Source organism: Marinomonas epiphytica (assembly GCF_054780655.1).
In genome coordinates, this window is the sequence record NZ_BAAGVX010000010.1 from 1 (window position 1) to 57,274 (window position 57,274).

Consider the following 57,274-nt stretch of genomic DNA (forward strand, 5'->3'; position numbering starts at 1 on the left):
GATATTAGTTATTACTTGATGAGTTATTACAACCAAAAGCGGCCTCATCAAAAAAATAAGGGAATCAGCCCTCAAGCAGCTGAAGAAAAACTTAAAACTGTGTCCGGAATAAGTTGACCACTACAATAGCTCATCTCCATGAATAAGTTCCGTCAACTGGTTTAAACCGTGATCATTGGCAGGCGTATGGTGAAGATGTGCACCAACCCACGCTTTTCATCAACACCAATGTGAACTTTCATGCCAAAGAACCACTGCTTCCCCTTTTGGGTTTGGTACATTACGAGATCACGCGCATTGGATTTATTATGGTGGAACTTGCTGCCTCAATGATCGAGGCATCAACAATCACTCCTTTTTTTTAAAGCAGATACCAAAATTAGACAACCATTTGTTTACTTCTTTGAAGAGTTTATGTTTCTTAAACAGGTAACGAAAATTCATGGTGGTCGAGTGGTCTGGGATTGCACCTTATAAGGAAAACCCAACAAAAAGCCGCATAGAGTTTTTCTCGTACAATGCCTCTCCCTTAGCTGGGTCTCACATGTTGTACCAGTTCTGGATAGAATGAATGCATAGCATGGCAGCAAGAGGATATGGACGTCGACTGTTGTCAGTTTTTTGGGTAGAAGGGTTCAATTTGAGCTTGAAACTATTATCAAGGAATCAACTCATCCATTCGACGGAGGAAAAGCTCTTTGCGTGAGTTACGTCGTTACTGGTGAATTCGATGTCGGTGAAGGAAGGTTGATTCATAGTCGGCTGAAATAATGGTCAAATTAACTCAGCAAGATTATCTCATGTTGCTGACTTATTCGCATGCACCTTAACTGCTAGCTTTTAATGTCAAGAAGACCGGAAAAAGTTAACTGAATTGGCCTTCATTAACTAAACATACTGCCCTGCGGCGTAGCCACTACTCCATGCCCACTGAAAATTGTACCCCCCAAGCCAGCCTGTCACGTCAAGCACCTCACCAATGAAGTAAAGCCCTTTTTGCTTATCTGACTCAAAGGTTTTTGAAGAGACTTCTCTGGTGTTAACTCCGCCCAAGGTTACTTCTGCTGTGCGGTACCCTTCTGTGCCGTTGGGAGCCACATCAAAGTGACTAAGGTGCTGGTGCAAGCTTTCTATTTGTTCATTAGACACTTGCGCTGATCTTTGGTTAAGCCAGGTATACTCTTGAGAAATTTGTTCAATCAATCTTTTTGGTAGCCATTGAGTGAGCAATGTTTCAAAGTTTTTCTTGGGTTGAGTTTGGCGAATTGCAAGTAAATCTTGTACTGACAACTCTGGCAGTAGATCTATTTGTAGCTCATCACCTGGTTGCCAAAAGTTCGTAATTTGTAATATTGCAGGGCCGCTCACGCCACGGTGAGTAAATAGCATAGGCTCCTGAAAACTGCTGCCGTTTGCACTAGCACGAATATCACAAGCCACCCCAGACAAGGATGACAAATCTTTTTTACGTTCTGGCTGTACGGTGATTGGCACTAAACTGGCTCTTGTCGCTAATACCTCATGCCCAACTTGTTTAGCCAACTCATAGCCAAACCCACTGGCCCCCATAGTTGGAATAGACAAACCACCGGTGGCCACTACCAAAGATTCGCAGTAAATCAGCCCTTTATTAGTTAGAACCTCTATACCCTCATCAAGATAAGTAACTTTCTGCACACTCGTATTTAGCTGAACCTGAGCGCCAGACCATTCCACCTCGGTAAGCAGGATTGACAGTAAGTCTTTTGCAGAATGTTCACAAAAAAGCTGACCGGGTGTTTTTTCAACATAATCTAGACCATGACGATCAACAAGATCGACAAAATCTTGAGGCGTAAAACGACGTAAAGCGGAAATGCAGAAATGAGGGTTCTCAGATAAAAAGTGTTTAGGAGCCGCATCCATATTTGTAAAGTTACATCGTCCTCCACCTGACATTAGGATTTTTTTACCAGCTTTGTTGGCATGATCAATAACTGTAACCTGGCGCCCACGGTATGCGGCTGTGGCAGCACACATTAAGCCTGATGCTCCAGCTCCTATCACCAACACTTGAGTCTTGAGCATGACATTCCCCTTTAAAAATTATGCCATTATACCTTAGCAGCCATAAAAAAGTTCATTGAAATCGAATGCTTATGAGTCAGGTATGAAAAAAATAACACATCTTTTATTGTCCACAGAATCCGTTAAAAAGGCTGTGGGAATCATTAAAAACACCTTTATTTTCATTTGGTTACATAAAATCAAACATTTCTTCGATTTTTTTTACACATTCCTTATAAGCATTTACGGCCCCTAATTTGAGTTTTTTTTGAACAAATCACCTTTACAAATGTACTGACTGCATATACAGTACTGTATAAACATACAGTAAATTATAAATAAGGTGATTTGCATGAAACTTAACAATCCATTCCGTTCAGTCAAAAAATACGCTGTGCTTAGTTTGGCGGCTATAGCTCTCTATGCGCCAGTTAAAGATCTCATTGCAATGACAAACCAATATTTAGAAAAAGAAAGCGTGAAGATTGTTAGCACTTCTTTTGGAGGGGCAACCCCTTGGCAAAAAAACTCAGGCTACGGCCTTGTAAAAGTAGGACACAGCGCGCAATCGAGCTTAGTTAAACCACAAGTAATTTATACGAAGTTACGCTTCGAAAACCCAACAACTGAAACAAAACACTACCGCAAAATCTGGCTTAGTTTTGAACACAAAAATGGCAGCCAAGAATACACAACGGATTACACTCTTTACGACCCGCAAACCAATCAGCGTTTGATAGGCCAAAGTGTACAACTTGGAGCAAATAGCCACATTGAGGTTATAGCAGCTTATCGCTTCATTCCAAGTTACAAAGACACACCACCTGCTACCATGAGTATTTCATGGCAGGGCGAAGGCTTATTAAGAGAATCGGCTTGCCAATATGATTTGCAGCAATCAACGCACAACTATTTTAACTATGAGTGTTTGTAAACTTGATACAGGTCACGTTTGTTCTACATAGGCTGAAATGCACAAAACAATTTTTAATTGTGCAACAAAATGACATTGATAACGGTTTTCATTTCTAATAATATGATTTTACAAATCAAACCGGAGCATCAATGATGAAAAAAATTTTAACCCCTGTTGCCGTGTGTGTAGCAGGTGCATTACTAACTGCATGTGGAACACAAACATTTAAAGATTCATCAACCACGGTTACGTCTAGTGCTGTTGTTGAGCATTACGCAGATATTGCAGAAGCCGTCTACGGTGACTCGCTTACTACTGCACAAGATTTAAAAGTAGCGATTGATGCTTTTCTAGCTTCCCCTACTGAAGCGAACTTGCAATCTGCGAAAGACGCATGGATCGCAGCGCGTGTACCATACCAACAAAGTGAAGTTTACCGTTTTGGTAACGCAGCGGTAGATGACTGGGAAGGTAAAGTAAACGCTTGGCCTTTAGATGAAGGCTTGATCGATTATGTTGACAACACTTCATACGGTACTGAGTCAGACATTAACGGCCTTTACTCTGCTAACGTTATTGCTAACAAAACCATTACTGTTGGCGGCGAGACTGTTGACGCTTCAAACATCACACCAGCATTCATTGCCGATGTCCTACAAGAAGCCGACGGCGTAGAAGCAAACGTTGCAAGTGGCTACCACGCTATCGAATTTCTACTATGGGGCCAAGATCTACACGGCACTAACCCAGGTGCGGGTGAACGCCCTGCTTCTGATTACGACCTTGCGAATTGCACAAACGGCAATTGCGAACGCCGTCGTGAATACTTAACCGCCGTTACTGATTTGTTAATTTCTGACCTAGAAGAAATGGCAAACAGCTGGAAAGACAATGGTGCAGCCCGTGCAGAACTTATGGCTAAAGGTGAAGAAGGCGGTTTGTCTACTATCCTAACCGGTATGGGCAGCTTGGCATACGGTGAACTTGGTGGTGAGCGTACTAAACTTGGTTTAATGCTACATGATCCTGAAGAAGAGCACGATTGCTTCTCGGACAACACGCACTGGTCACACTACTACGATGCCAAAGGCATCAAGAACGCTTACCTTGGTGAATACCAACGTGTTGATGGTAGCTGGGTAAAAGGCGCGTCTCTTTCTGACCTAATGCAACAGCAAAACCCAGAGCTAGATGTAAAAATGCAAGCTCAACTTGAGCAAACTGAACTTGCTGCGCAAGCTATGGTAGATGCAGCCGAACAGGGCCAAACGTTTGATGTTCTCATCGCGATGAACAACACAGTTGGTAACCAGCTAGTACAAACTTTTGTTGACTCTTTAGTAGATGAAACTCGTGTAACTGAAGACATTATTCGCCAGTTAGATCTACAAGACATCACGCTAGAAGGTTCAGACAGCCTTGATAATCCGAGTGCTGTTTTTGAATAAGCTCTCATAAATAGCTTTGTAATGGCGCGTAAAGATTCGGTAAAGCTTGAATTTTTACGCGCCATTTTATTAAACGCTACTTTATTATAGGCATATTCAATGCACTCACCTATTGCACTTAGGATTGTATGAGTTTGAAACCTAATATGAACATACTTAAAAATGCTGGCCTCGTAGTCAGCTTTTTTTATTGCTCCAGCCTCTTAGCTACTAGCTATACACAACCTTTAACAGGCCTCAGTTCAGAAGAAAAGTTTGACTACCACCTAGGTGACAATGTTTTTAAAAAGTTTTGGATCCCTTCCCCTTCTTCTACAACGGCCAGTGATGGTCTAGGGCCACTATTTAATGCAAGGTCGTGCAATAACTGCCATTTAAACAATGGCCGAGGGCACGCTCCCGAAGAAGGCGTAAGTGGAAAAAACACCCCGTCATTTCTTGTTCGATTAGGCCCTAAAAATGCCGATGTATTTACCAACAGCGAGATCTTTAATAATACCGGCGACCCAACTTACGGCAAACAATTTCAAATCGACCATACAGCCGGTGTGCAATCAGAAGGCGATTACCAGTTAACTTATCAATACCATACAGAAACCTTAGCCGACGGTACTAAAGTGCGTTTAAAAAAACCGCTTTTGCGCTGGACCCAATTGCACTATGGCGACCTACATCATAATACGGGCATCTCAATGCGCGTATCTCCCCCCTTAGTTGGAATGGGACTACTAGACAACATTACGCCTGAAAGCTTAATCGCCTTAGCAGACCCAGAAGATTCCAATAACGACGGAATCAGTGGCCGAGTCAGTTATGTTATGCATGATGACACTAAAGTAGTTGGAAAATTTGGGTACAAAGCCACTATGCCCAGTGCCACGGCTCAAAACCAAAATGCTTTTAACACCGATTTAGGGCTTTCTACCCCTTTGTTTACGGATGCCACTGGCGATTGCACAACCCTGCAAGTAACTTGTAAACAAGCCCCTAATGGCAATAGCCAACATTTAGGAGACCTAGAAGCCGATGCGACACAAGTTAGGCTTGTTGATACCTTTGTAGCCCTTTCAGCTCCTCCTGCCATGCGTAACTTGCAAGAGCCTTGGTTCATTGAAGCAAGAGACATGTTTTATGATCTAGGTTGTGCTGCCTGTCACACACCTAAAATGCAAACGGGCACAAAGGCAAGCTTTCCTGCACTAAGCAACCGTACCTTTTACCCTTTCACCGACATGCTCTTACACGATATGGGCGTAGGGCTAGCAAGTGATTTTCCCGAAGGATCAGCCTCTCCCCAAGAGTGGCGTACAGCGCCTTTATGGGGAATAGGCTTATCTGAACACATTTCAAATCGCAGAGGTTTTTTACACGACGGCCGAGCCGAAACCGTGGAAGAAGCCATCCTCTGGCATGGTGGCGAGGCTTCTAAAAGCCAACAAGCTTATAAGCTGTTAGACAAGCGTCAGCGTACTATTTTAATCAAGTTTTTGGAGTCTTTATAAATGACACATCTATTTAAAACTCTCGCTCTTACCCTTGGCATGCAATTACCCGCCTTAGCCCAAGCTGTGGACTGGCAAGGTCCTTTAAACAGTGTAACAGAACATATTGTTAAACAAGGTTACCAAGACTACGCCCAGTCTGCGCAAGCATTAAAAAACAGTATTGATCAACTCTGTGCAGTGCCATCTACCAGTACTTTATCGCAAGCACAGAATGACTTTCGCCAAAACGCCTTAGACTGGCAACAGATTCAGTGGCTTAACTTCGGTCCAGTTACCTACTTTATGCGCTACTATGCCTTTGAATACTGGCCAGACAAAAAAGGGGTTACACAACGTCAACTAAGAAGCCTGTCGCAAACTCCAGAAAAAATGCAAGAGCCGAAGTTTTGGCATTCAGCCAGTATTGCAGTACGCGGTCTTACCGCCGTTGAGTCTTTATTGTTTCACCCTGACTTCACTCCGGCAGATAATACCGACCATTGCCATTTATTAACCGAAGTAGCAGAGCACCACAGAGAAACAACACAGGCAGTCGCACAAGAATGGCAAAACACCACACCAGAAAGTTGGGTATTTGCCGAAGAAGATAGCGACTTTAACCCAAGCCAAGCCGCCTTTGAGCAATACCTGCAACAATGGGTAGAGCACATGTCAGCAGTTAAAGACGCCAAATTAGAAACACCTATTGGCTATAACAGCCATGGTAATTTAAAACTGGCAGAATTTTATCGTAGCGGACTTTCATTAAAAGCCATTCAAGAAAACCTAAAAACCTATCGCGAGCTTTACCACAAAGGCCAACCGTCCTTATATGACATTGCTATGGAAGAGCAACCTGAGCTGGGTCAAGCCCTGGAAGGAAGCTTGAAAAACAGCGTAACCATCGCCTTGCAATTGCCCAAAGAGTATTTTCAACCCGGCATGAGCCAAGCAGAGCGCATTGAGTTAGCCAAACCACTTGTTAGCTCCATTTCTGAGAGCCAAAGAACATTGGTATCTTTAATGACTAGCCTCGGTTTCCAAATTGGCTTTAACAGCCGAGACGGAGACTAATTATGCTAACTAGACGCCAGTTTTTAGCATCATCCACTTTGGCGATCTCTACAAAGAGTTGGTCGCAAATTGTTCCAAGTTCGAATGCTTCTTTGCTATATGCCTCAGCTTATAGCAAAGAAGAAGCGCACTACTTTGGACTATTTAATGAAAGCGGCACCCTGCTTTGGTCTTCACGGCTAGATGAGCGCGCTCATGCTCCTGTGATCCACCCCACACAAGCCATTATGGGCATAGTGGCTCGCCGCCCTGGTTTCTATATGGACTTTTTTGACCTTGAAAGCCACACCAGGCTCAAACAAATACAGCCTCAAGCAGAACATCATTTTTATGGTCACGCTTTGTTCACGAAAGATGGCAAACAACTTATCAGCCAGGAAAATCATTACCCTACTGGACAAGGTAAAATTGTTATTAGAGATTGGCCTTCTGGGCGCATTAGCCATGAATACTCAAGTAATGGCATTGGTCCTCATGAATCAGTGTTATTTAATGATGATACATTAATCATTGCTAACGGCGGCCTTAAAACCCACCCAAACAATGATCGCAAAATCCTTAACCTTGATACAATGCAACCCAATTTAACCTACTTATCTCTTAACAACGGAAAAGTATTAAATACCGCCAAGAACCTGCCAGAACACTTTCAATTAAGCATTCGACATCTAGATGTAAACCAAGATGGATTAGTTGCTATCGGATTTCAACACCAAGGAGAACTGTGGGAACAAGTTCCACTGGCAGGCGTGTCGTCTATTCATAGCCAACAGATCACCCCATTACCCATGCCAGAAGCCGTTCGAGCCCGTTTCAAACAATATTGCGGTAGTGTGCGTTTTGATAAAAGCGGCAAGTTGTTAGCCATCAGCACCCCTAGAGGTGGCTTAGTTGCCTATTGGCACGTACCAACACAGACATTTCTGGGGGTAAATAACGTACGAGATGTTTGCGGTATTTGTGCGACAAATAACGCTCAGGAGTTTTTATTAACAAGTGGCAATGGGAAACAATTTATTACAAACCCAGCCATTAATCAGATCAACCTGATCAACAAACAACCACAAGTACACTGGGACAATCATATAGGGAATATTTTGAACAACAGTGTGTAAAAAAGTACATGTTTTTTGCGACAAAGATGGTCACTGTCGTATTTTTTATGTAGTCTAAACATTACATTTATAAAGAAGATCACTCTTATTACTACAATTAGGCACTACTATCTCTAGATGCTCATTAATTTACTAAAAAACTACTTTAATGTTCAGCAAAATTATAAGCATGGGCAAGACAATACTGCCTTTCGCCAAAGTGCTTTACGTGTCTTCTTAGCGCTCTCATTGGTTATTTTTCTGGGAGTTGAAGCGTTTTACTTAGCTGAATCATTGCAAAGCAACGAGTATATCTCATTAATAATAATGAGCTTAGCTGTGCTTTTTCTGTGCAAGCTTATTTACTTTAGTAATAAGTATGTCACCGCTGTGGCTTTTTGCTTCGTGGCTTTTTTAGCTTTTACAGGGTTTGTGTTACTCGCTGTTACAGAGAATTATTATGCGCAAAAATATGCCTTAATATCTCTTTACTCTATCCCTCTTGTTGTCAGATTGCTTTTTAGCTTTAAAGCATCCTTAATCGCTATTTGCCTTAATGTCATCCCTTTTTATGCCTTCTCCTTCAATGTGTTTAACAATGTTGAGCAGTCAGACACTTCTCTCTACTTTCAACTGCTCACTTTTTTCACCCTTAATATAGCTTTACCTGTTGCCGTATCTAGAATTATCAACACCTTAGAAGAAAACACTTCCCATATAAACTTACTCTACAAAAAGCTCAATAAAAACCACGCGCTTTATCAGGAGTTTTTTGAGCATACCGGTTCGCCATCCGTTCTTTGTAACCAGCAAGGTACTATTTTAAAAGCAAACCACTCTGCCCTAAGGCTGCTCACTAACAAAAAACGCAAAACCGTAGAAAACACCAAAATCCTTAACTGGTTGGTCCCAGTTAAGAGCGCTTCCGAAAAATACTTTTGGCAATCAAATGCAACTGAATGCACGTTAAAATCTGACCCAAATACACACATAGAGGTGCATAGAGCCACTCTGACGAAACATGGTTACTATGTACTTCATCTTCAGGTCGTTACTCACTTAAAACAAATGCAAGAAAAGTTGGAGCACCAACAACAAACCAGTACACGCCTTGCACACTTTGACACCTTAACCAAACTGCCTAATCATTACTTCTTTTGTCAAATGGTGAACAAAAAGCTCACTAACGATAACCATACCACTGGTGCTATGGTCATTATCCGTATCAGTCAATTCAAGCTATTTAATAAGCAATATGGCAAAGATAATGCGAATAAAATCATCTACTCGTTCGCTAAAAAGTTGCAAAAAAATCTAGACCAAGATGCCTGTATAGCACGGTTACGGGGGGTTAAGTTTGCCTGCTTTGTTCCTCTCAACCAAACTTACTTAATTCAGAAAAATTTTGCTGAATTCATAAATTCTATTTTACCCGCTCAGGTAAAAATCAATGGACACATTCTCAACATTAATTATAACGTTGGTATTTCTTACTATCGTAATAATGGTGAAACAGCAGAAGAGCTCGTTGAACAGTGTGAAATGGCTTTAGAGCATTCCACCAGCGCCGATAACTACTCCTTCTTTGACAAGGAAGTAGAGCAAAACCTCATTCTAGAACACCAGTTAGGCTTAAAACTCAGCAGCGCCATTAAACGCAATGAACTTTCTATTTGGTTACAGCCTCAAGTAAACAGGTACGGTGAGATAGGTTCATTTGAAGCACTTGCCCGTTGGCAACAAAAAGACGGCAGCTTTGTGTCACCTGTTGTCTTTATTAAAGTCGCGGAAGACTTAGGCCTACTACCATTACTGGCTGAAAGTATGATCAAACAATTGGTCGGGGTACTCTCTGAATGGCATAAAGAAGGCATTCGCACTCCAATTGCTTTCAATTTGGCGGGCCCAGAACTCATGAACGACATGTTCTTTGCCTTACTTATGTCGCTCATTTCTGACCACCCTTGGTTACATGAAATGTTAGAACTAGAGATCACTGAAACCAGCCCAGTAATGACCCACCCTCTTATTCACAAGCGTTTACGAGTTTTATCTCAATATGGCTTTTCTATTGCAATTGACGATTTTGGTACCGGCCAAGCCTCTTTAGGGCAGTTAGTGGATATTGCCGCTAACATCCTTAAAATAGACCGGCGCTTTGTTATGCCCCTACCAGAAGATAAACGTCACTTGGATATCGTAAAATCTACCCTTCAACTGGCGAAATCTCTTGATATGAAAGTGGTTGCAGAAGGCATAGAAACTCAAGCTCAAGCGGATCTTCTAATACGCCTCGGCTGCGATACTCTACAGGGATACTTTTTCTATAAACCCAGTCCTATCGAAAACTGGACTGAAGACAACAATCAAAAAGCCAAAGCGTTGCGCATGGTTTATTGATAGCGCAAGTTACCCTCCCCCTTGCGACTCTCTGCTACAACCTAATCTAACTCTCCAACAGCACATGAACCAGCTAGCGTGTCTGTCTCCCAGTCACGGGTTTATAGATTGATACTCTATATAACTAATCCACCTAACAAGACCAATAGCATCAGACTTTGTTATTACCTTACGTTAACTTTAAGCGCCCTAATACAATTCAGGAAACACCTTATTGAAGGCAAAAAAAAGCCCGCAAGGGGTGCGGGCTATTGAAGTCTGTTTTCCTATTAGAAGCTACTGTTAACCGCTAAAGAGAAAACATTTGCCGAAGTCTTGTAATCCGCATTTATATTACCGCGAGCCGTGTCTTCACTAAGTGATTGACGATTTACAGTCACATCGTCCACCATAACATGAGTGAATGCAAAGGTTGCAGATGTCATATCAGTAAGGTCGTAAGTCGCACCGAACGACAACCATTTACGATCACCGTCTGGAGTACGAGCAGAACGATATTCGTCTGTTACTGGAGACTTGTCCATGGCAACACCCGTACGAAGGGTTAACTTATCCGAGTGCTCATAAGTCAAACCAGCCGAGTAGAACCATTGATCAACAAAATTAAAGGTGAGTACTGAGTTTGATTGATTACTATCAAAATCAATATTCAACCCATCAAGAGAGCTCCAGCCTGTTTTCATGGCGGTTAAGCCAAGGGTGACTTTGTCGCTTAAGGCTTGATCCAAACTTAAGGTAAAGACATCAGGAAAAACCAAAGAATCCGAAATTGTAGTATTATCGAGAGTCGCTCTACTTAGCGCAGTCAATGTCGCATTTAGAGTGGCTACATCTGTGTATTTAACATCACCCTCAAAATCGAAATCCACTTCACTGCGGTAACCTACACCAATGCGAGTGCCCTTTTGTGGCTCAAACACCGCACCCAGGCTATATCCAACCGCATCCGCATCCGCCTCAATACGGCCAGTACCTTCACGGCCAGTAAAACCTACAGCTGAACCTAATACCACATCAGCTTGATGATATTGCACACTGGCACCCACAGAAATCTTGTCTGTGTGTCTATGAGCTAAGGTAAAGCTCAATACTTTATCTTCGATCGAGGTTTCAGTGGCATGGTAACGACCAGCCCATTCATCACCGTAATCCCCAGAAAGGCCAAATGGCACATTAAAAGAGAAACCAGCAACGGTTTTCTCATTAAGAGGTTTCGCAATGTAAATAGAAGGGATAACAGCACTGTCAACAGAGTCATTGGTTGTTGTGGTTCCTAATGAAGTGCCATTGGCATCAGAAGCCGAATTAACCGTGGTGTCCATGCTTGGCTGCACCGCAGCGGCAGAAGCATAAATCGTGGTCTCAGTGGCATTGGTAAAGAGTGCCGGGTTCCAATAGCTGAAGGAAATATCGGCATCAGAAGAAGCAGCGCCCGCCAAAGCTGAACCGGAGGCAGTAGCACTGTGATCATTTAAAGAAAAGCCAGCAGCAAAACCAGTAGTTGCAGCCGCTACAGAAACAGCCACTAAGCTTGCTTTAAATACAGCGTGGCGAGATCGCGTAGACATAGTCATATTTAGCTCCATTGTTATTTTTATTGGCAATATTACTTAGATATAAGTTCAATTATACGCATACCGTATAAACAACCATATCGTGATATTACCAATATGTATTTCCAGTTCAACAAAATATTTACAATTTTATCACTTTTTGCCTTTTCACATTAGGGTACATTCACCTTACATCAGAAAATATAGCTTGCATAACAATAATTTACGAGGCTAATACCGTCTAAATCAAAAGAAAATTAATCTTTGTAAAGATTTTGCTTTAGTCTGTAGCCAAAATCTTCTCGTTCCCCGCTCAATCTCAGAAAAATTCAGTGTTAGCCCTTTAAATTGGGTGGTACTAGCATCTGCTTTAAGCTGGCCCCATAAATTCTAAAAATTGGCACTAAAGAGTTTTCGGTCCTTAGCTTCATACTGTCATTGTCATCTATTTGACCTTATGAGGAAGCCAAGTGCCACTTGAAACCATATTGATATTAATTCCTGTTGTAGCCTTAGCTGGATTAGTCCGTGGCTTTACTGGCTTTGGCTTTGCGGCTATCGCTGTGGTTGGCATGAACTTATTTCTACTCCCTCAACAGAGTATCCCCGTCGTACTGGCACTAGACATTATTTGTAGCGCTCCTTTAATGAAACAAGCCATCCGCCAAGGTGACACTCACACCTTTAAGTTTTTAACTTTGGGGTCAATAGCGGGCATTCCAATGGGCCTAAGCTTGCTCTTTTTATTGCCAAGCACCAGTTTAAAACTGGTTATTTGTATCGCCATCTTAGTGTTTTCTGGGTTATTGATGTTCGACTTTAAAGTTCGCGGTACAGATAAAAGCATCGCAAAATTTGGTTTTGGCATGTTGGCTGGCACTGGCACTTCAGGTGCTTCTGTCGGTGGCCCTATGGTGGTGTGTTACATGTTATCCAGCTCTCTTCCTGCCATGACCCAAAGAGCCACCATGATTATGTTCTTTGTGGTGAGCGAATCATTGGCCTTAGCCGCTTTATTCTTTAGTGGTTTGGTTGGCGCTCAAACCCTCACTTTAACCGCAATCTTAGTTGTGCCGACTTTATTAGCGGTTAAAGGTGGACAGTGGCTGTTTAATAGAAAAGCGCCCAAATCACTAAAACATTTTGCTATTCCGATTTTGGCTATGGTGGCGCTACTTGGTATTAGCGCCTCCCTTGGAGAACTTTCAATCTAACGCCCTTATTTCAGCCGTACTTATTTACTTTAACTTGAAAGGATTAACTTGAATGAACAACTCATCTCACCCAGCGCTCTTAGGATCACTAAACTCCACCGCTCCTGCAGAAGAGATTGTTAACTTTAGTCCCGGACCTACTTCATTACCCAAAGAAGTTGAAGAAAAAATTGCCGCAGGCTTTCAACAGCCCGGTTTAACGTCTTTAGCTATGTCTCATAGAACACCTGAATTTCAAGCCATTCTTGATCATGCTGTTAGTACAGCAAGACGTGTCATGGAAATTCCCGATAATTACGAAGTGCTATTCACTCATGCAGGGGGCCATGGCCAGTTTGCTGCTGTACCTTTAAATTTGTGTAAAAACCTTGAGGATATTGCTACTTATGCGGTCAATGGCACTTGGTCAGAACGCGCCCAAGAAGAAGGTAGTAAATATTGCCAAGCGCAATCCATTAACGGTAAAGACCCTAAAAGCGGACTTTATACTCATTTCCCAGAATTAACTGAAGACCTAATCCATCCAGACAGCCAATTTTTGTACCTTTGTTCAAATGAAACAGTTAATGGTATTGAGCTTCATCGCTTACCTCGCTTACCAGAATCTCGTCGTCATATTCCACTTATTGTGGACGCCAGTTCAGACTTCACCAGTAAACCGATTGACTGGATTGAAGCCGGTGTTGGTGTTTTGTTTGCTTGTGCATCAAAGAACATTGGCCACCCAGGGCTAACCATGACCATAGTGCGTAAAGACCTGCTTGGTGATAATAAAGCCTCTCACCTTTGTCCTGGTGTTTTCAATTACACAACCAATAGTAAAGCTGGAAACCTATGGAACACACCCGCCACTTTCAACATTGAAGTGGTGGGTCATTTAATGGATTGGTTAGAAGCACAAGGTGGTGTTCATGAAAATGAGCGCCGTTCAATTGCCAAAGCAGAATTACTGTATCAAGCAATCGATCAGTCCAATGGTTTTTACAGCACACCTGTTGCCAATAAAAATATCAGAAGTCGAATGAATATCCCATTCAACATTAAAAACGGTGATAAAGATCTCACTGATAAATTTTTAATAGAAAGTTGGAACTTAGGTTTAATCGGATTAAGAACTTTAACACCATTTGGTGTTGGGGATTATTTAAGAGCCAGCATTTATAACGGAATTGATTTAAAACAAACAGAAAGACTATATAAATTTATGATTCACTTCATGAAAGAAAATATTTAAATAAAAACTCAAAAAACATAATAAAAAAGACCCTTATAAATAAATATTTATGAGGGCTTTGTCATGCCCGCACCATAATCAACACACAACTCTTCACTAAAACGTCACAATACAGAGCAAAAAATAGCTAAAACATGCCAGAAAACACCTTAAAAGCCACAAAAACACCATAACAGTGCAAAGACAATAAAAACTCACCCCACTGGTGCATAAAACCAAGCCCCCGCAATACCACTTAATAAAATCCAACCATTAAACTCATAAAAACCAAACAACAAAACAATAAAAACCACTCAAACCCCTTATAAAAACAACCAAAAAGCCACAATTAAAATAAAAAATAGAAACGAGACCTGGATAATAAAAAATTGGCATAGGACATGCATTAAAAAATAAAGAAACTTAATTTAATAAACCTGAGGAAATAGAGATGCGAAAAAACACATTAGTAAAAACTCTTTCAATTACAGCAGGTCTCATTTTAGCTGCTAACAGTTATGCAGAAACATGGAAGATGGCCGTTGGCGATGGCGGCGGCAGTGCTCAGGAAGCATTAGGACTTAAGTTCACAGAACTATTAGAAGCTAAAACAGAGGGTAAGTTCAGCGCTGACCTTTTTGTTAATGGTCAGCTAGGTTCTGAGCAAGCAACTGTTAATGACATTGCTTTGGGTACTCTTGATCTATCAATTGTCGCGAGCAACAACCTTGCTCCTTTCACGCCTTCTGTGGGTATTTTGTCACTTCCTTATATCTTCGAAAATATCGACCAAGCAGAAGCGATCATCAATAGTGATGTGGCTAAGCGTTTAGAGCAAGATTCCCTAAACCAAGCGAATGCAAGGATTCTTGGTTGGAGCTACTCTGGCTTCCGTAACATTACCAACTCTAAGCAAGCGATTAAAACAATCGACGATTTACAGGGTCTTTTCATTCGCGTACCTAAAAGCGACTTGATCATAAAGACGTTCCAATCATTTGGCATAAACCCAACACCAGTTGCTTGGTCTGAAACCTTCACGGCTTTGCAGCAACAAGTAGTAGATGGACAAGAAACGCCTTACGCTGCTATCTACTCCATGAAATTTGGTGAAATTCAAAAATACCTAACGGAAACTCACTACATCTTCGCCCTAGAGCCGTTAATCATGTCTGAGTCTTTATTCCAAGACCAATCTGCTGATGTTCAAGCAGCCATTATTGAAGCGGGTAAAGAAGCAACAGAATACAGCTTAGGCTGGATCAAAGAGAAAGAGGCCGGTATCAAGAAAGATTTAGTTGCCGAGTACGGCATGCAAATCGACAAACTTGAAGACGAAGAAAAATGGGTAAAAGCCGCACAAGACGGAGTATGGCCTGAATTCTACGAGCAAGTTGGTGGTAAAGATAAGATCAACGAACTATTGCGTACCATTGGTCGTGATGAAATCTAAATAAGAAACTCACTGGGCTTACCTGCAAGCCCAGTTTTTCTTACTGCGTAATACCCTGTTCTCTACAAAGGAAACAACAAAAACGCCATGAATTTATTTTTAAAGATACTGAATAATTTAGAAAGCTATCTTTGTAGGGCTTTACTTTTAGTGTTTGTTACCCTGCTCTTTGCCCAGATCATTTCACGGGAAGTTTTCGGCTACTCCATTACTTGGAGTGAAGAGCTGTCTGTTTATATGTTTGTCTGGTTTGTTTTTCTTGGCTCAAGCTACGCCGCTAAACTTGCCGCACATAACCGCGTTACCTTCCAATATAAGTGGCTACCTAAAAAGGTACAAACGGCTTGTGAACTGCTTTCTGATCTCTCTTGGGTAGGCTTTAACAGTTATTTCATTTACATCAGTTATGACTTTGTATTTAACCGCATGAACCTGTTTTGGAAGTCCCAAACACTTGGTATTCCAATGAAATACATTTATCTCATTCTTCCTATCGCTTTTACTCTGATGACAATACGAATCTTACAAGTGAACTACCTAAAATTTATTAAAGGGGTGGACATAGTTGACCCTGAATCCAAAGAAGTGAACGAACTCATGGAACAAGATCTTCAAAGCGACAATGCCGATACAAGGGAGAACAAAGCATGAGTGAATCTTCCATCGTATTAACCCTATTCGGATCCTTTTTATTACTTTTGGTCCTTGGCGCACCGGTCATGGCCTCTTTGGGTGTCGCTGCGCTTGCCTCCTTTCTATATCTGGGCGACAATCCAATCAAGCTAGTACAAATTGCTTTTAACTCTGTTGGCTCATTTCCTCTTATGGCCTTACCAGCCTTCATATTGGCTGGAGCTTTAATGGAAGCGGCAGGCATTTCCAAACGTTTAGTCGCCTTAGCAGAGAGTTTTGCAGGGCCGGTAACAGGAGGTATGTCGGCAGCGGCTATTTTGGCGTGTATGTTTTTTGGTGCTATTTCTGGCTCTGGTCCAGCCACCACGGCAGCGGTTGGCATGTTGATGATTCCAGCAATGGCTCGTCGCGGCTACGACAAGGGGTATGCCTCAGCAGTTACCGCGTCTTCGGGTGGGTTAGGTATCGTTATACCACCGTCGATCCCTATGGTCATTTTTGGTATTTCTGCCTTAGGGATGACAGTGCCTTTAGAAGCCATTGCTAAGCATGGTCAATTCCAAAGCATTTCAATCCCGAAACTCTTTATCGCAGGCTTCTTACCTGGCGTGGTCATGGCAATCAGCCTAATGACTCTTAACTACATTCAATGTCGTCGATTTGGCTATAAAGGCACAGGGGAAGGCTGGTCTACCACGAAAATTCGCCAAGCTTTTCGCAGTGGTATATGGTCAATTTTAGCGCCATTAGTGATTCTTGGAGGCATTTACTCAGGTTTGTTCACACCCACTGAATCCGCTATTGTGGCTATTTTTTACACTCTGTTCGTGGGTATTTTTATTCATAAAGAGCTCAAGTGGAAACACCTTAGCCACTGCCTTGAAACCACCACATGGATTTCTGGCCGCGTGTTGCTCATTCTGTTTACCGCTACTGCATTTGGCCGTATTTTAGTGGAGAATCAAATTCCAGCCATTATCGCTGACTCAATGTTGGGTGTAACAGACAATCTATATGTCATTTGGCTCTTGTTAATTGGTTTCTTACTTTTTGTAGGCATGTTCATGGAAACACTTGCCGCCATCATGATACTCACGCCAGTGCTTTTACCTGTTACCTATACACTGGGTATCGATCCTGTGCACTTCGGTATTGTTATGGTGTGTAGTCTATCGATCGGCTTCTCAACCCCTCCATTAGGCGAAAACTTATTCGTTGCATCCGGTATTTCTAAAACACCATTAGAAGAAGTGACAGCGAAAGCTCTACCCTTTGCATTGGTTTCGACTATCGCAGTAATCCTAGTCGCTTACGTGCCAGCCATTTCGCTAACACTGCCCAAGTTGCTGGGTTACTAAACCTTTTTAGTTCCTACTTATTAGTTACTACTTAGTCCTCCATTTAACCGTTAGGTGTTTTTCATCTAACGGTTTTTTTCAGCCTCTTTTTGTTGTTTTAGCAACTCTTCTTTTCAATTTATATTTTTGTGATATTATAAAAACATAAATTGATAGAGAGGCTATTATGGACGCCATGCAAAACAAAGCGGCTCAAGCAGCAAGTTATCTTAAAGGTATCGCTAGCCCCCATCGCTTGCTGATTCTATGCGAATTAGCTCAAGGGGAAAAAAGTGTTAGTGATCTAATAGAATCGACTGGTTTAGCTCAGTCATCCATGTCTCAGCATTTAAATAAGTTGAAAGCAGAAAACATTGTCAGCTTTAGAAGAGACCACCGCACTCTTTATTACAGCATCTGTAATGAAACGACGCTGCAAATAATGAATATTCTGTATCAAGAATTCTGCCAGGAGGAGACCAAGCCATGACCCAAACGATTCAACCTAAAGAAGCCTATGCTCTGATCCAGCAAGGTAAAGCGATTCTGGTAGACGTTCGTGAAGCACATGAATATCAAGAAGAACGCATTGCCAATGCTCTGTCACTACCACTGAGTAGTATCGAAAGCCAATACCCAAATTTGCATGTCCCCGCAGACACTATTGTGATCATTCAATGCCTAAGAGGAAGCCGTGGCGAACAAGCCGTGAAGAAAATTGCTCATCTGGTAAAAGAGACCAATCAACTTACAAATCTCTCTGGGGGAATAAATGGTTGGAAGGATGCAGGGCTTAACACGATTACAGAAAATACCAGTAACAATACGACCACTCTATCCATTAATAGACAAGTTCAAATTGCTGTTGGTCTGCTCATTTTGCTTTTTACCTTACTAGGTTTTTATGGCTTTACCTTCGGCTTTGTTTTCGCTGGTCTATTTGGCGCCGGTTTGTGTTTTGCAGGCTTATCAGGCTGGTGCGGTATGGGCTTACTTTTAATGAAAATGCCTTGGAATAAAACCTAGGTCTTTATCGCTACAGCCGCCCTTCACTACTTTTCAAAATGCGCAATGCGCTTAAAAAGCTTGACACCAAGTTGTTCTATATATAAAACGTTCATTATATAGAACAACTTGGTAAGCGCATGAAACCCGATTTCTCTTCTTTAGGTAAAAACATACAGGCAATTCGAGCCTCGAAAGGTCTGTCACTTTCGCAACTGGCTCTGTCTGCCAATATTGCTAAATCCAATCTATCCCGTATTGAACAAGGGGCAGGTAACCCAACCATAGACACCATTTGGCGATTAGCCGTACAGCTGGACACACCGTTTGGCGACCTGGTTAGTAACATTGAAGCGCCAATTGGCGAAGATGGCGTACAAGTAAAACTGATTGATAGAGGCATCGATAACCCCCGTGTCGATGTGTATTGGATGTCTTGTGCTCCCCACACCACAAAAATATCAGAACCCCATATTAAGGGCACAAGTGAGTCTATTACACTTATTAGTGGAACATTATGGGCAGGTGAAGAGCAGCAGTTAAAACGCACTGAAGCGGGAGAAAGCCACCATTTTCAGGCTGATACTCCACATTGCTATCAGACTCAGGAAGACATGGCGACCTTAATCATGTTTGTTAAGTACCCGAAACAAAAAAAGGAAACAGCCAGTGAAGGCCAATAGCTCAAACACCACCAAAGCACCATTATTACAAGGTATTATCGATGCCATTCCACTACTGGGTGGCTATATTCCCGTTGCTATTTCATTTGGCTTAATTTCTACACAAGCAGGATTTAGCCTACTAGAAGTTATTTTAATATCCACCTTTGTTTATGCGGGAGCTTCGCAGTTTTTATTCGTTGCAATGGTCGCTGGGGGCGCACCTTTATGGCTTGTTATCTTAGTAACCTTACTCATTAATGCTCGTCACATGGTATACGGGCCTAATATTGCGCCGTACTTATCTAACCATAAAGCATGGCCTTGGCTCATGCACGGACTCACCGACCAAGTGTTTGCGCTGGCCCATCACCGTTTGCCAAGTGTTCTTGCCGAGCAACGCATGTCTTGGTACATAGGAGCGGCAGGGTTAGCCTGGTTCAGCTGGATCATCGGCAGCGGCCTTGGAGCTGTGGTTGGTGAAGAACTCACCTCGCGCTGGCCCATTATGGCCGAAGTAATGCATTTTGCTTTACCCGCCCTATTTTTGGTTTTAGTGCTCCCTAAATGCCAAGACCTAAAATGGACAAGTACCATTGGGACCAGCGTTGTTATCGCCCTGTTAGTTAAAGTTATGGGACAAGGTAACTGGGCTATTCCTCTTGCTGCTATCAGCGGCGCCTGCTGTTATTACGCCCTTAGCCGTTCCTTACCCCCTGAGGAAAATAAAGCATGACTACAGAAATATGGTTAAGTGTTGTTATTATCTCAATTGGCACATTGGCAGTGCGTTTAGTGCCCTTTGTTTGGATGCGCAACAAGCTTCAAAAAGCCAGTGACCAAAATAGTGTGGCAGATACTCCCGTGTGGTTAACCATTATGGGGCCCACCATGATAGCCGCCATGTTCGGCACCTCCGTTGTGCCAGGCACCCCAAGTTTACTTACTTGGCTGTCTAGTATCATTGGTCTACTCATTACTTGGTTAGTATGGCGCCGCACTCAGTCTCTGGGCTGGCCTATTTGCTGGGGAGTAAGCGCCTACGGAGTCGCAGAACTTTTGTTGCTTCAATTTGGCATATAAATTTTCAGATGGCTCCCCCCATAAGTTGGGAGCCATCTGTTTATTACACCTTACGAGTCTCTTTATCTTAGCTTAGCCTTGCACTAACACGGCCTGTAAAGCACTGATAACCTGCTCAATGTCTTCATGTGAAGCGTAATGAGTAAAAGACAATCGCACGACTCCCGTTTCAGGGTTTACTCCCATGGCTTTCAGCAATCGAACTGAGTAAAAGTTACCCGCACCACAAATAATTCCATGCTCTGTGAGCCTTTGTACAAAATCTTGAGGCGTCATACTCTGATGCACAAAAGACACTGTTGCAGCCCGCCGGCTCGCCTGGGCTGGCCCCAGCAAGGTTAATTCTGATTGGCATGTGATAAAATCTAATAGACGAGCTAGCAAAGGCTGTTCAGCCTCATGTAAAAGGCCACGTACTTTCTCGGCTCGCTCAGCCGGTGCAAGAGTTTCACTAAAGTGATGCTGGTATAAGTCATCAAGGTAATCGATCACACCAACTGCCGCCGCAACCTGAGCGTGATCAGGTCCAGCTGGCACAAACCATTTCTGGCGCAAATGCTCATTAAAATAATGGCCTTGATTGCCAAGCCATTGGGCCACTTCGTTTTGCACTGTCATGACCCCAAGATGAGGGCCATAGGTTTTGTATAAAGAGAACAGGTATACGTCTGCTCCGAGTCCTGTAATATCAGGTAGACCATGTGCCGCATAGGACACGCCATCGACCACACTAACAACCCCAGCTGCTTTAGCGATGGCACAAATTTCTTTAACAGGATTCACCTCCGCAACAATGTTTGAGCAATGCGTAAAAGCAATCAATTTAGTGCGATGGGTAATCAGTTCAGGCAATTTGTTAATATTTAAAGAGCCATTTTCATCTACAGACCATTCAACTAATTTAATCCCAAAACGGCTTAATGATCGCCATACGCCAATATTGGCTTCATGGTCTTGGTTAGTCACAATAATTTCATCACCTGGGGCTAATTTTTTGGCGACTGCATTTGCTAGCACATATAGGTTTTGTGACGTAGAAGGCCCTAAATACACAGATTCATTGGGTATATTTAAATAATCCGCTATACGCTCATGGGCATGATCCATGAGCTCCCCTGCTTTTAATGCCGCTGGGTGAAGATGATAAGGCTGGACTTTATTTTGATGATAATAACGATTTAATGTATCTAAGACTTGCCGGCACACATAAGACCCTCCCGCACATTCAAAAGGCGCCTGTCCAGCTAACGAGGGCTCTGAAAACGCTGGGAACTGAGATTTTACATACTGACTATCTAATGAAATCATGGTTTATTTCTCCGCTTACTATTAACCTCACTATAATCAAGAAGTCACGAAAGGTGCTTGCATATTCCCGTCAAAATTTTATGATCACACAAGTTTTCATCAAAAATTATGATTTTTATGCAAGAAATTTCTCTCGATCGAACTGATTACCGAATTATCAAAGTACTGGAGCAACAGGGACGCATTAGTAACACCTTACTCGCTGAACAAGTTAACTTGTCTCAATCACAGTGCTTACGACGCCTAAGGCAGCTTGAAGATACTGGTGTCATTACCAGCTATAAGGCCGTTATGAATTATGAAAAGCTTGGCTTTACTGTCCTCGCATGGACTCTTGTGACTGTAAATAAAGACACCGCAAATGCCAGACAAAAGGTGAGCGATTTTTTACAAAACTTGCCTGCAGCAGTCAAGGTACATGGTGTCACTGGAGACGTTGATCTTATGGTTGAAGTCGTGTGTAGAAGTATGCAGGAATTTTCTCAGATCATTGTGCAACAGCTCTATTCTCACCCTGATGTGGTCAGTACCAAGTCTTATCTTAAGCTAGACACGTTAAAAGAATCGGGAAGCCCTATCTCAGAGTAAAAGTACTATTATCAACAAATAGTATAAACTCAATATGTAACCACCCTATTTTTATATTTTTATAAAAATATAAAATGGTCTCCATTGAAGAGTCGTCTGATCTATACAGGCGCGTAGAATTGGAGACCAAAATGAACCTAAAAGCATCCGTCAATTATCACATTGTTAGCCCTCTAGCCCAAGCTTTTCACTTTGACGTTGATGGCATATTAGGCCAGCTCATTTCACCAGAACTCGTTACAACCGATATTGATGTGGAAGACATCCGTGACGCAAAACAACAGCCAAACTTTGTATTAGATGGCATTTTGTTTACCGAACACACGACCAAAGTGTCAAACTTTTCTGACCAAGCTGACTGGCAAGCAACTTACGAAGCCGAAATACAACAGCTTTTACATGACACTGTCGGCGCAAAAGAAGTGATTGTATTTGACCATACGGTAAGAAAGGACCTAAAAGACGCCGAGCGTAAGCCCGCTCGCAATGTTCACAACGATTACAGCGAGAAAGGCGCCAAAGAGAGATTACAAGACCTTGTTGGTACAGAAAAGGCTAGGCAAATCGAAGCTGGACACTACGGCTTTGTGAATCTTTGGCGTCCAATTGAAAACCCTGTATTCGAGTCACCATTGGGCTTTATAAAGCCTGCTTCTATGCAAAGCCAAGATTGGATGAACATAGAATTAGTCTACCCTGACCGTAAGGGGCAAATTTTAGGTGTAGCAAATAATCCATCTCATGAATGGTTTTATCGCTCCCACATGACACCCGACGAGATCATCGTTTTTAACGTGTTCGATAACCAAGGTAGACCGCATTTGGCTCATAGCGCTCTAGACATTACTGATCAAGATGCCTCTGCCCCTCCAAGACAAAGTATTGAAAGTCGCATGTTAGTGATTTATTGAGCAAAAAAAGCCCTTCTCTATGAGAAGGGCAAACTATGAAAGCCACTCACGCTCTCTTTGCACACTTAAGGTTTTTTGCTTTTCAAAATAGCGACATTCTCATCGGAAATATAAGCCACATCATGGCCTTTAAGAATGAAGAACAATTTAGCCGTTTCTTCTAGCTCTTCTGCATTGTCCACTGCATCTAGTAAATTTTTACCTGAGACAATAGGGCCATGATTCGCCAGCAAAAAAGCACTGTTATTTTTGGCAAGCTCCCCCACATCTACTGCAATTTGTTTATCTCCAGGATTGTAATAAGGTATAAGCGGGAGCTGCCCTACTCGCATCACATAATAGGGCGTGAAAGCTCGAATCACATTACTTTTATCCAGCCCTTCTAAACAAGAAAGCGCGGTTAAATAGGTAGAATGCAGGTGCACAACAGCATTACATTCTGGCCTATTACGGTATAGTTCTAAATGAAACGCCACTTCTTTAGACGGCTTATCACCTGCAATATGCTCACCGTCCATTGACACTAGAGACAAGCGTTCTGGGTCCAAACGACCAAATGATGACCCAGTGGGAGTCGCTAACAACCGATCACCAGACACTTTTACTGATAAATTACCCGCTCCACCGGTCGCATAACCACGATCAAACATGGATTTAGCGAGGCTAACCAACTGATCTCTTTGTTCTTGTTCTGTCATAATACTCTACTCACCTTGCAGTAATAATTTGAGCTTTTCTACAGCACTGTGCGGTGCAATACCCCCTCAGCCAGAAAAAGTAAGAATGGTGCTATTAGCATCACGACATGCACCGTTCAAATTGATTTAATACCTTAACGTATAAGTTATTAGATTAATTGTCAATGCTATTAAAGCTGACACCCCTACCTACATAACCAAGTGTAATTAATGCATAACAATAACTCGCTCCATTTGCTGGAAGACACATAGATATTCCCGTTCTTTCATGGTAAATTCGCCCTGCTATGGTGCATCTAGATGTATGAGTCGCCAACCAGCCTCACCCAATCGCTGATATATGGCTCATATTTACTGACATATTTGCCCTAGCTACCCAACAAAAACAATTAAAATGGCTTACCAAGCCAATAAGTCGAGGACTTACTATGCAAGCATTCATTGATTTCTTAAACGGAGTCATTTGGAGCCCTGCCTTAATTTATCTATGTTTAGGTGCAGGTCTGTTCTACTCTATTCTTACCCGTTTCGCCCAAGTGCGTCATTTCAAAGAGATGTTCTCTTTACTTTTCAACACCAACCAAACTGGCAAAGGCATCTCTTCTTTCCAAGCGTTGGCAGTTTCTCTCTCTGGCCGTGTCGGTACTGGTAACATTGCTGGTGTTGCCGCTGCAATCGGTTTTGGTGGCCCTGGTGCTGTGTTCTGGATGTGGGTCGTCGCCTTTCTAGGTGCAAGCACTGCTTACGCAGAATCTACTTTAGGTCAGATCTACAAAGAAACAGATAAAGACCAATACCGTGGTGGCCCGGCTTATTATTTTGAGCGTTGCTTAGGTTGGAAATGGTTAGGAATTTTGTTTGCTCTAGCTTCCATTCTTGCATGTGGCATCTTCTTACCTGGTATTCAAGCTAACTCTGTGGGTAACGCTGTTGCTCAAGTCTTTGGTCAAGGCGACATTGTATCCAGCTCATTTGGTGAAGTCGGCACCACTAAATTGGTCGCACTTGCTGTGATTCTTGTCGTACTGTCGTTCATTATTTTTGGCGGTATTAAGCGTATTGCCAACTTCACGCAAATCGTTGTGCCTTTCATGGCCCTTGGCTACATTGTTATGGCATTGATCATTGTGTTCTTAAACATTGACAAGGTGCCAGGCATTTTCGGTTTGATCTTCTCTGATGCCTTCACAGCGCAAGCTGGTTTTGGTGCTGCTATTGGCTGGGGGGTAAAACGTGGTGTTTACTCTAACGAAGCCGGTCAAGGTACAGGACCACATGCAGCCGCAGCGGCAGAAGTTCAACACCCAGCGCAGCAGGGCTTAGTACAAGCGTTTTCTGTTTACATTGATACCTTGTTTATTTGTACTGCAACGGCTTTGATGATTTTGATCACCCAGCAGTACAATGTTCAAGGTACGCTGGCGGATGGACAATTTATTGTCCAAAACGTTGAAGCTTCTACCATTATTGCCTCACCTGCTTTCACGCAATTAGCGTTAGCAAGTGTGTTTGGTAACTTTGGTTCTATCTTTGTTGGTATCGCTTTATTCTTCTTCGCCTTTACGACGATTCTGGCGTACTACTACATTGCTGAAACTAACGTGGCTTACCTACGCAGAGCTTTGAACCTAAACATTTCTTTAACCATTGTTAAATTAATGATCATGTTCATGGTGGCTTACGGTACGGTCAATACCGCAGGTTACATCTGGAACCTAGGTGATGTAGGCGTAGGCTTAATGGCATGGTTAAACATTGTGGGTATTTTGCTAATTTTCTTCATGGCAAAACCTACAATGAAAGCTCTGAAAGACTACGAAGAACAAAAAGCCTCTGGCGTGTCTGAGTACACTTTTAACCCGAAAGCATTAGGCATTAAAGGTGCTGAATTCTGGGAAAAACGTTACGAAGAACAGCAAGCTAATAAAGCTGATAAGTAATTAGGCTTATCCTACAAGCCCAGTTTCTGGGCTTGTAGATTTACTTCAATAGTCACCCTCACAGGTTCGCACTACCACGGTGCAAAGCTTCATTTTACTTTTCTTCATCGCCCTTTACTTGCCCACTCTCATGTTGTGCTTGAGGCTCTCCCCCCGAGTCTTCACTCTTCTCTAATCTGGCACTTATCTTGCTTTTATAACTAACAATTCAAAATTAAGAGTTAAATGCAACGGAGTAGTTAACTTCTTAAATGACAATGGGCCTCTAATACTTTAGAGCCTTATGCCATGCCTATGATTTTTATCGGCTACACCTTCATAGAGTCATATTAAGGAGAAGAGACTATGATGTTGTTTCAACCTGGAATCCTGTTACTTTCCTCAATCCCAGCGTATTTAAGGATTTTATTAGTCCTCTTTTTAACGGCCCTTTATATCGGGTTGCTCTTCATCAGTCAGCCTGATCTTCTTTTAAGTTATATTTTTACTGGCCCACTGCTGTTACTCAGCTATTTGACCCTGTCGTTTGTTTTTCTAGCGAAAAAGCGTATTAGCATACTCACTAAAGAGCTTGAGCAAATACAGAATCTTGAAGCTGTATCACTCACTACAAACGACCAAGATTTCAACGCCCTAGCAGGACAGGTTAATCTTCTTATTCGAGAATTAAAGCGCAAACAGGCCTTGCTCGATAGCTGTGCAAGTGAAACAAAATACACAGCCAAAGAGCTTAATACGTCATCGAATGACCTATCTCACGATGCACAAAAAGAGCACGAAGCTCTTAACTCCATTGCCTCTACCGCAGAAGAAATGAACGCAACCGTAAATGACATTGGTGCGCGCATAACACAAACGGAGTCATTGGCCGAAAACGCCTCTTCACTGGTAGATGAAGGTTCAAACTCCTTGTCAGAGTTACAAGCTAGCCTGCAAAATTGGCAACAAAATGTGAAAGACAACCAAAACAACATAACCAAGCTAACCGACAATGCCCAAGAAATTAGTCATTTTGTCAGCACCATTACCCAGATCACAGAGCAAATTAACTTATTGGCTTTAAATGCTGCCATCGAGGCGGCTCGGGCCGGTGAAGCAGGTCGCGGTTTTGCCGTGGTAGCAGACGAGGTGCGCGCCCTTGCCTCTCATACCGACAGCGCAGCCCGTGATATTCACGAGCTAGTCAGCAAGATTCAACATCAGGTTGAGCGTTCAAATACAAACAGCCAAACCATGCAAGCCAGCAGTGAAAACAGTATGCAAGCCATTCAAAGTACCCGCTCAAACCTGCAAGCCATTGGCAAGGCTTCACACTCTACCTACCAAGAAGTTCGCACTTCGTTATCGCTTATTTCAGAGTTCAGCAAGGCTAACGATGAGCTTTGCCAACGCTTACAAGACATCGCTCAAGTGAGTGAAAAAAACAGCCTTTCCAGCAAGGATACCAAGGACATGGTGAAGTACTTAGCTTGGCTATCATCCCGTTTGGAACAACAAGAACAGGAGTTATCATGAGCCTACCCATTATAGGATTTATCTGCCTATGCATCGGATTAATAGCATTAAGTCTGATCCGGTATTGGCAAAATGCACGCCGCTGGAAGCAGCAAAGCCTCATTGGAATTGATCTAATACAAAACTTGATCGAGATTTTAAAGCTCTCTCAACAGCACCGAGGTTTACATTCAGGCTTTCTGAATGGCCAAGTGGCATTAAAGAGCCAACTAACCAGCCTTGAGCAAAAAATTGACCAGCTTTACCAACAGGTTGAAACACAACAGACCCACATAGCCAAATATACTTTTGCGAATATTCGAGCTGAATACAAACAATGGCAAAGGTTGCTCAACCAAAGCAACCTTGATGCAAGCCAAAGTTTTCAGCAGCATTCTGCGCTGATTAAGCGGTTATTGGATTCCATTTGGGATTTGGCAGATGATTTTGGTTTAACCAGCAGTCAAGACCCAGCTCATAAAGCCTTATTTAATCGCTTAGTAAGAACTCTCCCAGAACTGGCCGAATCTCTAGGGCAAGTTAGGGCCTTAACAATGCAAGTGTCCAATAGCGAACGCTGTACACCAGACAAAAAGCTTCACTTACTCTATACACTCAACAAAATTGAAACAGAAATGGATGCAGCTCAAAGTCAGCTCACGCCTCAGGCCATTACAAAGATTCGTCAGTTTGTAGAAGAAGTCAGAAGCTCAGTTCATAGCCAAGCCCTTGCCAGTCGTAATCCTGAGATTTTTTTCCAACAAGCCACCAGCAATATTGATGCGATCTTTGGCTTTATTCAGCAGGGCCTTGGGCAAGCCAGAAACCAATGGTCCTAGCGCCTGGCTTCTACAAGGCTTAAACATGCGCAAGTGAGACACGAAGAATGCTTTTGTTTAGCCCACGAAACCGCTAGAATGCCTCAAATTTTATGCTGGAAGACATTATGAAATGGTTAATTAAAGGGCTACGCAACGGCGTTGGCTTAATTATAGTAGCGCTGGATTTAGTGTCTCGTGGTCGTAAACAAAAGCGCTCTGAAGAAGACCAACAGGCGATCAATGAAGAGCTTAAACAGTTAGCACTGTATCAGTTTTTTGCTTGCCCATTCTGTATTAAAACCCGCCGAGCCCTTCATAAAATGAACCTACCCATTGAAAAGCGAGATGCGTCTGAAGGTTCTGCTCATCGTACTGAATTATTGGCAGAAGGGGGCAAAGTGACAGTACCTTGTTTACGCATTGAACAAAATGGCGAGGTAGAGTGGATGTACGAATCGTCAGACATCATTCAATATCTGGAACAACGCTTCCCATAAACAAAAGCCAGCTTACCTTTATTTGCAACAAAGGCAAGCTGGCTGACATATCATTCTTGTGAACGGTGAATGTGGCAAGTACGATCCCCGTAATAATCATCGCAGTAATTACAACTTACTTGCTCTGTGACGGCCACGTTTTTGGTAATCACATCGTAACACTTAGATACTATGGCTAATAATGCATTCATCTTCTTTCTCCTGTCTGGTTGATGAATTCATATTATCCATACCTATAAAAATCTTAAATTTAATAGTTTTTATAATATCAATAAACACCTTCTATTGGCTAATTCGTAAAATTAAAATACCAATGATGGCCGCAGTAATACCAATAACCTCTTGTCGGCTAAAAGACTCTTTCAACACCAGCCTTGAATACAGCAAGATAAACAAAATATTCATGGCTGCAACAGCAGACACCAAGCCCGCCGCACCAATGCTGAATGCAGTTAATATAGCGATCATACCCGCCATGTTGGTTAAGCCAATCAGCATGCCGCAAGCAAAGGTTTTCTTTGCTGGCCAACGATCTGTAGCTAAGGCATTAGCAACGCTTTGATTACGATTTTTGAACCAATTCATCGCAAACAAAAAGCTACCAAAACCAAACATCAGCGTGAGGGTTGCAAACATATCGGCCTCTAAGCGAGTTGATTGTTTACCCATTAAATCATTAAACGAAAAAAAGAAAGCGGCCAGAAGGCCCCATTGAGCACCTTGCAAATTTGAGAAAGAAATGTCGTTTGAGTAGCGTATTGTATACAGGCCGATAAAAATGACAGTAAAGCCAAGCAATTGCAGAGAAGATAACGACTCACCCCACAAAAAGAAAGCAAACAACGCCACAAATAACGGTGGCATGCCTGACAAGACACTAATTAACGATGCTTTACCTACTGAGAAACCTTTATGTAAAGCCGCATTGGCTGAAAATGAACCGAAGCCCATTGCGAGCCCAACTAGCACATCGGCCCACCCATACCACTGCTGATCAAATAGGATCATCGCTATGCTGCTGATCAAAAAACCGACAAAGAAAACCCCAAACAGCATTAAGTGTTTGTCTAGGTTCTTTTGCGACGTCCATTGATAAAGTATCCCCCGCCCGCCAAAACAAAAAGCGGCCAGTAAGGCATAGAGAATCCACATACTTAACTCCTGCAACTTGTATTCCGAATAAGAAAGGTGCTCGAAAAGCGAAAGAGGAAAACAGCGACGGATGCGTCACACAACATAACATTTGAAAACAATTTTAATATTGTAATACTAAATTGGCATCAATCAAAGCCACTTCTAAGTCGCTTCAGTATTTAGGTAGTCTTGCAGTGCTTTGCCCAAGTAATCATATACGCGCTTGACCCTTAAATTAGTGCGTAGCTCCGAATGGCACACCAGCCACATTGGCAGCCTCATTGGCTCAGTAAACTCTTCAAATGCTCTAACTAACCCTGCTTCTTTGTCGCCCACATCGTGGGTCAAATACACTAGGCCAGCACCGGCTTTAGCCAACTGTACGTGCATGGGTTGAAAGCTGCTTGCCAGCATAAAGTTGTCTTTTGTTAGTGACCAACCTTGTTGTTTAAAATGATTGATTTCGCGCTCGTGGTCGCTAAACCCTATGATCTGAACGCTGTTTAGTTGGTCGACTCCTGTCACAGTGCCAAACTGAGCTAGGTAGTCTGCTGTGGCATACATATAAATGCTCTCATCACCAAGTTTACGTGCAAACAAGCTTGCCTGATCAGGTCGAGTATAGCGAATGGCGATATCTGCTTCGCGGCGTTTTAAATCACTCACGGCATTGGTCACGACCACTTCAATAGAGATTTTTGGCTCGACCGCCCTAAACTCAGATAAGATTTTAGGTAACCGATACATGGCGTCGAGCTCACAAGCTGAAATAACAACATTACCAGCTAATTCTTGAGACTTGCCTTGCGCCACTAATGCTAAATCACTTGCTGCCGACGCCATGTTACGAGCCATTTGTAACAAGGCTAAACCATGTTCTGTCAACTCTAGCTGATGACCAAGTCGATTGAACAAGGTAATCCCAAGCTCTTCTTCTAATGCCGCCACTTGCCTGCTCAAAGTTGGTTGGCTGGTATTCAAAGCGATGGCAGCAGCCGAAAATGAGCCTTCTTCAGCTGTCGCTAAAAAAGCTCTCGTTCTATTCCAATCAAAGTTTATAGCAGACCAGTTCATACAATTATGTATACCTTTATACCTTTTTAGGCAATTAACTATTAATAAAAGTATAGATAGAGTAGCGCTAATTTCATATCAAGCAAGGGGAAATGCATGAAGGTTTTATTATTAGGTGGTAGCGGAGCCACAGGAAAGCTCGTAGCTCAAGAGCTTGTTAGTAAAGGCGCAAGCGTAAAAATGATTGTCCGATCAAAACAAAAGATCGAACCCTACCTACAAAATAGCGCCTTCGTTGAATTAATAGAAGGGAACGTTCATCAACTCAGCCAACAAGAATTAGCCGATCATCTCGAAGGCTGTTGTTCGGTGATCTCTTGCCTAGGCCATAACTTAACCTTTACTGGCATGTTTGGTCAGCCCCGTAGGCTGGTTACCGAAACGCTCATGCGAACCTGCCAAGCCATTCATCAAATGAACCATAAACACCGCAGAGTTAAACTGATTCTAATGAGCACCACTGGCTACCAGAATCACGAAAAAGGCGAAAAAGTGTCTCTTGCTCATAAGCTTGTATTAGGGCTCATTCGCTTACTGATTCCTCCCCACAGTGACAACGAACAAGCCGCTCAATACTTACAACATATTGTGGCCTACTCAGATATGCCGATAGAGTGGGTCTGTGTGCGACCAGATAGCCTCACACTAACGCCTTTACCCACCGAGTACGAGATTCATTCATCACCTGTATGCGACCCGATTTTTAATTCTCGCCCTTCCAGCCGTTACAACGTGGCTCATTTTATGGTCGCCCTGCTGACAAAGCAGACTCTTTGGGAAGAATGGAAAAACGAACTGCCTGTGATTTATGACAGCCCTATTCGATTAAAATAAAAATGAGCTCCGTATCAATATACGGAGCTCATAACAAGTTACTCTGTTTTTTCAGAAGCAATCAGTTGCGGTATTTTGGCAATGCCGACAAGGTTTCAGAAGGCTCTGGACGTTGTGTGTAATCGGGGTTCACATCAAACGCCAACACTTTACCCTCTTGCGATACAACAATGCGAGCAGGCATTGGCAAGCTCCACGAATCGTCCCCATTGTATTCACTTAAGTTTATACCGAAACCTTGATACAAGCGTTTTAGATCTGCTGGCAACGCAAAGGCAATATCAAGTTTCTGGGCATAGCCATTGGCTTGGTCGCTTAACACATCAAAAGACAAGCCGTTTTCAGTCACACTACGCTTTGCAGCCGCCTGAGTCTGAGGAGAAATAACCACTAAATTTGCTCCGAGCTCGCGAATCGCTTGTGCATGAGCCTCTAATGCTTTTACTTCGATATTACAGTAAGGGCACCAGACACCTCGGAAAAAACTAATCACGAGAGGCCCTTGTTGCAAGAGTTCAACCGAACTCACCGTTTCACCTTCCTGATTTTGTAGCGCAAAAGCAGGCAAAGTATCCCCTACTTTTACTAGATTGCGTTCAGGCAAGCCATCAAGCAGGGATTGGTTCACATTCTTCATTATTGCTTTTGCTGATGCAGGCATTTTAGGCATGATTTGCGCGCTGAACGCATCTAACTCTTGTTGTAAACTGGACATGTTATTTTCCTATTTCGTTCATTAAAGTAGTGATCGGGTCTTATTCTGTAAGAAAGGGGTAATCGATATAGCCTTTTTGGTCGCCGCCATAGAAAGAGTCCATATCTGGTGGGTTTAACTCAGCTTGCTTGGCAAAACGCTCGGGTAAATCAGGATTAGCAATGAAAAGCCGACCAAACGACACACCTTGAGCATAACCAGACTCAACCACTTGTTGACTGGTTTGTGCATCAAAGCCGCCATTAACGATGTACACCCCATGCCAAAACGTTCGAAGTTTTCTTAGTAACTGCTGGTCCCCTTCTGCTTCCTCTGACATGCCGGGCATACTTTCACCAACATGCAAATAGGCCAGCCCTAACGTATCTAACTGCTGGTATAAATAGCTGAAGGTCTTTAGAGGGTCACTGTCAGACATATCATTAAATTGGCTAGTGGGTGTGAGTCGCACGCCTATTCGGCCTGCAGGCCAAACTTGGCCTATTGCCTCAATAACGTCTAAAAGAAACCTTGCACGGTTAGCAAGGCTTCCACCGTATTCGTCTTGCCTTTGGTTCGCGCCATCACGAATAAACTGGTCCACCAGATAACCGTTAGCAGCGTGAATTTCCACACCATCAAAACCAGCTTTTTGCGCAGCCAAAGCTGCCGTTTTATAGTCATCCAATATTTGCGTGATTTGCGATTTAGTCAGTGCTTTGGGCTGACTTACCCGCTCAAAGCCATTATGAGTAAAGGTAAAAGCCTGGGAATGAATTGCTGAAGGTGCCAATGGCTGCTCCCCTTTTGGTAAGATATTTTCATGACCCACACGCCCTACATGCCATAGTTGACAAAAAATCTTGCCGCCTTGTTCATGTACAGCATCGGTCACTTTGCGCCAAGCGCTAATTTGCTCAAGGGAAAAAATACCCGGCGTTTGAATAGCCCCTTTGGCCTGTTCTGAAATGTAGGTAGCCTCACTAATGATTAACCCTGCTGAGGCACGCTGGGCGTAGTATTGTGCTGCATTAGGGTTAGGTATGCCTTGATCATCCGCTCTGGCGCGAGTCATTGGCGCCATCACAAATCGATTAGCCAAAAGCAAGTCTCCTATTTCTAGGTGATCAAACAATGTATTCATAATAAGATACTCTTTCGAATGTTAATTTTGAGTTTTGTAATGTTTGTTATATTATTCAAAATACACTAACCAAAAACAGTAATGCAAGAGTTTTGTAATGAACAATACAAAAAAAATTGGACGCCCAAAGGTGTTCAATGACACCCAAGTACTGGAAAAAGCACTCAATGTGTTTTGGTCTAAGGGATATGACGGCGCTTCAATGAAAGATTTAACAGGGGCAATGGGCATCAACGCGCCGAGCTTATACGCCACGTTTGGAGATAAGAAAAACCTCTTTCTTAAAACAGTAGATCACTATATGCACAGTGGTAGCTGTTCCCCTTTAGAGGTTTTCGAACAAGAGACAGACATTAGACAAGCTGTCATTGCTTTTTTTCAGGAAGTTATTCGCTTATCCACCCAAGGAGAGCAAGGTACGCAAGGCTGCTTTTTAAGTGCCTGTGTTGCCACCAGTGTCGAAACCGTGGAAGGGGCTTCGCAGCAATTACAAACGGGCATAGAAGAATCGCAAAAGCGCATCGCCAAACGTTTTGAGCTGGCCAAGCAAGAGGCTCAGTTACCAGCAGACTTCCCTTCTGAGCAACGAGCGAGATTAATGTTTGATCTACGCCAAGGCCCTGTATTTCGTGCACGAGCAGGCACTTCAGCTGATGACCTAAAACAAGACATTAATGCTTGGGTAGACTGTATTTTGCCCTAAATACAGAGCAAAAACCTGTTAGAATGTGAACTGTTAAGTAAGGTTTAGTCCTGAAATACGGTGAAAGTCACTTTTTAAGACAGTTTCGCCGTTTCCAAGGCGTTTCATGCTAACTAATCTCGTACTTATCTCTTAGTAAGATAAATACTGTTCAAGCCCCTTCTTGCCTTTAATAAAAGGCAAGAAGGGGCTTGTTCGTCTTCGGCAAATAAACTTATAACGCTTTCAGTGCTTTCTCAAACACCCCATTTCTTAACGAGGCCTGTAAATCGTCATTGCCACCAATGTGTTGCCCATTGACAAAAATTTGCGGCACTGTGTGGCGTTTACTGCGTTCTTTCATTTCCTTTGCCGCCGCTTGGTTGAAAGTAATATCAATTTCTTCAAATTTAACGTCTAGCTTCTTTAAGGTAGATTTTGTCATTTTACAGAAGGGGCAATACCCTTTGCTGTAAACCGTTACTTTAGGGCTTTGTTTCTTGCTCATGGAATCGGTCTCAAATATGTCTAAGAAAACTATTCTCTACAATTTAGTAGACAAAACAAGGCTGCTCTACCCAAATATTCATTCAACTTAGTGAATACATTGTGAATTAGCAGCTATTGACGTTACTGCTTTCTCACCATAATAACCGTCGAGGAGATTGCTTCTCCATCTTTGGCCCACTCACTGTGGTCATTGCCGTTAAGGGTAACTTTTATAAGGTTGTCCCCTAGTGTTAAAGCGCTGCTGGGTAAATGAAACCACTTGCCATAAACGCGAGCGTATTTCACCCCATTCACATAGATATGTGCATGGCCGGCATTTTGCTCGACGGCCTGATTGATTTTAGCGGGCGTGAAGGTGAAGTTGCGCGTCATGATTTGCACGTTATAACCGCCCATCACATCAGGAAACATCAAATGATTCACCGTAGGTGTGGGGAGGTTTTCTGCAACTTCTCGCAATGGGTGCTGGTGCAGAGACATAGCATCTAGCTGGCTAGAGACTTCTCCCTTGACCCTCACATTTGTACTGTCCTCTACAGGTAAGACTGTCATCAGGGTGACCGCTGTGGCCGCCCCAATGATTAGATAAGCAATTTTTTCTACTAACATATTCAAAACTTACTGAGGCGGTGACGGCAAAGCATCACGCAATGCTTGAGCAGTAATGCCTAGAGTTTCAGCGGCTTTATCAAAGTCAGGTGGCATGGTTTGACCAAGCGCCTCCCTTAGGAGCGCTTCGCTAATATTCAACTGTTCGGCAACGCCTGTAAAGTCAGGGCCAGGGGCACCTTGCCCGTGACCGCCCTGCTTAATGCTGTCTGACACTTCACCGTGATAACAATTGATCATATACGGTGCTTCGTCGGCGGTGAGGTGATAATGATAAATACCGTCAGGAAACTCTGGGGTTGCTTCAAAGTGGCCGCTACATTCGTCTAGATCATCATTAGTGATAGTTACGCCATTAAAGCCCTGATTACCGTAAACTGGGAAACCATCTTCAAGTACCCCAATCATAACCGAATGCTCACCTTCCACATCAAGGGAGCCGGTTATACAAAGAGGAATACCGTGATAATGATAATTCGTGCCATTAACTAGGGTATGACCATTACATTCATCCACAAAAGGCACATGGTCATGAACGACATTATCATCCAGCGCCGTAATCGACCTTTCCAAATCTTCATAATCGTTGAAAATTTGTGCTCCGGTAATCGCAACACCAATACGGCCTAAGGTCGTATCCGTGGTATCGGTTACATAAGTGGGCTGAGTCGTAATCGTGGTATCAATCGGGGTTTCTTTAAAATATTCCGCTGATTTAACAACCGTAAACTCATCGGCAGCATTATCTGAAAACGGCATGGACATAACATCATTGGGAATAAGATACTTCTCAGCAAAACCGTGGCTAGGAATACCGTTCGACTGAAAACGGAAACTGTTGTCGTCTTGATTAATGGTGATTTCTACATTCTCTGCCCAATTTGCCTGTTGAACTGCCTGACTCGTATCCACTTGGCTAGATAGAGATTTAAACTCTACCGCCGATACAGCCACCACGACGGACAGAGCCGTCACACTAAAAAGTAACTTATTTTTCATTCAGAGTAATTCCGAGAAAGAGGTTTAAACAATAATAAAAAGTATAACTTGCTTCCCTAACCTTCTATATCTGAACTCGTGTAAAACTATGTAAAACTTTACCATTAGAAATAATTAAGGGGTGTATAAATTGACTTACCCGTTTATCCAACCGGTGCGATTTGCTATCAGATTCGAACAGCGATAAAAACAGTTTGAGTTAATTCAAAAATTAAGATTACCGTTGTTGGGCTCTTGGGAGAGTGAAAATAAATGAAGAGGCTGTTAAGGTGGCATCTCTACCAGCCGCACCTCGGCACACAAGTCCACCGCTGTGGCTGCTTCCTTCCGGACCTGACCAGATTCACGGTTTATTGTTGCGAGGGGACCAGCAGAGACACCATAAAGGAGGCCCTGTGACCTTGGGGCGCCATTATACGTAAGGGAGTTAAAAGATCAAGCCTCTTTCTGACGGTTAAGCAATAAATCTTAAAAGAGACAGAGACTTACGAGAAAGCGACCTCCCTACCCTTAACCCTCCCTAAATGCACCAGTAAATTGTTTAGTTACTCGACAAGGCCCTAAGAATATAGTTTAGTTACTTAACGTTACGATAAGGTATACTCAACCTTACATTTAAACGGTAGTTAGGCTTTACTATGTTCGCCTTCTACTTTCTAACCCTTCGTAAGGCAGCACATGAGTTTAAAAGCATTTGAAAATATGAATAAAGGCGACAGCCTTTCCCTAGACACTCTGTTTGAGAACCTTAAAACCGATGAAAACGGTTTGATCGCCGCGATTGCCCAACAGCATGATACTAAAGAAGTGCTCATGCTCGCCTACATGAACGAAAAATCAATCCGTGAAACCTTAGAAACTGGCCAAGTATGTTATTGGTCTCGTTCTCGCCAGACCTATTGGCGCAAAGGTGAAAGCTCTGGTCACAGACAAGCGTTGGTTTCTATGTCGTTTGATTGCGATGGCGACTGCATCTTACTACAGGTGGATCAAAAAGGGGCAGCCTGTCATACCTTTAGACGCAACTGCTTCTTTTTTGAAGTGCAAGGTGACAAGGTGGTCATCAACTCTGCACCACAAGAGGACTAAACAGGCACTAAGGCGTTGCATTCTCGTAGCGCCTTCTGCTTTCAAATTAACTTAGCTAATATTTAGATAAGATGAAAATTAGAGGTATGGAAAAAATAAGAACAAAACATATTCAACTCTCATGGAAGAACACGTATATGTAAGGTTTTGTAAAAAGTCGGCACGTTAATTGCTCCCTTATACAATCTGAAAAAGTAGGTGATTCCATGTTCCATTTGAATGTTCGTAGTAAAATCCTTTCTCTCGTTTTTTTATTCTCTGGCGTTATTATTGCCACCAGCATAGGCTCTGCTCTTTCTAGTCAATCTGTATCTTCTAAGTTACAAAGCGTTTCCTCTCAAAGTCTTGACCTATTGCACAATTTGGAACGCAGCCGACAATTATTATTGCAGCAGTCCGTTGAGTTTGAACGCGGCTTTTTCCAAGTTTCTATTGCCAAATCTATGGGCGGTTATGGTATTGAGCAGGTTGAAGAATCTGCACAGAAGTTCACCAACTACACCAGCGAGCTGCTAGCCAGTATAGAAAATGTGAAAGCGACACTTTCTAATATGCCGGACACAGACAGCTTAGCGCCCATTCTTGAGCAAATCGCTCTGTTAGAAGAGCAACAAGCTACTTTCTTAGAAGCCAGCACCACCACCTACGAATGGTGGATTAAGCTTAAAACGCTACAAGCCAATAAAGCTCGCCGTGTTGCCGATGCCAGTCTGGTGTCAATCAACGAACAGATGGAAAGCATACTGACCGCAATCGATGACTACACCTTGCAAGTCACCGAGCAACAGAACCAACAGCTCAACACCACAATCTACACCAGTGCTGCGATTTCTGGAGCATTAATTATTGCTGGGGTCATCATCAGCTTACTGATTGTTAATGGCATCTGTGGTCCATTAAAACGAGCCGTTATGCGCGCTGAAAGCATTGCCGCAGGTCAACTTAGCCAAGAGCAGAACACACCGACTCGTAAAGATGAGATTGGTCTTTTAGAAGCCGCCATGAACAAGCTTGAAAGCCAATTAAGCGGCATTCTTCACGATGTGGCTCAGTCTAGTAATATGCTCACAGAAGCCGCCCACCACCTGAATAAAGTGACCGGTGAGTCTTCGCAAATGGTGGATCAACAAAAGGCTGAAACAGACCAAATTTCTCAGGCCGTGCAAGAAATTCAAAGCACCGCTGTACATGTTTCTGAGTCCACCACTCAAGCGAGCCAAGCTGCTCATGATGCAGAAACTGCTGCTCATGAGGGCAGCCATTTGGTGAGTGAAACCATCGCAAGTATTGAGTCTTTGTCTAGTGAGATCAGCAAATCTTCTCAAACCATCAACGAGCTACAAACCAACACAGACGAAATAAGCGGTATTTTGAATGTTATTTTGGGTATTGCAGAGCAAACCAATCTACTCGCGTTGAACGCGGCGATTGAAGCGGCTCGGGCTGGTGAACAAGGCAGAGGCTTTGCAGTGGTCGCTGATGAAGTGCGCCACTTAGCAAAAAACACTCAAGATGCCACACAAAAAATTGAGCAAATGATTGCCGTGCTGCAAACGGGTACTGCCTCTGCAGTCTCTGCAATGACAGCGAGTTTACAACGCTCTGAACAAGTGGTTGAGCAGGTGAAACACGAAGAGTCTGCGCTACAGAACATTAACCAGTCGACGGCAAAAATTCGTGACATGAATGACCAGATCTCTGCTACTGCAGAAGAGCAAGCAACGGTCACCGCTGAGGTGGGTAATAATATTCAAAATATTACCAGCATTGCCGCCAAAACCACTGAATCCATTCATTCAATAAGCGATTCTGCTGAACAACTGGCGAAGCTTGCAAGCCAATTGTCTAATAAAGTCAGTTACTTTAAAGTATAGAAAGACTTTCCACTGGGGGCACCCGCCCCCTGATTAGGCTTATTTAAGGAGTATCTATGTGCCGATGGTTAGCATACCAAGGGCAGCCTGTTTATCTTGAATCCATGCTGTTTGAACAAGAAAACTCCCTCATTCAACAAAGCATCAGTGCCAGAAAGTCCATCGTTACCGTTAATGCCGACGGTTTTGGTTTAGGTTGGTACGACGAGCGCAAAGAACCAGGCTTGTATCATGAGATATTACCTGCCTGGAGCGACTGTAATTTAAAAAGCTTAGCCAAGCATATTAAGAGCGGTTTGTTTTTTGCCCATGTAAGAGCCTCTACCGGAACAGCCACCAGCCGAGCAAACTGTCATCCATTCAGCTATAAAAACTGGCTTTTTATGCATAATGGCCAAGTAGGTGATTACGAGCAAGTTCGTTGGCGGCTTGACCAGCTGATTCCCGAACACCTGTATAATGAAAAACAAGGGGCGACCGATTCTGAAGCCCTTTTCTTGCTGTTACTTGCCAATGGTTTAGAAAATAACCCAGTACAAGCCATTATCGATACTTTAACGCAGGTAAAGCAGATCATGGCGGAAAAAGCGATCACTGAGCCCTTACGCTTTACCGCTGTGCTATCCAATGGTGACGACATTATTGCTGTTCGCTATGCCACAGATGACCAACCACCCAGCTTGTTTTGCAAACGCTTTGACGAGCATGTGGTGATCGCTTCTGAGCCGTTAGACTTGTCCAGCCTTTCGTGGACGCAAGTGCCACCAGATCATGTGGTAAAAGTGAGCGGAACAGACTATCAAATTGAGCCATTACCCAAGTTTTAATCGGTTAATGGCTGCCCATTGATTAGCTGCAATAGATTGAGAGATAGTCAAAAACGTCTATTTGTCTTCGTTTTCTCGGTATGCGTACGTTGCATCAAAGCGTGATTGGATCCAATCGCCACTCAAAATAGGCTCGTATTTAGCGGGCTTATTCTCGTCAGTACAGGTTGGTACACAAGACACGAGCGTTTCATAGTCTGGCTCAACAAAGAATGGGAAAGAGTATCTGTGTACATCCGGTAACGAAGCTCGCACACGGTGCGCGGTAGACACATACTCGTCGTTTGTCCAACGCTGCATGAGATCACCAATGTTCACCACCAATGCGTCTTTTATTGGCGTGGCATCCACCCACTCTTCGTCTCGATTCTTCACTTGCAAGCCGCCGATTTGATCTTGCAACAACAGGGTTACACAACCGTAATCCGTGTGTGCTCCCGCGCCGTTATCATGATCTTGAGCAGGACGTGGTGGGTAGTGGATCATACGCAGAACCGTAACGTGGTCGGTAAAACAGCGAGTGAAAAAGTCCGCTTCTAAAGACAGCGCCTGTGCCATTGCCGTCAGTAATTGCTGAGCTACTTTAAACGCCTGCACATAATACTCTTGCAACACTTCCAGTGTGGCAGGGTCACTTGGGTTCTGATTAGGGCCATACATTTTTGGGTATTTAGCCGCCAGCGGGTGATCCGCTGGTAGGTCTAGGGCCATATCAAAGGTTTCTTTCCAATCTGAATGGCCGATCTCGTCTAACTGCTCTTCACCAATACTGCCGTACCCTCTGTGGTTGATACATTTGGTGATGTCGATGGCTTTTTTATCGGCTTCTGGAAGGTCAAAAAAGCGTTTTGCTTGGCTCATCAAGCTCGCCATAAGTTCACTTGGAATGCCCGTGTTAGTAAGATAAAAAAAGCCAATTTCACGGCATGCTTTATCTAAGGCGTTAATTTCACTTTGGCGTATTTCTTCATTGTCGATCACCAATTTTGACAAATCAATTAACGGAATAGACATGTGTTCTCCTAGCTTGTTACTGACTCTATCGAGATGAGAGTTTAATCAGTTGTGTGTATTTGGGATTGAATTTTTTTAGCCCTTGCTCAGCAAAGTCGACCAATACTTTACTGTCTTCACCCTGCTCTGGCCGAACCACTACGCCTTCTCCGAATTTTTCGTGGCGTACTTTGTCTCCAGCCTTAAGCAATTTTTGCGCCGTTTCTACCTTATGGCGAAATACTAAATTTGGTGAACCTTCTACAGACTGTAAATACCGCTGAAACACGGGCCCTTTTGCAGTATCAATGGGCTCGTCGCTGGCGCCGCTGACCCAAGCCTTACAAATTTGGCTCACGCCATAAGGTTGTGATTCATAAATAAAGCGCGATAAAGACTGACTTTGGGGTGATTTTGTTGGGATCTCCCCCCTTACTAAACGTTTGTGCTCATCTTTAGTTGGGGCTTCCAATACCACCAGCTTTTGCTTTGCCCGAGTAATGGCGACATAAAACAAACGCCGCTCAGAGGACATTTCTTTGGCGGCTTGGCGGTCAATATGGCTTAGGTCTTCTTCGTAATAAGGAAAGCGCCCTTCTCTCAAACCAGTAACGACAACTTGGTCAAACTCTAACCCCTTTGATTTATGTATGGTCATTAAATGAACACCATGTGGGTTATCCTCGTGTTGCTCGTTCAGCTCAAACAGCTTTTTCAGGGTTGTTTGAGCATCTTGTCCGACACCTCTTACATAGGCAATAAACGCCTCACAAGTGGCTATTTTCTCCTGAGCTTGAATGTCTTTACTGCTGGTGCTTTCAAAATAACGGTAAATGCGTAGTTTTTCGATGGTGTGCTGCAAGCCTTGCCCTGGGTCATTTCGATACAGGGTTAAACTGCGCAGCCAATCGGCACGCTCAAGCAGTTTTTTACCTCGCCAACCTTCGGCGTTGTCGGCCAAGTTTTCAATAATTTGGGGTAACAAATGCGGTGCTTGCTTAGCTTGCTGAACCAGAACTTTGCGCTGGCTCGCCGCCCCGCCTAAGCTAGGCACACTTAATAGATATTCTAGGTCTTCAGTATGCAAGGGGATTGGTTGCTTATTTGCTGTCCCTTCTAGGCCTCCAGCCATGACCGCCATGTAAGCCATTAGCATACGAATTTGGCGGTTTTCCAATAAGGGTGAGTCACCGTGCAACTGATAGGGCAAATTTTTATGCATAAGAGCCAACTGCACCGGTACCATATCACTATATAAACGCGCCAAAACCGCACAGTCTTGCAGTTGTTTACCTTCTTCCAGCCAGGACTTTAATTCTCCTAGCAAAGCTTTACCGACTTTTTTGTCTCGGGCAAAGGCCACTCGGGTGGAATCCCCTACCCCTAAAACCAATGCGTTATGATCGTTTTCTGAAATAACACTGCTGGCCATTAAACCAATAGCATGACCAAAACGAAAACTCCTACTTAATGGGTAAGTGATGACCGGGCTAAAGTCTTGGTCAAACTGGTTTGCCATAATGTCTGGGCTGGCCCCTCGCCATTCGTAAATACATTGTTGTACGTCGCCTACTATCATCCATTGGCAAGGCGCTGGGTATAACAATTTTAACAGCTCATACTGGCATGGGTTTATGTCTTGAAATTCGTCGATAAGTAAGTAGTCGAACTGAGGGAGATATTGGTCTATCTGGACTTTTTGCTCAGCAGATAGGGTTTTCAATAATGCAAAGGGGTCGCTGAGTAAGTCTGCAAAAAAACGTACGTTTTGTCGCTCTCTTAAGGTTTCTAGTTCGTCGAACAGCGCCGGAAAGAAATTACGCTCTTTAGACCACGCCAATTGCTTAAACACAGTTTGAGGGTCGCTGTCTGAAGCTTTTACCTGATCAATAAAGAGCAAAGCATCTTCTAGCCAGTCTTTCTCGTCTTGGACTGGCATTGCAACGCCTTTACGCATTAACCGTTGTACGGCCTCACGCAACATTTTAATTAAGCTGAAATCGTCCGTTAACAACTTGGCTGAGCTAAGCCAGTTTTGTTGCTCTAAGCGACGGCACAGCTTCATTCCAAAAGCATGGAACGTCATGACATCTGGGCTACGAGCATAGCCAAGCTGGGATAAACTTGAACCTAAGCGGCTAGAAAACTCTTCTTGTGCGCTTTTATTGAACATAAAAACGCCGATTTTAGACGCCTCTACACCTTGTTCTAGCAAATACTTAATGCGGCCAATCAAGGTGGTGGTTTTACCAGCCCCCGCCACCGCAATCACTTTTGCAGGGTGAGTTAAATCATGGGATATAACGGCGCGCTGCTCGGCGGTAAAACCCTGCTCGCCATTTATTTCTGGTTGTTTTGGTATCAAGGTGGGTTAGCCTAATCTTCAAATAAGTTCCCGATTTCTCGGAAAGCCAAATGCTCAATGCCAGCGATTTTACCAATGGACTCTCCATGTACGACCAAACGACGCTGCACACGAGCAAAAAACACCCCATTAGTGCGGGCCACCAAAGGGTAGCTTGATGACATCACATCGTCATCCATTAGGTTCACCACTTCGCCGATGACTTCACCCGCTTCCACTGGTTCGCCAATTTCTTTGTGGTAACACACAATACCAGCGCAAGGGGCTTTCACCAGGTCCATAGCATCAAGTGGGTAATATTGTACCTCACTGGTATCTGGCTCTGGGCACTCTCCGTCAACGACACCTCGTAACACCAAATAGTCATACAACGCTTGTGAGTCTTGCTGAGCACAGGCCTCGTTAATATCGTTTTCGCCCCGCAACTCTAGGGTGAGAGAACGGCTTCCCCAGGGTACTAAATGGGCGTAATGAGATTTAAGCTCACGCCAAACGCTCACATTGGTTTCATCGAAGGAAGAAGCGCCTGTTTCTAGCTCAGACAAGCCCACTTTTGCCCCTAATAAGGCCAACAAGGGTTTAAAGTGGTTTTCAAATTCTTGCGCTACATAAGCGTGCATGGAAGCTTCACCAGAGCAATGCAGGTCAATGACTTCATCTGCATCCATAGACAAGGCCAGTAACGTTTTCTTGAGCCCTTGTAACTCTGTGGTTTCAGGCAATAAAGCCAGTTCTTCGGCAATGGCTTGGCGAATAACTTGCACATTAGCGCTTTCATCGTGGCTAATGTCACCTTTTATGCGTTTTTCTACCTTATGACCAAGCTGGGGCCAGTTACGGTTGAAATTACCGCCACCATCAGAAAACGCAAAACGCCCAGGGATATAGCCATGAAAGTTTTGCGCTAGGCCAATCGGGTTCGCAACGGGCACAATAATGATCTCGCCTTTTATTAAGCCGTTATTATCGGCTTCGATTAAGCGTTTTAGTAACCGGTTGAGCACTAGAAAGCCTGGCCATTCATCCGCATGAAGGCCTGCATGAAAATATACTTTAGGGCGGGCACCGGCTTCGCCAAAATGATGCGCCTTGATAATACGCTGATTCCCAGGTGTCGCACTTGGTAAAACATGGGAATAGATTTGATAAGACATAAGGCCCCTTAAATCACAAAAACACGCTCGCTTTGAAGGGTTTACATGTTACGCTAATTTAAGTGATGAAAAAACGAAATTTACTGTAATAAAAACAACTTAGAAACGACTAACGGATATTGCTATTCATTTTCTTAGGAGCGCTTCATGAAATTATCGTTAGCCGCTGCGGCTTTATCGACCACCTTACTGGCCGCAAGCTTACCCACTCACGCCAACTGGCAAGAGACTCTTGATACAGCCAAAGGGCAAACTGTGTATTTTAATGCCTGGGGCGGCGCAGATAACATTAATGATTACATTCAATGGGCGGCCAAGCGCGTTAAAGACGAATACCAAGTCACACTTAAACACGTTAAATTGACCGATACCGCCGATGCAGTGAATCGTGTCATCGCGGAAAAAGCCGCTGGCAAAGACCAACAAGGTTCCACCGATTTAATTTGGCTAAACGGTGAGAACTTTCGTGCAATGAAAGACAACAACTTGCTGTTTGGACCCTTCTCACAGTCCTTACCGAACTACCAAAATTTTGTAGACGAAAATGCTCGCCAAAGCTTAACACAAGACTTCGGGACACCTGTTGAAGGCATGGAGTCTCCTTGGGGCATGGCGCAAATGATCTTTATGTACGACACCGAGTCCTTACAGCAGCCGCCCCGCTCTATGAAGCAATTATTAGCCTATGCCGAGCAGAACCCAGGCAGGGTAAGTTACCCGGAGCCACCCCAGTTCACCGGTACCGGCTTTTTAAAACAAGCCTTACATGAATTAGTGGATGACCCAAGCCAGTTATTAATGCCCGTTGAGCAAGCGGATTTTGACACAGTTACTAAGCCTTTGTGGCAATACTTAGAAAAGCTGCATAAAGTGGCGTGGCGCAATGGGCAGAGTTTTCCTTCTAGCAGTGAGGAGATGATCCGTTTACTCGACGACCAAGAAATCGACATTGCCATGAGCTTTGATTTATCCGCTGCCTCTGTTCAAATAGACCAAGGCAACCTTGCAGAAAGTGTGCGCTCTTATATTTTCGACAAGGGCACACTTGGCAATACTCACTTTTTAGCCATCCCTTATAACAGTGCGGCGCAAGCAGGTGCTCAGGTGGTAGCGAACTTTTTGCTTTCTCCTGAAGCCCAAGTATACAAACAAACGCCAACCGTATGGGGCGATTTAAGCGTACTATCTTACGCAAAATTGTCTGCTGCGGATAAAAAAGCATTCGATGAATTGCCACGTGGTATTGCTACCTTGAGTATTGAAGAGCTGGGCAATACTTTGCCTGAGCCCCATAGCAGCTGGAACGGAGCAGTGGAAACCGAATGGCGCAAGCGATTTGCCCAATAACGAACAGCTTTAGGATTAACAGAAAAACCGAATGACCATTAACTTTCACCGTTGGGGCATGATTGCCTTAGCTCTTGTGCTTATCATTCCAATTAGTGTTGGCATGATAGGCACACTGCTTCCCGCGTTTCATTACTTTCCTCCAATTGGTGAGTATCAGTTTTCATTAGAACCTTGGCGAGCGTTATTCTCCCAAGGTGAATTTTATGGCAGCTTAAAACTCACACTCATTACCGGGATTGGCGCGCCAATATTATCTTTATGGATTGCTTTATCTCTTTTAGCTTGGGGCTACCAAAAGCCTTTCTTCAAGAAAATTGAAGCCTTATTAGCCCCTATTTTGGCAATTCCTCATGCGGCCATTGCCATTGGTTTATTGTTTTTGCTTAGCCCTTCTGGCTGGCTAGTCAGGCTCTTTAGCCCTTGGCTAACAGGTTTTGAGCGCCCGCCTAACTGGATTAGTGTGCAAGACCCGCAAGGCTACTCGCTTATTTTTGCGCTTGTTGTAAAAGAAATGCCCTACTTATTGTTTGTGATGCTCTCAGCCATGCAAAGCATTAAAGCACGGCAAACTATGGATGTTTGCCAAACCTTAGGCTACGGGCGTTTTACTCTATGGCGTAAGGTGCTTATTCCTCAGCTCTACCCCATTATTCGTATGCCCTTGTTTGTAGTTATTGCCTTTAGTTTGACCGTGGTTGACTTGGCAATTGTGATTGGCCCAAATACGCCTTCTACCTTAGCCGTCACCTTATTACGATGGTTTAACGACCCAGACTTAGCCATGCGCCTGATGGCCAGTGCCGGAGCCGTTGTACTCATGCTGTTGATTATTATCAGTTTAACCAGCTGGGAGTTAGGGCATCTACTATTGACCAAGCTTACCCGTATAGAACGCAGTAATGGTAAGCGTTGTGGCTATTCAGACAACCTTTTACGCTTTGGGGTAGGCGCAGGCTTAGCCACCTTTTTAATCAGTATTACAGCCTTACTGATTTTACCTATTTGGTCTTTCACTAAGCGCTGGCGCTTTCCTGATGTGTTACCGTCTCGCTGGACCTTAGACAACCTTGAACGTGCTTTACCCTTACTCACAGAGTTATCAGTGAACACGCTCATTATTGCGATTGGCGCAACCTTATTAGCCTGTGCTTTAAGCCTGTTGATGCTAGAAAGTAAACGCCAATCTTTTTGCTATACAGAACAGGTGAGCCAAAAGCACTTATTTGATTGGCTGATTTACATTCCTATTTTATTGCCTCAGGTTGGCTTTTTATTTGGCCTACATGTGTTGCTGATTTACTTGGATTTAAATGGTGACATATGTGCCATTATTGCTTTGCACCTGATGTATGTGTTGCCTTATGTTTACCTCACCTTACAGGGGCCTTATTTGACCTATAACCAAAGCTATTTACTGCAAGCTAACCGACTCAACCATAAACCGGTGAGAAACTATTTTTTTGTTAAACTGGCCATGCTCAAACCAGCCTTATTTACGGGCTTTGCAATTGGCTTTTCGGTGAGCATTGCCCAATATTTACCCACCCTTATTGCCGGTGAAGGACGCTACAGCACGCTCACCACTGAAGCCGTTGCGCAAGCTTCCTCAGGGGACCGTAAACAAGTTGGGGCCATGGCTCTATTGCAGGCCTTTTTCCCTATAATTGTATTTTGGCTAGCGCAAGTTATTCCCAGCTATTGGACTCGCGCACGTATCCGTTTATTACACGGTTCGTGAAGGGTTCTAAAACCAACAAGGACTCAATGTGTTAAGAGTGAAAGATTTTACCTTAAAAAATGGCGAGCATTTTTTAATTAAAGAACTCAGTTTTGAAATAGAAAGCGGCCAAGTGTTGTCTATTATGGGCCCCAGTGGCATTGGTAAATCAACTCTACTGAGTTTTCTGAGTGGTACCTTATGCGGTGGCCCAACCGCAACAGGTGAAGTGTATTTAAATGGACAGGCCATTGAAAAAGAGTCTATCCAGAATCGTAAAGTGGGGTTATTACAACAAAGCCCTTTGCTGTTCCCACACATGAGCATTATTGAAAACTTATTGTTTGCCATTCCCCCTGAGGTGACAAAACAACAGCGCCAAATTCAGGCCTTACAGGCCTTAAATAAGCTATCGTTAGCAGATAAAGCCCATGCCTTAGTGGATCAGCTTTCTGGCGGCCAACAAGCCCGTGTTGCCCTACTGCGCACCCTACTCGCTCAACCCGATTTTTTACTACTGGATGAGCCGTTCAGCAAATTAGACCCCGCTTTGCGCCGTGAAGTACGCGAGTTCGTGTTAGAGCAAATACGTGAAGCCAATGTGCCTGCGCTGTTGGTCACTCACGATGCCGAAGACGCTAAAGCCATGCAAGGAGCTTGTTTAGAGCTTAGTCATATTGGCTAATTGGTTATGCTTGTGACACTCGCTGCTGGATACACTGGCGATATTTATGGTGAAGAGTACGAGCTTGAAACGCTTCTACGTTTGGGCAAGGAAGCCCAGCCTTTATTAAGTTTACGAGCTTCTGATACGCTCCTTGCGCTTCTTGTACCGGGTCATCCACCACACTGGGGTATAAAAAAGCCTCATCAAACCATTCTGAATATACTTGCCGGTCTGGCAACAAAGGTGTGCAACCGAGCGCTACGGCCTCTAATACGGACACCCCTTGAAACTCATGCAATGCTGTGGAAATGACCACATCTGCCTGAGCCAATTGCGTTAAATATGCTTCTCTGCTTGGTAAGTAGCCCATGTGTTGTATGCGATTTGCAAAACGCTGTTTGATGAAGGTGAAGGTTTCAGGCACTTGTCGAAAGGCTTCACCTAAAATCGAAATGCGGTAATCAAGTTGCTGTTCTTCTAATACCTCCAACAAGGTCAACAGCTGCTTTGGGCCTTTATCGTGTTCCCACCTTGCCGCCCACACAAGGCTAAGGGGTGTATTTTTAGGGGTTGCTTTGACCGCTGGCACATCAATGGGCACAGGCAATACCTGGGAGCGTTCCGCAATTTTGTTGACCCAAGCAGACTCAGAAAAGTCTGGGAGTTTGTCTAATAGTTTCTTTGCTCCTTGCAAAAAGCTTTGGCGATTAAAATCACTGTTAAACAAACAATAATCTGCCGCAAAGGCTGAATATAAGCTCTTCATTTGTATTTCAACTAAACCTTGTTGCTGGTGGTTTTCAGGGTAGGCAAACTGGTTTTCATGAAAATACAGCATCCAAGGAATACGCTGTAGTTGAGGACAAAGCGCTTTTAGCCCAACACAATCGGTCATGGAAGTGGCAATCACTAGATCATACGAGCCTTGTAAAGCGCTTTGATATTCTGGCGAAAACGCAAAGCTGAGGGCGTTTCCCCCTACTCGCCAAGCAAAATGCCGAGCTGGCAAGGCTAGGTAAGTCCACTCAAACTCATCTAATCCTGTTATTAAACTTTGCGCCCAATACTGATGACTCTTGGCCTCATAGGCGCTAAGTAATAATATCCGCATGAAAAGTTCGCTCGCTTCTTCGTTTTAGGCTAGAGGTCGCTTATTATAAGCAAACGACCGTATATTAAGGATTCCCATGATCATTCAACATCACGACCAAGACATTAACACACCAACGGGTACGATGCGTTGCACCGTTTACCGTCCGCAAGCTGAGGGTCGCTTCCCTTGCATTATTTTTTATTCGGAAATCTTTCAACAAACCGCTCCCATTGCTCGCTCAGCAGCTATGATGGCGGGACATGGTTTTGTGGTTCTTGTACCAGAAGTGTTCCACGAACTGAACCCAATTGGCACAGTTTTGAGCTATGACGACGCAGGCAAAGACAAGGGTAATCAGGATAAATTTACGAAACCGCTGGAAGACCACGACAGTGATACCGTCGCTATGATCAGCCACTTCGAACAAGAAGATTACTGCACCGGTCAGTTTGGTACTATGGGCGTGTGCTTAGGTGGACACCTAGCCTATCGCGCAGCGTTGAACCCTTGCATTCAAGGGGCATTTTGTCTTTATGCTACTGACATTCATTCCAACACTATTCCTTGCCAAACCGACAACGATTCTTTTACTCGCACCCAAGAAATCCAAGGAGAGTTAGTCATGGTTTGGGGCAAGCAAGACCCCCATGTTCCGACCGAAGGACGGAAAAAGATATACCAACAATTGTTGGATACAGAGCGTAATTTCACTTGGTATGAAGTAAATGGTCAACACGCTTTTATGCGCGATGAAGGCGACCGATACGACCCTGCCCTCGCATTGGAGTTTTATGGCAAGGCCGTTGCTTTTTTCCAGAAGACACTTCACAAAAGCGCCTAACGCGGTTTTGGTGAGGGGTTAACCTTCCCCTCGCCAAACAGGTCGTAGTTGGCTTTCACCAAGCTCTGAAGACAACCAAATTTCACCGTCTTGAATGGTAGCATTGAGCTGCATGTTTCTAGCGCATAAGCGAGTTAACACTTTCACATCGGACTCGGCAAAACTGAGCACTCTTAGGTTATCAAAACGGCTTAATTTACCCGCATTTTGCTGCCACCAGATATCAGACTTGTCGCTGTAGTTCACAATGATCACCTGTTGAGCTCGCCCACAGGCTTTGCGCAGCCTTTTTTCATCGGGTTGACCGAGCTCTACCCAAAGCAATATTTCGTCTGAAAAGTTCTTCTGCCATAAATCAGGCTCTTCTTCTGTGCTCAAGCCCTTGGTGAAGGCCAATTGCTCATCGCCTGTTTTTTCATCGGCCAATAAGGCGAATGCTGCTAACCGTACCATCATGCGCTCTTCGGTTTCCGAAGGGTGGAGTGCCAAGGTCAGGTCATAACCTTGGTAATGATGCCGATCCATATCGGAGACTTGCACCGACGCCTTATAAACCGTTGCTTTAATTGCCATAATTAGTGAATCCAACAAAAATCAATCACAAAACTGGCGCGCATTGTACCCTAGTTTGCCAATGAAATTTGCCCTAAACCTGCCATTAAAAACAATTTAATGGGATATGCTTATAATTTATTGACATAAAAATAAAACGAGGTATAAATATGGGTACCTGTTTACAGATTAGACAGGTTATAACCATTTCAGACTTTGAACCGAACGATAGGAGAGGCACATGTTACATACAATGTTAAATCACACCGCCCCTGCATTCGTTATTTGGACCAAACGATCAAATTCTCGTTCGGTCTCGCGTTCAGTGGCTGCATAATCACAACATTGACCGCGAAATTTACGCGGTCAGTCTAGAAATCCTCTTACTAAACCTCGTAAATTTCGCCAAACTGGAGAAATATTATGAGTTTAATCGCCCTACTAAACCTAGCTAAGCAATATGCGACACAACGTAAAACCAACCAAACGTTTAAGCATTTAAACGCACATTATTTACAGGATTTGGGGTTTTACCGTGATCAAAACGGTCATATACGCCCACTTAGTCGCGCTCAAAAAGAAGTGCCTATGAAACAACAACTCGCGGACAGCCCGCCATTAAAGAAAGGAAGGTGTGGCTAAATTAGGCAGGGGAGAAAGTGGCTCGCGCTTCTCCCCTCTTAATCCATGAAAGCTGGTCACGAATAGATATTACTCTCTAGCAAAAAGGCAATATACGCTCTAAGTGAGCATTTGAGAATTCAGTTAAACTGCTAATTTTCAAATCTGCTTGGTCATATTTTCCATCGGAATATTCTGCCTGAGCAGGAACAACCACGGTTTTTATTCCAGCGGCTTGAGCTGATTTCACCCCCGTTAAGGAGTCTTCAAACGCGATACAATTGGAAGAACAGACAGCTAATTCGCTTAATACGGTTTGATACACCGCAGGGTGTGGCTTACCCGCAACTTCACTTTCAGAGGATGCTACGTAAGAGAAATATTTAGTGAGATCAAGAGATTCTAAAACAATAGGAATAAGCTGCGAAGGAGCATTAGTGGCTAAACCTATTTTAAATCCCTTTTCGTAAAAGAAATTTAAAATCCTCTGCGCCCCATCCATTGGCTTGCCATGATTGGCAATATGTTCAGCAACGCGATTAATCACCCTACTTTCAACCTCTTCAAGGCTAGGCTTTAACCAAGGGGAATTTTGATACCAAAATTCTGTCACTTCACGAGTGGTCATGGTGGCTGTTTTCTTTGCAAGCGACGGAGTAACTTTAACCCCTAAAGAAGAAAACACCTCTTTTTCAGCGAGCTTCCAAAAAGGCTCGGAGTGAATCAAGGTGCCATCCATATCGAAAATCACCGCACGCATAAGCCTCCCTCAAATATCAGAGGTGAGGCTTGGCAATAAATCGTACGATTAATTCTTACCACAACACTTTTTGTGTTTTATGCCACTGCCACAAAAACAGGGATCGTTACGGCCAATTTTTGGCGACGTTCTGGTAATTGGCGCAGCGGGTGCACAGCAGCTAGAAGTACTGCAGCAGCTTGATTCTTCATTCTGGGATTGTGTTGTTGCTTCTTGAGGCGTATTCATAAATAAAATTACTGACCTAATTAATTTTGGCGAAGTATACAGATTTTTTAAAGTTGTCTCTATATCTCCTGCCCTATTACCCCTTTATGAGGGCGGCAAACCGCAAGTATTATGCATTGAGCACGATACAACACTAAAATGCCTACAGGAAAACGCCCTATTGAAGCCATTTTACTAACCAATAATGGAGGAAATTAAATGTAGCCACAGTGCCATCACTATTAAAAAGCTTGCCCAAAAAGCAATGACCCGATGCAGCAAATGATTATAAGTAACATGAATGAAAGCATGAATGGCCCGCGCTATAACAAACAGCCAAGCCAAGGCTACAGGGGTAATGGTTTGCTCTAATCCTAAAGCCAGATAGCCAAGAGAGCCTGCATAAAACAACACAGGCACTTCAAACTGATTATTAAAACAACGAGTGGTTGCAACGACTTTCTCTGGGAAATCCCCATCCATCAACTTGAAGGACCTAACTTTAATATCCCCTGACTTAACGCTCTTCACCCGAGCCACGATAGCACAGAGCCCAACAGCAAATGTCAGCAATACCATACCAAACATAGCAAAAACCATATTTCACTCCTAAGAAAGCACCGTTTAATACTAATTAAATCATAAACGCGAACAACTAGAGAATTACATGCCTTAAAATAAGACAACTTTACTCGTCCTACTTTACGCTTGAATGGATTACGAGTATTTAATTAAGTGTGTGTTATCCGATTTACATGAAAAAACTGAGGTTTGCCAACTGCACGAGAGCAAACCTCGATTTTAGGTGTACCCCGCCGCGATATTACTCGTAAATTTTCGCGATATTTATAAAATACAAAAAAACCGATATATAACCCAACCGCTTCACATAATGGAACTTCTTATCAACTAGTAAAAAGTAGAAGTTACAGGCATAAAAAAGGGCTACGCTTGAATAGCCCGTGGGAATAGAGTGACCAGCTCCCAGTGCATCGCACCATGGTCAATTTACCTCACTATTACTAATGTAAGTCATGAGTTTAGAACTTTTGAGGTCAAGCACCTCGCAGCATATCGCAGGGAGAATTTGCCCCTATTCCTAAGGCTAAGTTTAGCCCGACATCTAACAAGACTCAAACATTCTTTATCTACACTTCAGGGAAGTGAAGATACTCTTAGTTTTGTCCTGCATCAGGATCACGTTCAATAGAAAGGAAAGGAGAGCGGTTAACAGTTTTTATTCGTGCTCGATCATCTGATAATTCAACCCTAATAACAGCTTTAGAGCACGATGTCTCTTTGCTACCGCGCTTATTTACTTAAGAGATATAAGGGGAGACGACTACTTCAACATCTTTGTAGTAGATATTTGAATCACCGCCAGCGACTAACATGCTTTCAAACAAACCTTTCACAGCAGCGCGATTACCGTAGCCTACGGCAATGGTTGTAGGGCGAATGCCAACAGGTGAACCATCTACTTTTTTCATTGTGCCTAACAGTGTCACCGCAGCTTCATAATTGGCTTTAGTTAACGGTGCTTTTGATGCAACACATAGCTGAGGAAAGGAGAAACCTACGTTACAACGACCATCCACACCTGCTGGCATTTTATTGTTGAACCAAGTGTATTCTCCATTTGAAGTAAGATTCTTGAACACAAAGGGTTAACGGATGTGAACCATAGGAATAATTAACCTTTGTTGTTCTATCGATAAAATGAATTTTTAGAACTACAAAGGTTAGAAAGATATGAATTAAGAAAGGAATTGTGTTTAAACACACTATAAGCCGCGCACAGCTGTTTTAAGGTGTTTTGCCATAAAAGTGCGAAGGGAAGAGGTTAAAGCCGCTTAGAATGGCTCTAAATGGGGCTGGTCAAAAAAAGAAAGGCCGCATTTGCGGCCTTAGATTTCATTTCTTTTTGACGCCGATTTGTATCAGCTCCTCAGCAAGCCGGATGGTGGCACTTAAATCTTCCGTGTTAATGCTGTCATTCGCAGAAAGATCACCCAGTAAGTCACTGATCGTCCGCAACAGAATCAGGCCATTTGAAAGCACTTCTTCTTGGTTGATGAATATGGATGTATCCGACAACGACACCACGCCTGAATTCATATTAATAAAATTGCCAGGTACTAACATGATGACGCATCCTCTTTGTGATTCATTTCAACACCCAGACGGATCAAACCTTCTGAAATTCGCAGTGCATTAAGAAACTGATCGTTAACACCCTGAAGCCCTATCAACACAGCTCCGTTCTTATCTCGACCTTGACCAAGTTCTTGCAATAGCTCAAGTAAACTCAGTCCATCCGCTAGTATTTGTTCTGGCGATTCAAGCAATAACATGGAAGAGTAATCATGCAATTGTTGCCAGGTTAAATCGTTATTTGTTTGCATCTTAAAGCTCCCTAATAATATCAGCACTAACAACATCTTCACCTAATGAAGCGGCTAGATTCATGGCACGAGTAGTAAGATTATTAATGACCTGAGGATAAACCATACTGCCAGAGGTTGAGCGGCGCGTTCCCAAACACTGGCTCATTTCAAGAATGGCTTCAGGTGTCATGATCTTCGTTATATCAGCGCCATAACATCCAAACTTATGGGCCAAATACTGATCCAAATCATGATCCATTGGGGACATCACGACCACCATACAACGGCGAATAAACTCACGCAGCTCGTAATGGCGGCGCTCATCTAAACGATCAGATAACTAAGTTTGACCAATCAACAGAATGCCAAGTAGCTTTGAAAAGCCGTCTTCAAGTTCCCAAAAGCGTTTAAGGTATTTCATGACAGGAACGGTTAAATCATGGGCTTCTTCAATGATCAAAACATGACGTTGACCGCCTTTAAAAGCCCCCATCAATAAGCGTTCCACTTGGCGAGCTTTGGCTTCCATACTGCGTTTAGGTGTCTCGCTGCTAATGTCATCAATGATGGCATCACAAATCCCTGCTGCTGTGGCGCGTGATTTATCAATGATCTTAGGTTGAATGATCGTCACATCACCATCCTTGTGCAAATCATCAAGGAGCATACGACGAAGTACGCTCTTGCCTGCACCAGAGTCACCGACTACCGCAAGGATCCCCTGATTACGGGCAACGTCTTTCATGGCCGCGAGAACGTAGCGAGTGTCTTCATTCAAGTACACATCACGACTATCGCGGATATCGTTGATAAATGGGTTACGGAACAATTTAAAGTGCTTCATTGCTTCTTGTGTTAACATTTGATTCTCCAGTGCCATGTCTTCTGGCTGTTGATTTAGCTGCCGTGCTGGGGCTTGGTCAGCGGGTGCGACCGTTGACCAAGCCATCTCTTCTTCGATACCAATTATTTTTAAATACCCTTGAACGCTCTCAATAAAACGCTTTGCGGTACGCTTTGGCGGAGTATTTGTACTCACGGCCTTATGCACCGTTGGGTAAGATAATCCGATTGCTGTCGCAAGCGTGGTAATGGATACGTTTCTATCGTTTAGCATTTGCTTGAGCGTAACCGCCATGGTCGTTCTCCCATTGTCCAATAAAAACATTCATTTCTGACTCAGTGGCCCCGTCAGGAAAGCGGAGCTTCAACACGTCTCGCATCACTTCAAATTCACTTTTACTCGGGTTTAAATGCGCTTTAACACGGGTTAAAAGCTTAATAAGCGACAAAAAAGTAATTAATTGTCTTATACAGCAAACGGTCAGCCGCAAAAAACGCCGATATGCTGAACGTCAAGCAGCAACAGAGCGTTTCACTGATGAAAAGGAGCTAAAAGCGTGGCTTGTTGAGCACTTCTCTCGTGATTTCCATATCTATAAAGAAGTTCCAGGCATTCATTTAGCCGAAAAAGTGAATGTGCGAATTGATTTTGTCTTATACCCCAAGCCACATCTTATTGAAGAGGGCTTTATTGAGGAGCCTTTCGGTATAGAGGTCAAATACTTTAAGCAAGAGTCTGGTTTTACTCACAAGACTAGCCGTGGCATCTGGCAAGCTATAAGCTACAACGACTGCCTGTTCAATCTTAATAGTCATGAGTTCAAAACCAAGTTCTGTCTTTTGTTTTCAAATTTGTCTTTTTCGGCTGAAACAGCGCTGATTAAAAATCTCGGTTATGAGGGGGAGAACGATCAAATGGAATGGAGTGGGATGCTTCATGTCGCAAATCATGCAAGAGTTGGTGTCTTGTCTGTTTCCGGAGACAAAGAACTAATGAAAGGCTGGGTAATGCGGTTCGCTGGCGGGACTTACTTTTCTTCCTCCTCATATAACAATGAGGTCTCTTATCGTCACTCCAACCCTAATACCATAAACAAAGTACGAATCGGAAACTTTTAGCTTAGGATTTGTGCCAGCTAATGAGAGATTCAAATAGCTCATGTAAGTAGGCATTTGCCATCAAATGTCTACTTACTAAAGAATTGGAACAATGGTTCCTAAAATCAAGTCCGCCTATGCCCTCGTATACTTTGATAATCCCTAGTCAAATTCCTTTTATCTTGATTTCTCCCTAGTTATATTGTGGTTCTGAATACTAAGAGCTGTTACAGTTACGAATTCAAACTAAAAACGAGTATTAATGTTTCATACTCAGTTAGATA

At 43.4% G+C, this 57,274-nt stretch carries 58 protein-coding genes and 1 other RNA gene; 33 read left to right on the forward strand and 26 right to left on the reverse strand.

The genetic code is table 11. From position 1 onward, the window contains the following. Positions 1-888: 888 nt before the first annotated feature. Positions 889-2,067 (reverse strand): BaiN/RdsA family NAD(P)/FAD-dependent oxidoreductase, encoded by a 1,179-nt coding sequence (locus tag ACYVGZ_RS03605; RefSeq protein WP_460751346.1) that lies wholly within the window; start codon positions 2,065-2,067, stop codon positions 889-891. A gap of 331 nt (positions 2,068-2,398) precedes the next feature. Here ACYVGZ_RS03605 and ACYVGZ_RS03610 point away from each other — a divergent pair, with 331 nt between their 5' ends. The 6 genes from ACYVGZ_RS03610 (at position 2,399) to ACYVGZ_RS03635 (ending at position 10,462) form a co-directional block, all read left to right on the forward strand. Continuing rightward, positions 2,399-2,980 (forward strand): hypothetical protein, encoded by a 582-nt coding sequence (locus ACYVGZ_RS03610; RefSeq protein ID WP_460751348.1) that lies wholly within the window; start codon positions 2,399-2,401, stop codon positions 2,978-2,980. Between the two features lie 134 nt (positions 2,981-3,114). Continuing rightward, on the forward strand, positions 3,115-4,410 hold the full coding sequence (locus ACYVGZ_RS03615; protein ID WP_460751541.1) for an imelysin family protein: 1,296 nt from the start codon (positions 3,115-3,117) through the stop codon (positions 4,408-4,410). A gap of 146 nt (positions 4,411-4,556) precedes the next feature. Beyond that, on the forward strand, positions 4,557-5,912 hold the full coding sequence (locus ACYVGZ_RS03620; RefSeq protein WP_460751351.1) for a di-heme oxidoreductase family protein: 1,356 nt from the start codon (positions 4,557-4,559) through the stop codon (positions 5,910-5,912). Then, a complete protein-coding gene (locus tag ACYVGZ_RS03625; RefSeq protein WP_460751354.1) occupies positions 5,913-6,968 on the forward strand; it encodes an imelysin family protein in 1,056 nt (351 codons plus the stop codon). It begins immediately after the preceding gene. Between the two features lie 2 nt (positions 6,969-6,970). After that, positions 6,971-8,083, forward strand: a complete 1,113-nt coding sequence (locus ACYVGZ_RS03630) for a DUF1513 domain-containing protein (RefSeq protein WP_460751356.1) — start codon at positions 6,971-6,973, stop codon at positions 8,081-8,083. 117 nt (positions 8,084-8,200) lie between these two features. Further along, positions 8,201-10,462 carry a putative bifunctional diguanylate cyclase/phosphodiesterase gene (locus ACYVGZ_RS03635; protein ID WP_460751359.1) on the forward strand — a complete coding sequence of 754 codons (2,262 nt, stop codon included), beginning with the start codon at positions 8,201-8,203 and terminating at the stop codon, positions 10,460-10,462. 269 nt (positions 10,463-10,731) lie between these two features. Here ACYVGZ_RS03635 and ACYVGZ_RS03640 read toward each other — a convergent pair whose 3' ends face one another. Further along, on the reverse strand, positions 10,732-12,036 hold the full coding sequence (locus ACYVGZ_RS03640) for an OmpP1/FadL family transporter (protein ID WP_460751362.1): 1,305 nt from the start codon (positions 12,034-12,036) through the stop codon (positions 10,732-10,734). A gap of 449 nt (positions 12,037-12,485) precedes the next feature. Here ACYVGZ_RS03640 and ACYVGZ_RS03645 point away from each other — a divergent pair, with 449 nt between their 5' ends. The 10 genes from ACYVGZ_RS03645 (at position 12,486) to ACYVGZ_RS03690 (ending at position 20,615) form a co-directional block, all read left to right on the forward strand. Beyond that, complete coding sequence (locus ACYVGZ_RS03645) at positions 12,486-13,229, forward strand: sulfite exporter TauE/SafE family protein (RefSeq protein ID WP_460751364.1); 744 nt, start codon at positions 12,486-12,488, stop codon at positions 13,227-13,229. Positions 13,230-13,281: 52 nt separating this feature from the next. Further along, a complete protein-coding gene (serC, locus tag ACYVGZ_RS03650) occupies positions 13,282-14,463 on the forward strand; it encodes a 3-phosphoserine/phosphohydroxythreonine transaminase (protein ID WP_460751367.1) in 1,182 nt (393 codons plus the stop codon). A gap of 430 nt (positions 14,464-14,893) precedes the next feature. After that, a complete protein-coding gene (locus ACYVGZ_RS03655) occupies positions 14,894-15,895 on the forward strand; it encodes a TRAP transporter substrate-binding protein (protein ID WP_460751369.1) in 1,002 nt (333 codons plus the stop codon). Between the two features lie 87 nt (positions 15,896-15,982). Then, positions 15,983-16,546 carry a TRAP transporter small permease gene (locus ACYVGZ_RS03660; RefSeq protein WP_460751372.1) on the forward strand — a complete coding sequence of 188 codons (564 nt, stop codon included), beginning with the start codon at positions 15,983-15,985 and terminating at the stop codon, positions 16,544-16,546. Then, positions 16,543-17,886 (forward strand): TRAP transporter large permease, encoded by a 1,344-nt coding sequence (locus ACYVGZ_RS03665; protein WP_460751374.1) that lies wholly within the window; start codon positions 16,543-16,545, stop codon positions 17,884-17,886. The genes ACYVGZ_RS03660 and ACYVGZ_RS03665 overlap by 4 nt, the downstream gene beginning before the upstream one ends. A gap of 166 nt (positions 17,887-18,052) precedes the next feature. Continuing rightward, entirely contained in the window at positions 18,053-18,355 is a 303-nt protein-coding gene (locus ACYVGZ_RS03670) for an ArsR/SmtB family transcription factor (protein WP_460751377.1), read from the forward strand. Further along, positions 18,352-18,891: a rhodanese-like domain-containing protein gene (locus ACYVGZ_RS03675; protein WP_460751380.1), complete on the forward strand. Its 540-nt coding sequence runs from the start codon at positions 18,352-18,354 to the stop codon at positions 18,889-18,891. The genes ACYVGZ_RS03670 and ACYVGZ_RS03675 overlap by 4 nt, the downstream gene beginning before the upstream one ends. A 119-nt stretch (positions 18,892-19,010) precedes the next feature. Beyond that, entirely contained in the window at positions 19,011-19,553 is a 543-nt protein-coding gene (locus ACYVGZ_RS03680) for a helix-turn-helix domain-containing protein (RefSeq protein ID WP_460751382.1), read from the forward strand. After that, entirely contained in the window at positions 19,540-20,268 is a 729-nt protein-coding gene (locus ACYVGZ_RS03685) for an AzlC family ABC transporter permease (protein ID WP_460751385.1), read from the forward strand. Before ACYVGZ_RS03680 ends, ACYVGZ_RS03685 begins: the two co-directional genes overlap by 14 nt. After that, positions 20,265-20,615, forward strand: a complete 351-nt coding sequence (locus ACYVGZ_RS03690) for an AzlD domain-containing protein (RefSeq protein ID WP_460751388.1) — start codon at positions 20,265-20,267, stop codon at positions 20,613-20,615. Before ACYVGZ_RS03685 ends, ACYVGZ_RS03690 begins: the two co-directional genes overlap by 4 nt. Positions 20,616-20,687: 72 nt before the next feature. On the opposite strand, the gene ACYVGZ_RS03695 is transcribed toward ACYVGZ_RS03690, so the two are convergent. After that, positions 20,688-21,923: an aminotransferase class V-fold PLP-dependent enzyme gene (locus tag ACYVGZ_RS03695; protein ID WP_460751390.1), complete on the reverse strand. Its 1,236-nt coding sequence runs from the start codon at positions 21,921-21,923 to the stop codon at positions 20,688-20,690. 117 nt (positions 21,924-22,040) lie between these two features. Here ACYVGZ_RS03695 and ACYVGZ_RS03700 point away from each other — a divergent pair, with 117 nt between their 5' ends. Both ACYVGZ_RS03700 and ACYVGZ_RS03705 read left to right on the forward strand, forming a co-directional pair. After that, positions 22,041-22,511, forward strand: coding sequence for an Lrp/AsnC family transcriptional regulator (locus tag ACYVGZ_RS03700; protein WP_460751393.1), 471 nt, complete (start codon positions 22,041-22,043; stop codon positions 22,509-22,511). A 131-nt stretch (positions 22,512-22,642) separates the two neighbouring features. Next, positions 22,643-23,422, forward strand: coding sequence for a CmcJ/NvfI family oxidoreductase (locus ACYVGZ_RS03705; protein ID WP_460751396.1), 780 nt, complete (start codon positions 22,643-22,645; stop codon positions 23,420-23,422). 65 nt (positions 23,423-23,487) lie between these two features. On the opposite strand, the gene otnC is transcribed toward ACYVGZ_RS03705, so the two are convergent. After that, entirely contained in the window at positions 23,488-24,120 is a 633-nt protein-coding gene (gene otnC, locus ACYVGZ_RS03710; RefSeq protein WP_460751399.1) for a 3-oxo-tetronate 4-phosphate decarboxylase, read from the reverse strand. 428 nt (positions 24,121-24,548) lie between these two features. Here otnC and ACYVGZ_RS03715 point away from each other — a divergent pair, with 428 nt between their 5' ends. From ACYVGZ_RS03715 to ACYVGZ_RS03730, 4 genes are all read left to right on the forward strand, one after another. Beyond that, on the forward strand, positions 24,549-26,060 hold the full coding sequence (locus ACYVGZ_RS03715; protein ID WP_460751402.1) for an alanine/glycine:cation symporter family protein: 1,512 nt from the start codon (positions 24,549-24,551) through the stop codon (positions 26,058-26,060). A gap of 345 nt (positions 26,061-26,405) precedes the next feature. After that, positions 26,406-27,575, forward strand: a complete 1,170-nt coding sequence (locus tag ACYVGZ_RS03720; protein WP_460751404.1) for a methyl-accepting chemotaxis protein — start codon at positions 26,406-26,408, stop codon at positions 27,573-27,575. Next, positions 27,572-28,393, forward strand: a complete 822-nt coding sequence (locus ACYVGZ_RS03725) for a nitrate- and nitrite sensing domain-containing protein (RefSeq protein ID WP_460751407.1) — start codon at positions 27,572-27,574, stop codon at positions 28,391-28,393. Before ACYVGZ_RS03720 ends, ACYVGZ_RS03725 begins: the two co-directional genes overlap by 4 nt. Before the next feature lie 107 nt (positions 28,394-28,500). Beyond that, complete coding sequence (locus ACYVGZ_RS03730) at positions 28,501-28,872, forward strand: glutathione S-transferase N-terminal domain-containing protein (protein ID WP_460751410.1); 372 nt, start codon at positions 28,501-28,503, stop codon at positions 28,870-28,872. Positions 28,873-28,922: 50 nt separating this feature from the next. Here ACYVGZ_RS03730 and ACYVGZ_RS03735 read toward each other — a convergent pair whose 3' ends face one another. The 3 genes from ACYVGZ_RS03735 to ACYVGZ_RS03745 all read right to left on the reverse strand — a co-directional run bounded on the left by ACYVGZ_RS03735 (position 28,923) and on the right by ACYVGZ_RS03745 (position 31,080). Then, complete coding sequence (locus ACYVGZ_RS03735) at positions 28,923-29,063, reverse strand: hypothetical protein (RefSeq protein ID WP_460751413.1); 141 nt, start codon at positions 29,061-29,063, stop codon at positions 28,923-28,925. A 91-nt stretch (positions 29,064-29,154) separates the two neighbouring features. Next, on the reverse strand, positions 29,155-30,024 hold the full coding sequence (locus tag ACYVGZ_RS03740; RefSeq protein ID WP_460751416.1) for an EamA family transporter: 870 nt from the start codon (positions 30,022-30,024) through the stop codon (positions 29,155-29,157). 144 nt (positions 30,025-30,168) lie between these two features. Beyond that, positions 30,169-31,080 (reverse strand): LysR family transcriptional regulator, encoded by a 912-nt coding sequence (locus ACYVGZ_RS03745; protein ID WP_460751418.1) that lies wholly within the window; start codon positions 31,078-31,080, stop codon positions 30,169-30,171. A 96-nt stretch (positions 31,081-31,176) separates the two neighbouring features. Between ACYVGZ_RS03745 and ACYVGZ_RS03750 the strand changes: the two genes are divergently transcribed. Further along, a complete protein-coding gene (locus tag ACYVGZ_RS03750) occupies positions 31,177-31,914 on the forward strand; it encodes an NAD(P)-binding oxidoreductase (protein WP_460751421.1) in 738 nt (245 codons plus the stop codon). A gap of 61 nt (positions 31,915-31,975) precedes the next feature. Here the strand turns inward: ACYVGZ_RS03750 and ACYVGZ_RS03755 are convergent, their stop codons facing one another. Continuing rightward, complete coding sequence (locus tag ACYVGZ_RS03755) at positions 31,976-32,629, reverse strand: peroxiredoxin-like family protein (protein WP_460751423.1); 654 nt, start codon at positions 32,627-32,629, stop codon at positions 31,976-31,978. A gap of 40 nt (positions 32,630-32,669) precedes the next feature. Then, positions 32,670-33,752 carry an alkene reductase gene (locus ACYVGZ_RS03760; protein WP_460751426.1) on the reverse strand — a complete coding sequence of 361 codons (1,083 nt, stop codon included), beginning with the start codon at positions 33,750-33,752 and terminating at the stop codon, positions 32,670-32,672. 97 nt (positions 33,753-33,849) lie between these two features. Here ACYVGZ_RS03760 and ACYVGZ_RS03765 point away from each other — a divergent pair, with 97 nt between their 5' ends. Then, positions 33,850-34,455 (forward strand): TetR/AcrR family transcriptional regulator, encoded by a 606-nt coding sequence (locus ACYVGZ_RS03765; protein WP_460751429.1) that lies wholly within the window; start codon positions 33,850-33,852, stop codon positions 34,453-34,455. A gap of 214 nt (positions 34,456-34,669) precedes the next feature. Here the strand turns inward: ACYVGZ_RS03765 and grxC are convergent, their stop codons facing one another. The 4 genes from grxC to ffs all read right to left on the reverse strand — a co-directional run bounded on the left by grxC (position 34,670) and on the right by ffs (position 36,925). After that, positions 34,670-34,942 carry a glutaredoxin 3 gene (gene grxC, locus ACYVGZ_RS03770; RefSeq protein ID WP_460751432.1) on the reverse strand — a complete coding sequence of 91 codons (273 nt, stop codon included), beginning with the start codon at positions 34,940-34,942 and terminating at the stop codon, positions 34,670-34,672. A 122-nt stretch (positions 34,943-35,064) separates the two neighbouring features. Beyond that, a complete protein-coding gene (locus tag ACYVGZ_RS03775) occupies positions 35,065-35,553 on the reverse strand; it encodes a hypothetical protein (protein WP_460751435.1) in 489 nt (162 codons plus the stop codon). A gap of 9 nt (positions 35,554-35,562) precedes the next feature. Beyond that, a complete protein-coding gene (locus ACYVGZ_RS03780) occupies positions 35,563-36,552 on the reverse strand; it encodes a YHYH protein (RefSeq protein WP_460751438.1) in 990 nt (329 codons plus the stop codon). A gap of 276 nt (positions 36,553-36,828) precedes the next feature. Then, an RNA gene (gene ffs, locus ACYVGZ_RS03785) (signal recognition particle sRNA small type) lies at positions 36,829-36,925 on the reverse strand. 305 nt (positions 36,926-37,230) lie between these two features. Between ffs and hisI the strand changes: the two genes are divergently transcribed. The 3 genes from hisI to ACYVGZ_RS03800 all read left to right on the forward strand — a co-directional run bounded on the left by hisI (position 37,231) and on the right by ACYVGZ_RS03800 (position 40,342). Continuing rightward, on the forward strand, positions 37,231-37,641 hold the full coding sequence (hisI, locus tag ACYVGZ_RS03790) for a phosphoribosyl-AMP cyclohydrolase (RefSeq protein ID WP_460751440.1): 411 nt from the start codon (positions 37,231-37,233) through the stop codon (positions 37,639-37,641). 206 nt (positions 37,642-37,847) lie between these two features. Beyond that, positions 37,848-39,515 (forward strand): methyl-accepting chemotaxis protein, encoded by a 1,668-nt coding sequence (locus tag ACYVGZ_RS03795; protein ID WP_460751443.1) that lies wholly within the window; start codon positions 37,848-37,850, stop codon positions 39,513-39,515. A gap of 56 nt (positions 39,516-39,571) precedes the next feature. Beyond that, positions 39,572-40,342: a class II glutamine amidotransferase gene (locus tag ACYVGZ_RS03800; protein WP_460751446.1), complete on the forward strand. Its 771-nt coding sequence runs from the start codon at positions 39,572-39,574 to the stop codon at positions 40,340-40,342. 57 nt (positions 40,343-40,399) lie between these two features. On the opposite strand, the gene ACYVGZ_RS03805 is transcribed toward ACYVGZ_RS03800, so the two are convergent. From ACYVGZ_RS03805 to ACYVGZ_RS03815, 3 genes are read right to left on the reverse strand one after another with little or no spacing between them, the layout of a single operon-like run. Further along, positions 40,400-41,356 (reverse strand): isopenicillin N synthase family dioxygenase, encoded by a 957-nt coding sequence (locus tag ACYVGZ_RS03805; protein ID WP_460751449.1) that lies wholly within the window; start codon positions 41,354-41,356, stop codon positions 40,400-40,402. Between the two features lie 25 nt (positions 41,357-41,381). Next, the gene (locus ACYVGZ_RS03810) at positions 41,382-43,700 is read right to left on the reverse strand and encodes an ATP-dependent helicase (RefSeq protein ID WP_460751452.1); all 2,319 of its coding nucleotides are present in this window, start codon (positions 43,698-43,700) and stop codon (positions 41,382-41,384) included. A gap of 11 nt (positions 43,701-43,711) precedes the next feature. Next, positions 43,712-44,854 (reverse strand): succinylglutamate desuccinylase/aspartoacylase family protein, encoded by a 1,143-nt coding sequence (locus ACYVGZ_RS03815; RefSeq protein ID WP_460751454.1) that lies wholly within the window; start codon positions 44,852-44,854, stop codon positions 43,712-43,714. Between the two features lie 147 nt (positions 44,855-45,001). On the opposite strand from ACYVGZ_RS03815, the gene ACYVGZ_RS03820 reads away from it, so the two are divergent. The 3 genes from ACYVGZ_RS03820 to ACYVGZ_RS03830 are packed head-to-tail and all read left to right on the forward strand — an operon-like array spanning position 45,002 to position 48,606. After that, a complete protein-coding gene (locus tag ACYVGZ_RS03820) occupies positions 45,002-46,201 on the forward strand; it encodes an ABC transporter substrate-binding protein (protein ID WP_460751457.1) in 1,200 nt (399 codons plus the stop codon). A gap of 31 nt (positions 46,202-46,232) precedes the next feature. Further along, the gene (locus ACYVGZ_RS03825; RefSeq protein ID WP_460751460.1) at positions 46,233-47,942 is read left to right on the forward strand and encodes an ABC transporter permease; all 1,710 of its coding nucleotides are present in this window, start codon (positions 46,233-46,235) and stop codon (positions 47,940-47,942) included. Positions 47,943-47,979: 37 nt separating this feature from the next. Further along, the gene (locus ACYVGZ_RS03830; protein WP_460751463.1) at positions 47,980-48,606 is read left to right on the forward strand and encodes an ATP-binding cassette domain-containing protein; all 627 of its coding nucleotides are present in this window, start codon (positions 47,980-47,982) and stop codon (positions 48,604-48,606) included. Positions 48,607-48,610: 4 nt separating this feature from the next. Here the strand turns inward: ACYVGZ_RS03830 and ACYVGZ_RS03835 are convergent, their stop codons facing one another. Continuing rightward, the gene (locus ACYVGZ_RS03835) at positions 48,611-49,699 is read right to left on the reverse strand and encodes a tRNA-queuosine alpha-mannosyltransferase domain-containing protein (protein WP_460751466.1); all 1,089 of its coding nucleotides are present in this window, start codon (positions 49,697-49,699) and stop codon (positions 48,611-48,613) included. Between the two features lie 76 nt (positions 49,700-49,775). Between ACYVGZ_RS03835 and ACYVGZ_RS03840 the strand changes: the two genes are divergently transcribed. After that, positions 49,776-50,522 carry a dienelactone hydrolase family protein gene (locus ACYVGZ_RS03840; RefSeq protein ID WP_460751469.1) on the forward strand — a complete coding sequence of 249 codons (747 nt, stop codon included), beginning with the start codon at positions 49,776-49,778 and terminating at the stop codon, positions 50,520-50,522. 18 nt (positions 50,523-50,540) lie between these two features. On the opposite strand, the gene ACYVGZ_RS03845 is transcribed toward ACYVGZ_RS03840, so the two are convergent. Then, positions 50,541-51,095 carry a YaeQ family protein gene (locus tag ACYVGZ_RS03845; protein ID WP_460751471.1) on the reverse strand — a complete coding sequence of 185 codons (555 nt, stop codon included), beginning with the start codon at positions 51,093-51,095 and terminating at the stop codon, positions 50,541-50,543. Positions 51,096-51,497: 402 nt separating this feature from the next. Here ACYVGZ_RS03845 and ACYVGZ_RS03850 point away from each other — a divergent pair, with 402 nt between their 5' ends. Next, entirely contained in the window at positions 51,498-51,716 is a 219-nt protein-coding gene (locus ACYVGZ_RS03850; protein ID WP_460751474.1) for a hypothetical protein, read from the forward strand. 76 nt (positions 51,717-51,792) lie between these two features. Here the strand turns inward: ACYVGZ_RS03850 and hxpB are convergent, their stop codons facing one another. The 8 genes from hxpB to ACYVGZ_RS03890 all read right to left on the reverse strand — a co-directional run bounded on the left by hxpB (position 51,793) and on the right by ACYVGZ_RS03890 (position 56,187). Further along, positions 51,793-52,455 carry a hexitol phosphatase HxpB gene (gene hxpB / locus ACYVGZ_RS03855; RefSeq protein ID WP_460751476.1) on the reverse strand — a complete coding sequence of 221 codons (663 nt, stop codon included), beginning with the start codon at positions 52,453-52,455 and terminating at the stop codon, positions 51,793-51,795. Between the two features lie 48 nt (positions 52,456-52,503). After that, entirely contained in the window at positions 52,504-52,572 is a 69-nt protein-coding gene (locus tag ACYVGZ_RS03860; RefSeq protein ID WP_460751544.1) for an SEC-C metal-binding domain-containing protein, read from the reverse strand. A gap of 285 nt (positions 52,573-52,857) precedes the next feature. Then, on the reverse strand, positions 52,858-53,262 hold the full coding sequence (locus ACYVGZ_RS03865) for an MAPEG family protein (protein ID WP_460751479.1): 405 nt from the start codon (positions 53,260-53,262) through the stop codon (positions 52,858-52,860). Positions 53,263-53,981: 719 nt separating this feature from the next. After that, the gene (locus ACYVGZ_RS03870; protein WP_460751482.1) at positions 53,982-54,323 is read right to left on the reverse strand and encodes a Mu-like prophage major head subunit gpT family protein; all 342 of its coding nucleotides are present in this window, start codon (positions 54,321-54,323) and stop codon (positions 53,982-53,984) included. A gap of 253 nt (positions 54,324-54,576) precedes the next feature. Continuing rightward, a complete protein-coding gene (locus ACYVGZ_RS03875; protein ID WP_460751484.1) occupies positions 54,577-54,807 on the reverse strand; it encodes a hypothetical protein in 231 nt (76 codons plus the stop codon). Further along, positions 54,801-55,067, reverse strand: coding sequence for a hypothetical protein (locus ACYVGZ_RS03880; protein WP_460751487.1), 267 nt, complete (start codon positions 55,065-55,067; stop codon positions 54,801-54,803). The genes ACYVGZ_RS03875 and ACYVGZ_RS03880 overlap by 7 nt, the downstream gene beginning before the upstream one ends. Before the next feature lies 1 nt (position 55,068). Next, positions 55,069-55,317 carry a hypothetical protein gene (locus tag ACYVGZ_RS03885; RefSeq protein ID WP_460751489.1) on the reverse strand — a complete coding sequence of 83 codons (249 nt, stop codon included), beginning with the start codon at positions 55,315-55,317 and terminating at the stop codon, positions 55,069-55,071. Between the two features lie 72 nt (positions 55,318-55,389). Continuing rightward, positions 55,390-56,187, reverse strand: a complete 798-nt coding sequence (locus ACYVGZ_RS03890; protein ID WP_460751492.1) for an ExeA family protein — start codon at positions 56,185-56,187, stop codon at positions 55,390-55,392. A gap of 44 nt (positions 56,188-56,231) precedes the next feature. Between ACYVGZ_RS03890 and ACYVGZ_RS03895 the strand changes: the two genes are divergently transcribed. Further along, a complete protein-coding gene (locus tag ACYVGZ_RS03895; RefSeq protein WP_460751494.1) occupies positions 56,232-57,011 on the forward strand; it encodes a hypothetical protein in 780 nt (259 codons plus the stop codon). The last annotated feature ends 263 nt before the right edge of the window (positions 57,012-57,274 follow it).

Bases quoted from the DNA above. Each gene is read 5' to 3' on its own strand.
- ACYVGZ_RS03605 (WP_460751346.1), bottom strand. From the start codon at position 2,067: ATGCTCAAGACTCAAGTGTTGGTGATAGGAGCTGGAGCATCAGGCTTA.
- ACYVGZ_RS03610 (WP_460751348.1), top strand. From the start codon at position 2,399: ATGAAACTTAACAATCCATTCCGTTCAGTCAAAAAATACGCTGTGCTT.
- ACYVGZ_RS03615 (WP_460751541.1), top strand. From the start codon at position 3,115: ATGAAAAAAATTTTAACCCCTGTTGCCGTGTGTGTAGCAGGTGCATTA.
- ACYVGZ_RS03620 (WP_460751351.1), top strand. From the start codon at position 4,557: ATGAACATACTTAAAAATGCTGGCCTCGTAGTCAGCTTTTTTTATTGC.
- ACYVGZ_RS03625 (WP_460751354.1), top strand. From the start codon at position 5,913: ATGACACATCTATTTAAAACTCTCGCTCTTACCCTTGGCATGCAATTA.
- ACYVGZ_RS03630 (WP_460751356.1), top strand. From the start codon at position 6,971: ATGCTAACTAGACGCCAGTTTTTAGCATCATCCACTTTGGCGATCTCT.
- ACYVGZ_RS03635 (WP_460751359.1), top strand. From the start codon at position 8,201: ATGCTCATTAATTTACTAAAAAACTACTTTAATGTTCAGCAAAATTAT.
- ACYVGZ_RS03640 (WP_460751362.1), bottom strand. From the start codon at position 12,036: ATGACTATGTCTACGCGATCTCGCCACGCTGTATTTAAAGCAAGCTTA.
- serC (WP_460751367.1), top strand. From the start codon at position 13,282: ATGAACAACTCATCTCACCCAGCGCTCTTAGGATCACTAAACTCCACC.
- ACYVGZ_RS03655 (WP_460751369.1), top strand. From the start codon at position 14,894: ATGCGAAAAAACACATTAGTAAAAACTCTTTCAATTACAGCAGGTCTC.
- ACYVGZ_RS03660 (WP_460751372.1), top strand. From the start codon at position 15,983: ATGAATTTATTTTTAAAGATACTGAATAATTTAGAAAGCTATCTTTGT.
- ACYVGZ_RS03665 (WP_460751374.1), top strand. From the start codon at position 16,543: ATGAGTGAATCTTCCATCGTATTAACCCTATTCGGATCCTTTTTATTA.
- ACYVGZ_RS03670 (WP_460751377.1), top strand. From the start codon at position 18,053: ATGGACGCCATGCAAAACAAAGCGGCTCAAGCAGCAAGTTATCTTAAA.
- ACYVGZ_RS03675 (WP_460751380.1), top strand. From the start codon at position 18,352: ATGACCCAAACGATTCAACCTAAAGAAGCCTATGCTCTGATCCAGCAA.
- ACYVGZ_RS03680 (WP_460751382.1), top strand. From the start codon at position 19,011: ATGAAACCCGATTTCTCTTCTTTAGGTAAAAACATACAGGCAATTCGA.
- ACYVGZ_RS03690 (WP_460751388.1), top strand. From the start codon at position 20,265: ATGACTACAGAAATATGGTTAAGTGTTGTTATTATCTCAATTGGCACA.
- ACYVGZ_RS03695 (WP_460751390.1), bottom strand. From the start codon at position 21,923: ATGATTTCATTAGATAGTCAGTATGTAAAATCTCAGTTCCCAGCGTTT.
- ACYVGZ_RS03700 (WP_460751393.1), top strand. From the start codon at position 22,041: ATGCAAGAAATTTCTCTCGATCGAACTGATTACCGAATTATCAAAGTA.
- ACYVGZ_RS03705 (WP_460751396.1), top strand. From the start codon at position 22,643: ATGAACCTAAAAGCATCCGTCAATTATCACATTGTTAGCCCTCTAGCC.
- otnC (WP_460751399.1), bottom strand. From the start codon at position 24,120: ATGACAGAACAAGAACAAAGAGATCAGTTGGTTAGCCTCGCTAAATCC.
- ACYVGZ_RS03715 (WP_460751402.1), top strand. From the start codon at position 24,549: ATGCAAGCATTCATTGATTTCTTAAACGGAGTCATTTGGAGCCCTGCC.
- ACYVGZ_RS03720 (WP_460751404.1), top strand. From the start codon at position 26,406: ATGATGTTGTTTCAACCTGGAATCCTGTTACTTTCCTCAATCCCAGCG.
- ACYVGZ_RS03725 (WP_460751407.1), top strand. From the start codon at position 27,572: ATGAGCCTACCCATTATAGGATTTATCTGCCTATGCATCGGATTAATA.
- ACYVGZ_RS03730 (WP_460751410.1), top strand. From the start codon at position 28,501: ATGAAATGGTTAATTAAAGGGCTACGCAACGGCGTTGGCTTAATTATA.
- ACYVGZ_RS03735 (WP_460751413.1), bottom strand. From the start codon at position 29,063: ATGAATGCATTATTAGCCATAGTATCTAAGTGTTACGATGTGATTACC.
- ACYVGZ_RS03740 (WP_460751416.1), bottom strand. From the start codon at position 30,024: ATGTGGATTCTCTATGCCTTACTGGCCGCTTTTTGTTTTGGCGGGCGG.
- ACYVGZ_RS03745 (WP_460751418.1), bottom strand. From the start codon at position 31,080: ATGAACTGGTCTGCTATAAACTTTGATTGGAATAGAACGAGAGCTTTT.
- ACYVGZ_RS03750 (WP_460751421.1), top strand. From the start codon at position 31,177: ATGAAGGTTTTATTATTAGGTGGTAGCGGAGCCACAGGAAAGCTCGTA.
- ACYVGZ_RS03755 (WP_460751423.1), bottom strand. From the start codon at position 32,629: ATGTCCAGTTTACAACAAGAGTTAGATGCGTTCAGCGCGCAAATCATG.
- ACYVGZ_RS03760 (WP_460751426.1), bottom strand. From the start codon at position 33,752: ATGAATACATTGTTTGATCACCTAGAAATAGGAGACTTGCTTTTGGCT.
- ACYVGZ_RS03765 (WP_460751429.1), top strand. From the start codon at position 33,850: ATGAACAATACAAAAAAAATTGGACGCCCAAAGGTGTTCAATGACACC.
- grxC (WP_460751432.1), bottom strand. From the start codon at position 34,942: ATGAGCAAGAAACAAAGCCCTAAAGTAACGGTTTACAGCAAAGGGTAT.
- ACYVGZ_RS03775 (WP_460751435.1), bottom strand. From the start codon at position 35,553: ATGTTAGTAGAAAAAATTGCTTATCTAATCATTGGGGCGGCCACAGCG.
- ACYVGZ_RS03780 (WP_460751438.1), bottom strand. From the start codon at position 36,552: ATGAAAAATAAGTTACTTTTTAGTGTGACGGCTCTGTCCGTCGTGGTG.
- hisI (WP_460751440.1), top strand. From the start codon at position 37,231: ATGAGTTTAAAAGCATTTGAAAATATGAATAAAGGCGACAGCCTTTCC.
- ACYVGZ_RS03795 (WP_460751443.1), top strand. From the start codon at position 37,848: ATGTTCCATTTGAATGTTCGTAGTAAAATCCTTTCTCTCGTTTTTTTA.
- ACYVGZ_RS03800 (WP_460751446.1), top strand. From the start codon at position 39,572: ATGTGCCGATGGTTAGCATACCAAGGGCAGCCTGTTTATCTTGAATCC.
- ACYVGZ_RS03805 (WP_460751449.1), bottom strand. From the start codon at position 41,356: ATGTCTATTCCGTTAATTGATTTGTCAAAATTGGTGATCGACAATGAA.
- ACYVGZ_RS03815 (WP_460751454.1), bottom strand. From the start codon at position 44,854: ATGTCTTATCAAATCTATTCCCATGTTTTACCAAGTGCGACACCTGGG.
- ACYVGZ_RS03820 (WP_460751457.1), top strand. From the start codon at position 45,002: ATGAAATTATCGTTAGCCGCTGCGGCTTTATCGACCACCTTACTGGCC.
- ACYVGZ_RS03825 (WP_460751460.1), top strand. From the start codon at position 46,233: ATGACCATTAACTTTCACCGTTGGGGCATGATTGCCTTAGCTCTTGTG.
- ACYVGZ_RS03835 (WP_460751466.1), bottom strand. From the start codon at position 49,699: ATGCGGATATTATTACTTAGCGCCTATGAGGCCAAGAGTCATCAGTAT.
- ACYVGZ_RS03840 (WP_460751469.1), top strand. From the start codon at position 49,776: ATGATCATTCAACATCACGACCAAGACATTAACACACCAACGGGTACG.
- ACYVGZ_RS03845 (WP_460751471.1), bottom strand. From the start codon at position 51,095: ATGGCAATTAAAGCAACGGTTTATAAGGCGTCGGTGCAAGTCTCCGAT.
- ACYVGZ_RS03850 (WP_460751474.1), top strand. From the start codon at position 51,498: ATGAGTTTAATCGCCCTACTAAACCTAGCTAAGCAATATGCGACACAA.
- hxpB (WP_460751476.1), bottom strand. From the start codon at position 52,455: ATGCGTGCGGTGATTTTCGATATGGATGGCACCTTGATTCACTCCGAG.
- ACYVGZ_RS03865 (WP_460751479.1), bottom strand. From the start codon at position 53,262: ATGGTTTTTGCTATGTTTGGTATGGTATTGCTGACATTTGCTGTTGGG.
- ACYVGZ_RS03875 (WP_460751484.1), bottom strand. From the start codon at position 54,807: ATGTTAGTACCTGGCAATTTTATTAATATGAATTCAGGCGTGGTGTCG.
- ACYVGZ_RS03880 (WP_460751487.1), bottom strand. From the start codon at position 55,067: ATGCAAACAAATAACGATTTAACCTGGCAACAATTGCATGATTACTCT.
- ACYVGZ_RS03885 (WP_460751489.1), bottom strand. From the start codon at position 55,317: ATGTCCCCAATGGATCATGATTTGGATCAGTATTTGGCCCATAAGTTT.
- ACYVGZ_RS03890 (WP_460751492.1), bottom strand. From the start codon at position 56,187: ATGGCGGTTACGCTCAAGCAAATGCTAAACGATAGAAACGTATCCATT.